Source organism: Mesorhizobium sp. WSM4807, assembly GCF_055811615.1.
Genome location: NZ_JBVVQY010000003.1, coordinates 54719 through 109770, shown reverse-complemented (window position 1 = coordinate 109770; position 55052 = coordinate 54719). Strand labels below are relative to the sequence as shown.

Below are 55052 nucleotides of genomic sequence, written 5' to 3'. Positions count from 1 at the left end.
CGAAGAACCCGCAGCCCGAGAAAACACCAGATGAGCGAAGTGGAGCTCTATCCCGGCCGGGTCTCGCCACTCGGCCTCGGCACCATTCCGCACGGCGACATCCTCGAATACACCGGCCTGGAATTGCTCCAGCGCATCATTGACAACAAATACCCGGCGCCGCCGATTTCGTTCCAGCTCAGTTTCGACCTGACCGAAGTGTCGGAAGGACGTGCGGTGTTCCGCGGCCTGCCGAACGAGCGCTATCTCAATCCGCTGGGTGGGGTGCATGGCTGCTGGGCCGCGACGCTGCTGGATTCGGCTCTTGCCTGCGCGGTGCAAACGCTGCTCGACAAGGGCGAGGCCTATACGACGGCGGAGTTCAAGGTGAACCTGACACGACCGATCACGCCGATGACCGGCGAGGTGGTGTGCGAGGGCAGGGTGGTGCACAAGGGCCGCACATTGGCGGTTTCGGAAGCGACGCTGAAGGATGCCAACGGCAAGCTGCTGGCTTTCGGCACCGAAACGTGCTCGATCTTTCCGGCCGCCAATCTGGCGGCGCGCTGACTCGGCTGGCCGTCTGGCCGCCGTATTTGTCAGTAACTATTGGCTTGGTTTGGGGGAACCGCCATGTTCGAAAGCCTGATCGGCCTAGTCGCGATCATCGCGCTGTTCGTCATTATCTCACGCCAGCAGAGCCGCATCGGCCTGATCGAGCGCGAACTTGGTGCGCTGCGCAGCCTCGTGCTTTCGGGCGCGCATGTGGCCCCGCCGCAGGCCAAGCCGGTAGAACAGGCCGCAAACGACAGCATGCCAACAGACGCGGCAGTTGCGGCCGTGACCGATATTGTCCCGTCATCGGCGGGCGAGGCTGAGGAAAAGCCGTCCACAGAGGTTGAAGCCGGGGAGATTGCATCCGGACCGTGGGCTGCGGGCGAAGCGGCGGCGGCTGGATCTGCACCTGTGCAACCGGCCGCCGTGACGGCGAAAGCGACGCAAAAGCCTGACATTGAAACGGCGCTCGGCACCCGATGGGCGGTCTGGGTCGGCGGCATCGCGCTGGCGCTGGGCGGCCTGTTCCTGATCCGATACACCATCGAGGCCGGCATTTTCGGTCCCGGCGTGCGGCTGAGCATGGCAGCAATGCTCGGGCTGGTGCTGGTCGCCGTTGGCGAGTTCATCCGCCGCACCGGCTTCAGGGTGCCGGTGCAGGGCGTCGCCGGCGCCTATATTCCGGCGATCCTGACGGCGGCCGGTGCTTTCATCCTGTTCGGCACTGTTTATGCGGCGCATGGCGTTTACGGCTTCATCGGGCCGGCGCTCGCCTTCACGTTGCTCGGCGCCATCGGTGTGGCGACCATCGCGGCCGCCCTCGTCCACGGCCAGGCGCTGGCCGGCATCGGCCTGCTCGGCGCGGTGGTGACGCCGATGCTGGTCGCCTCGCAGGCACCGAATCCTTGGGCGCTGTTCGGCTATTTGGCGATCGTGCTCGCCGCCACCGGCGTCATCGCCCGCCTGCGCGACTGGAAATTGCTGATGGCGGCAGCGTTTGTGGGCACCGGCCTCTGGACCATTCTTTACATGACTGATGCGCCGGGCACCGACCTGCCTGTCATCCTCTTCATCAATGCGGTGACCCTGGCAGTGCTTGCCTTCGTCTGGCTCGGCCGTCGCGGTGGCGAAGCAGAGCCCGTCAGGGGCTTCGACTGGCCGTCGATCGCACCTGGCTTCTTCGTCGGCCTTTCGGCGATGGCACTGTTCGTCGACCCGGCATACGCTGCCGGCGATGCTCTGCCGGGAGCAGCTCTTATCGCAGCCCTGGTCGCAGTAGCGCTCTACCGGCCGCTGGCGCTGGCGCTTCTGCACGCCGCAGGGCTGGCGACGGTGCTGGTCTATCTCGGCATCATTCCGCCAACCTCCGTCGCTTCAGAGTTTTCAGGTGGCGTTCTCGACGTCGAAGGTCTGCCGGCGGGAGTTGCCGATACGCTGATGCTCAGGATCGGTATCTTTCTTGGACTTATGTTCATCGGCGCCGGATTCTGGGCCGCGCGCAAATTTGCCGCGTCGGCACAAATCCGCGCCGCCTCATGGGCGGCATGGGGCGCTGTCGCGCCGCTGGTCATTCTGTTGGCGCTCTGGTTCACCTTCGGCAATCTCGACCGTGATCTTGTCTACGCGGCGGTTGCAGCCCTTCTGGTCGGGGTCTTCGCGGCCGGCGGCGAGTGGATCGCGCGCGGTGAAGAGCCGCCGCTACAGGGCGGTGCTGCCGTCTCCTTCGCGCTTGGCGGCACAGCAGTCGCCGCCTTGCTGATGATCTACATGGCTTTCGGGTCCGGCTGGACCACCATCCTCCTGGGTGCGGCGGCCATCGTGCCGGCGCTGGTCACCCGCTGGCGCGCCTATCCGGTGCTCGGCTGGATTTCGGTCGGTGCGGTCATCGCGGTGCTCGGCCGCGTCGCCTTCGATCCGACAATCGTCGGCGCCGAATTCCTGTCGACGACGCCGGTATTCAACTGGCTGCTGCCGGGCTACGGCGTGCCGGCGCTTGCCTTCGGCTTTGCCGCCTGGCAGCTTGCCCGCACCACAAATGGCCGGCCACGCCTCGCCATGGAAGCGGGCGCAGCACTGTTTGCGCTGCTCACGGTTGCGATATTCGTGCGCCACGCCATGCATGGCGGCGTCATCGACACGGGTGCTATCACGCTCGCCGAGCAGGCAATCTATACGCTGATCGCCATCGGCGCCGGCGCCATCCTGGTCGCCATCGACATGCGCTCGCCAAGCTCGGTGCTGCGCTATGGTTCGCTTGCCGCGGGCGTGGTCTCGGTCGCCTTCATCGTCATCCAGCATTTTGTGGCGCTGAACCCGCTGTTTACTGACGAATCGACCGGGCGAATCCTGGTGTTCAACCTGCTGTTCCTCGCCTATCTCTTGCCGGCCGTCGCTGCCGGGGGGCTCGCGCTCTATACCAGAGACAAGCGGCCGAAATGGTACGCCGCGATGCTGGCGCTGGCGGCGGCGCTGCTTGCCTTCGCCTATGCGACGCTGTCGGTCCGGCGGCAGTTCAAGGGCGAGTTCATTGGCCTGTGGAGCGGCCTCGGCCAGCTCGAGACCTACACCTATTCCGCGCTGTGGCTGATCATCGGCGTGGCGCTGCTCACCGCCGGCGTCTGGCTGAAGTCGCAGGCGCTGCGCATTGCGTCGGCAGCGCTGATCTCGGTCGCCGTGTTGAAGGTCTTCCTCTTCGACATGTCGGAACTGGAAGGCGTGCTGAGGGCGCTGTCCTTCATCGGCCTCGGCGCGGTGCTGATCGGCATCGGCCTGTTCTATCAGCGTCTGCTGACAAGAGCGGTCAAATCCGATGCCGGATAGTATTCAGGCCAGATCGGTCTGCAAGAAATCATTGCCCTTGTAGAGCAGGGGTACCCGGTAGGCCTTGGCGCATGCATAGCTGAAGCAGTCGCCGAAATTCAGCTTGGCGGGATGGCCGACATATCGACCGTAGTCGCGCGCGGCTTTGACTGCGAGTTCGCGAATGGCACCATCCAGTGGAACTTCCACGGCCTTGAGTTCTGCCAAGAAGCCGATGACGATGGTTTGGCATTGATCGATCAGAGCAGGCTGTGTCGGAGCTTGATCGCCGCTTTCAGCCACAGATTTCCTGCGGGCGATTCCGAGGACAGCTTCAAAAGCGGAACTCGGCGAGAAGTAGAGCCTCTCGGCGGTTTCAATCCTTCTCAGCAGACGTTCCGCATCTGCCTCTCTCAAAATCAGCGCAATAATCGCGGACGCATCAAGAAACATCGGGTTCCCCCCAGGCCTCGTCCATGAATTTCTTCATATCGAAGGTGGGGTCATCGGGACCAAGTGCGCTCGCGGCATCCTGATATTTTTTGATACGCTCGCCCAGCGGAAGGACAGCGTTCGCTCGTTCAAGCTCCCGCTTGAGAGCGATTCGCACTGCTTCAGTCTTCGTGGGGGCCTTGATGGCGGACTGCAACTGACGAGCTAGCGCGTCGACCTCATTATCGCGGATGTACAGAGACAAATCGATTTCTCCAAATCGTATATCCAAGTCCGAATATACCAAAGATACGACTTCGAATATACACCCTTCAGGGCGCGCTTTCAACCTCAGGCGTCATGGCTTGCGGCGCCTTGACAGGTGGCCCTAGCGCCGGCCGGGAATAAATCGGCCCGCGCCAGCGTTATTGCATTGCTTGGGTGGCTGGGGCGGCGGACCGCTTCGCGCTGGCCGCTTGCGCCGCGCCGTGAAGACGCGTTCAATCGGATGAACAAGGGCGACCTCAGAACCAGCGGTCATGGACGAAAAAAAGGCAGCAATCCTGGGCGAAATACCACGCCTGCGCCGTTATGCGCGCTCGCTGCTGCGCGACCGCGATTCCGCCGACGATCTCGTTCAGGACTGTCTCGAACGGGCGCTTGTGCGGCTCGACAATTGGCAGACTGGAGAAAGCCCCAGGAGGTGGCTGTTTACGATCATGCATCATTTGTTCATCGACCAGATGCGCAAGGTGAACCGGCGCGGCGAAGCCGCGATGCTGCCGCTGGAAGCGAGCGAGGCGCAGGCAGCACCAGCCGAGCAGGTGGAGAGCATCGCCTCGCGCGAAATTATCGACGCGTTGCAGGCGATAAGCCCCGATCGGCGCGCAGCACTGGTCATGGTCGCCATCGAAGGCTTTTCCTATGCCGAAGCCGCCAACATCCTCGGCGTGCCGGCCGGCACGCTGATGTCGCGCATCGCGCGCGGGCGTGATGAGTTGCGCGGGCTGCTGGATGACGCCGCGCGTCGCCGGGCGATAAGGATCGTTGAGAAATGACCCGGCGCGATTTTTCCGAACGCGACATCCACATGGCCCTCGATGGCGAGTTGCCGGTTGACGAGCGCGTGGCCTATGACGCCTGGCTCGACGCCAATCCTGAAATGAAGGCGAGGAGCGCCCGCTATGTCGCCGACCGCGCAGCGCTTCGTGCCGCTTTTGCCGGCGTGCTCGACGAGGCGGTGCCGGCGCGGTTGCAGAAGATCGTGTTCGGCGAGGCGCCGGTCAAGACGGTGCCATTGGGCTCGCGCTGGTGGCTCCCGGCTGCCGCAGCGGCGATGCTGGCCATTGGCGGTGTTGGCGGTTATTTCGCCGGCATCGACCATCTCGGCCTGGAAGACCCCGCCGAAGACCAACTCGCCGAGCAGGCGATCGCAGCCCATGTCATCTATGCCGCCGAGCAGCGGCATGCGGTGGAAGTGCCCGCCAGCGACAAGGATCATCTGCAGACCTGGCTGTCCAATCGGGTCGGCCTGAAGCTGGTCGCACCGGATCTGGCGGCGCAAGGATTCCAGCTCGTCGGCGGCCGGCTGCTGCCCGCTGGCGAGAGCAAGGCCGCGATGCTGCTTTATGAGGACGACAAAGGCGAGCGCATCTCGCTGTTCGTCACGGCCGAATCGGCCGAGAAGGCCAAGGGCACCTATGGGTCGGAAGAGAACGGCCCCGAGGCCGTCTACTGGCTGGATAAGGGCTATGGCTGCGCCGTCGTCGGCTCGCTGCCGCGCGCGCAGCTGACTGCGGTGGCGAAGAGCGCCTACAGCCAGCTTCTTGCCGGGCTGGCCAGCTGAGCTGCGCCTGTTTTTCAAAGGTTGCGTCTACAGCGCCGCGCGTCCTTTGGACGCGCAAAGGACGCTGTAGCACTTTAATTTTTGCGCGTGATCCTTTCCGAAAATCGATTTCGATTTTCGGGCCATGCACCCGGCGAGCCTGTCACAATTGAGCCCGAATCAAGGTGCGATAGCGCTTGACGGATGCTGGCGCTTCGGCTGTGTTGTCGACACCTCTGACCAGGGCCTTTTCCACAACGCAATCGAGGTTTTCCGAGCCCGCATGCCTGCCGAGATTCGCACGGCCCGCGCGTCCGACGTCGATGACCTCGCCGTCATCGAGAAGGCTGTTTTCTCGAGCGATCGCATTTCCCGCCGCTCCTTTCGCCAGTTGATCGAACGCGAAAGTGCCGAGCTGCTGGTTGCCGAAAGCGACGGCCGCGTCGCCGGCTATGCGGTCGTGCTGTTTCGCAAAGGCAGCGGCGTCGCGCGGCTCTATTCCATCGCCATCGGTCCCTTTTTCGGTGGGCTAGGCATTGGCCGCATGCTGCTGGCATCGGCGGAGGAGACCGCCTTCGAACACAACCGCATGATGCTGCGCCTCGAGGTGCGCGAGGACAACAGCCGAGCCATTCGCATCTACGAGCAGAGCGGTTACCGCAAGATCGGCCGCGAACCGGGCTATTACGAGGACGGCGCCACGGCGCTGCGCTACGAAAAGACCTTGCGGGGCGACATTCCGGTCGCCACCAGGGTGCCGTTCTACCAGCAGACCTGCGAATTCACCTGCGGCCCGTGCTGCCTGATGATGGCAATGGCCAATTTCGAGCCCGGCTTCGTGCCCGACCCGGTCATGGAAATCCGTTTGTGGCGCGAGGCGACCACCGTTTTCATGATGTCGGGGCCTGGCGGCTGCGAGCCGTTCGGCCTCGCCGTTGCCGGCCATGAAAGCGGGCTCTCTGCCGAGATATATGTCTCCTTCCATGGCGCGCTGTTCCTGCAGTCGGTGCGCAGCCAAGACAAGCGCCGGGTGATGGAACTGGCGCAGGTCGACTTTCGCCGGCGCGCGGAACTTTACGGCATCCCGGTGAATTACCGTCCATTCGCCATCGACGATATCCGCACCGCGATCGCCGAGGGGAAACTGGTGTTGGTCCTGATCAGCGGCTTCCTGATGTTCGGCAAGAAGGTTCCGCACTGGGTGCTGGCCATCGGCGACAACGGCGACCATATCCTGATCCACGATCCCTGGGTCGAAGACGAGAGACAGGAGACCATTCTTGATGCCGCCAACATTCCCGTGCCTTACGGCATCTTCATGAACATGGCGCAGTTCGGCCGCGACGGATTGCGTGCCGCCATTACCCTCGGAAAGCGCGACAGACAATGACCTGGGTCATCCTTACCGGCCGGCAGAATGATCTCGATCAGGTGGCGACACCGCACAAGATCATCACCAATCGCGACTACCTTGCCCATCCGGCGCTGTTTCGCGGCCAGCGGCCGAAGGTCATCAACCTGTCGAACAATTACGGCTACCAAAGCCGCGGCTACTATGCCTCGCTGCTGGCCGGTTCGCGCGGCCACAAGGTCATCCCGACGGTCGAGACGATGATCGACCTTTCCGAGCGCAAGCTCTACGATCACGCGCTGCCGGAGCTGGAACTCGCGCTCAACAAATGCCGCAAGGATCTGGGCGGCGCCTTTCCGCAAAAAGTCTGCATCTTCTTCGGCATCGGCCCGTCGAGGATATGGGATCGCTTCGCCAAGATTTTGTTCGACTGGTTTCGAGCGCCGGCGCTGGAAGTCCGCATCACCGACGGCGCCGAATGGGCGTCGATCCGCAAGATCGGCTTCCATCCGCTGGCCAGGATGACCGAGGAGGAAGAAAAGCGCTTCCTTCAGTGCCTCGAGACCTACACCAACCGCGAATGGCGTGACACCAAGGGCCGCACGCCGGCGCGCTACACCTTCGCCACATTGGTCGATCCGCACGAGGAGTTGCCGCCGTCGGAGATTTCGTCGCTGCGCTACTGGGCCAAGATCGCCGAAAAGATGGGCGTCGAAATCGAGCCGATCACCAAAAAGGATCTGGCCAAGCTCGCCAATTACGACGCGCTGTTCATCCGCGAGACCACTTCGATCTCCAACCACACTTACCGCTTCGCGCGCCGCGCCCAGCAGGAAGGCATGCCGGTCATCGATGATCCGCTGTCGATGATCCGCTGCACCAACAAGGTCTATCTCAACGAGCTGATGACCTACAACAAGGTGCCGGTGCCACCGACGGTGATGATCGCCGGCACCTCGGATCTCGAAGTTGCGGCGCGGGCGCTGGGCTTTCCGCTGGTGCTGAAGATCCCGGACTCGTCGTTTTCGCGCGGCGTCAAGAAATGCGCCACCTTCGAGGAGCTGAAGACGCTTGCCACCGAATGGCTGGAGGATTCCGATCTCTTGATCGCGCAGAAATTCATTCCGACCGAATATGACTGGCGCGTCGGCGTGCTCGGCGGTCAGCCTCTGTTTGCCGTGCACTATCTGATGGCCAAGAAGCACTGGCAGATCGTCAACCACAAGGCCAACGGCAAGCCCGACCAGGGCGGCATCAAGACCTTTACCTTGAAGGAGGCGCCGGCCCATGTCGTCGAGACGGCGGTGAGGGCGGCGCGCTGCATCGGCGACGGCCTCTACGGCGTCGACCTCAAGGAGACCAGGGACGGTGTCTTCGTCATCGAGGTCAACGACAATCCCAATCTCGACCATGGCTGGGAGGACTCCGGCGAAAAAGACGAGGTCTGGGTGCGGCTGACGCAGTGGTTCCTGGAGCGGCTCGACCGACAGGGACGGTAACCGTTCCACTTGGGGAGACGGAGAGATGCTGTTCATAGTGATCGAGGATTTTCGCGGCCGCGATAGGAAGGAGATTTACCGTCGCTTCCGCGACCGTGGTCGCCTCATGCCGGATGGGCTTCGTCTTCATCACAGCTGGATCTCGGCGGACATGGGCCGCTGCTTCATCCTGATGGAGGCGGATGACGTCACGCTGCTGCAGCGTTGGGTCATCGAATGGTCGGATCTGGTGGATTTCGAGATTGTTCCCGTGGCAACGAACAAGGACATGGTGGACGGATTGAGCGGGCACCTCTAAGCAGGCGCAAAAGCTGCGGGTTCGCCATAGTCGAATGCCGCCTCCTGCCATCAGGAGTTAGCGTTTTGTTTCGCGACTAGAGCCGGCGATAGCACCGAGCGTAGGCATTCCTCGATCAGCCACTGCCTGAACGCCGCCACCGCGTCGCGCCTCAAGCTTCGTTGCGGGATCGTCAGGCAATAGGGCTGGCGCAGTTCCAGCGCCTGTGCGACGGGCCTGATCAGCCTGCCGTCTTCCACCGCCTCGGCGCAGAAGACGCCCTGCGCGAGCGCGACGCCGAGGCCCGAAATGGCGAAATCGAGGGCCGCCCGTGACGAATTCGCCGACAGACCGCGCTGGGTCGCGCGGCCGGGCTCGATGCCGGCCGTCTCGAACCAGTTGCGCCAGGATGGAAAGGACGCGCCTGTCGGCCCCCAATCCGTATGGATCAACGGCAAGCGGGCGAGGGCGGCGCCTTCAAAACCGCCGATCCCGCTTGCCATGCCCGGTGCGCAAACGGGATAGACGGCATCGCTCACGATGTCTTCCGTTGCCTGGTCGCGATAGTGGGAGCGCCCATAGGAAAGACGTATGTCGATCAGGTCACGGTCGAACGACACCGGATCGTCTTCGCCTCTCAGCGATATGTCGACCGCGCCGTGGCTGGCGACAAAGCTCTTCAGGCGCGTCGAGAGCCAGCCCATCGCCATGGATTGCGGTACCGAGACGACAAGCCGTGATCGAAACTCCGCGCCGCTGAGCTCGCGCGACACGCTGCCGATCTCCTCGAAGGCCGTTGTCAGTCGAGGCAGCATTTCCCGGCCGGCATCGGTCAGCACGGCACGGCGGTTGACCCGGTGAAAGAGCTTGCGGCCCATCTGGTCCTCGATGGTCCGGATCAGCTGGCTGACCGCGGCAGCGGAAATCGAAAGTTCTTCGGCTGCGGCGGCAAAGCTGCCGCAGCGCGCTGCAGCCTCGAAAGCCTGGAGTCCCCGCAAGGATGGAAGTGCGACCATGGCAGCCAATAGATAAGTCAAGCTTATCTAAATTGCAGAAATCTTCGTTTTGCGAAAGCTACTTTGGCGATTAGCCTGATCTGATCGACAGTGCGGGATTGAAACCAATGGACCATCGCGACGTGATCGCATCGCTGACGCAGCAACAGCGCGATCGGCTGACCGCCAAGTCGGATCGTCTCGGGCTGCTGCAGCTTGGCGGTCATTGGGGCGCGATCGTCGTCATCGGCTTGCTGATCATCGCCAAGGTCCCATTCTGGCCGCTTCTGATGCTGCCGCAAGGCATCCTGATCGTTTTCCTGTTCACGCTTCTTCACGAGACGATTCATCGCACGGCTTTCGAAACACAGCGGCTGAACGATAGCGCGGCGCGGGTCTGCAGTCTGGCGATCGCGTTGCCGGCCGACTGGTTCCGCTATTTCCATTTCGTTCATCACCGCTTCACCCAGGATCCGGAGAACGACCCGGAACTGGCCTTTCCCAAGCCGGAAACGCTGCGGCAGTATATTGTCCACGTCTCCGGCATTCCGGTGTGGTGGGGCCACTTCAAGAGGCTCTACATCAACGCCACTGGCAGATGCCAGGACAGTTGCGTACCGCCAAAAGGCCGGCCCAAGGTGCGCGCCGAGGCCCGCGCCATGATTGCCTTCTATGCCGTCGTGCTTGTGCTGGCCGTCTGGTTCCGGGCAACCACGCTCATCTATGTCTGGATCGTGCCGGCGCTTCTCGGGCAGCCGTTCCTACGCCTCTATTTGCTGGCCGAGCATGGCCGCTGCCCTTTCGTGGCCAACATGCTGGAAAACACCCGGACGACGCTGACCAACTGGTTTGTCCGCAAGCTCGCCTGGAACATGCCCTTTCACGCCGAGCATCATGCCTATCCGGGTGTGCCGTTCCATCAACTGCCGGCGTTTCACGCGCTGATCGAGCGCCATCTCAAGGAGATCGAAGCCGGTTACGTGCGCTTCCAGGAAAAATATATCGAAACATTGCGCTGATGGCAGGTATCTCAGGCCGAGCCGATGACTGGCTCGGCGCTGTCGCGTTCAACCGGATTGTCTGACCACCGCGCTCGACTTCAGCAGGCGCTGGATATCCGCCGCATTCGACGGCACACCGATCAGGTAGCCTTGGGCCTCGACACAGCCTTCCCTGCGCAGGAATTCAAGTTGCGCTCCGGTTTCGACGCCTTCGGCGGTGACGGTCGTTCCAAGCTGCGCACCGAGCCCGATAACCGTGCGCACGATCGCGGCGGTGTCGCGGTTGTCGATGTCGCGGATGAAGGAGCGGTCGATCTTGATCTTGTCGACCGGGAAGCGGCGGAGATAGCCGAGCGACGAGTAGCCGATGCCGAAATCGTCCAGCGCGATACGGACGCCGAGGTCGCGCAACTGCCTGAGCGTCTTGAGCACGGTATCGCTCTCGTCCATCAGCACCGTTTCGGTGATTTCCAGTTCAAGCCGATCGGCCGGCACGCCGGAAAATGCCAACGCGGAGATCACACTGCGGGCAAAGGTACCACTTTTGATCTGCACGGCCGAGACATTGACCGCGATACGCAACCCATGCGGCCAGCCCGCCGCAACCGTGCAGGCTTTCCTCAGCGCCCACTCGCCGAGCGGCACGATCAGCCCGGTTTCTTCTGCGACCGGGATGAAGTCGTCTGGCGGCACCAAGCCGCGTGCCGGCGAGTGCCACCGCATCAGCGCTTCGGCGCCGACGATTTCGCTGGAGGCGATGTTCATGATGGGTTGGAAATCGAGCTCGAATTCCCGCCGCCGCAGCGCTGCCTGCAGGTCGGTTTCGAGTGCACGTCGTGCCCGTACCATCGCATCCATGCCTGGCTCGAAGAAGCGATAGACGTTGCGTCCTTCGCTTTTCGCCCTGTAGAGGGCCATGTCGGCGTTTTTTAGCAGCGTGTCGGCATCCCTGCCGTCATTGGGGAAAAGGGCGATGCCAAGGCTGATGCCGACATGCATGTCGCGGCTTTTGTCGCGAAATGGCTTTCCGATGATGTCGATAATGCGTTTTGCCAGTTTTTCCGCATCGCCGGCACCTTTTGGGCCGGCACCTTTTGTATTGAACTGGATGATGACGAACTCATCGCCGCCGAAACGAGCGACCACGTCCGTTTCGTTGCGAAGGCAATTTTGCAGCCGCTCGGCCACGCATTTCAGCAGCCAGTCGCCCGCCGGGTGCCCCCAGGTGTCGTTGACGGACTTGAAGCGGTCGAGGTCGAGCGAGAATATCGCCAGGTCCGTGGCCTCGCCCAAGGCCTGGTCGAGCCGTTCGCGGAACATCGAGCGATTGGGCAGATTGGTCAGCGTGTCGTGATGTGCAAGGTGGGTCATGCGCTCTTCGACGCGCCTGCGCTCGGTGACGTCGTCGAAAGTTGCGACCCAGCCACCTCCACTCATCGGCCGCCGCACGACCAAAAGCGTTCTGCCATCGGCAAGATGGCGATAGGTTGACCGCATTTCCCCGGCTTGAAGGCAGGCTGCGGTTTTTGAGATCTCGCTGTCGATGTCGATCTCTGCATAGATACCCAGGCGCACGAGCTGCTCAAGCGCGTCGCCGTGGCTCATGCCAAGCGGAAAATCGGCCGGCGTCACGTGGTAGAGTTCCAGGAAACGTTCGTTGCGCACGATCAGCCTGCTGTCTGCGTCATACATCAAAAGGCCTTGCGACATGTTGGCGAGTGCCGCGTCGAAGCGTCGATGCTGCTCCTTCAGCTCCTGCTCGGCGCGCCGTTGTTCGGTGATATCCTCGTAGATCGACACCCAGCCGCCTGAAGCCAGCGGCCGGTGCGAGATGTTGATGATGCGGCCATCCGACAGCGTTTCCTCGTAGGTCGAGGGTTTCGCCCGGTCGATATAGGGCTTGCGGATGGCGTAGAGTTCTTCGGCGCTGTGCGAGGCGACACCGATGTCGACGCTGTGCTGGAGGATGTCGAAAAACCGGATGCCGGGCTGCACGCTCTCGGCGTCGAGGCAAAAGATGCTGGTATAATTGCCGTTGCAGACGATCATACGCTCGTCGGCATCGAACATGGCCAAGCCATGCGACATGTTCTCGACGGCGGCCGAAAAACGATCATCCTGTTTGCGCAGTTCGTCCTCTATCCGTCGCGGCAGGCCTATGCCTTCGGCCCTCCGTCCGCGGACGGGCGAACCAGCCTTGGCATGAGTGACGGACATGAGGCGTGCCTGCAGACCGTGATCGAACACGGCACTGTTGTCCTTTTCGGTTAATTTACCGTTTTTCAGTCGGCCGGCTGCAGCGTTTGACGCCGCGATTTCTCGATTGCCGCATACCGTTTGAGGAACGCGTTTTGCGCCCAGGTCACCGAACGCGGGGTGAAATCGAAGCGTTCGGCATTGAAGCCGCGCGGCCGGCCGAAGAATTCGGTCGCCTCGGCGGTCGAAAAGCCGGCAAGCAGCGTCGCCTCGAAATAGGCGGCGATCTGGTCGGCGCGCTTGATTTCCTTGCGCAGGCCCGCACTAGGTTCGACCGGCAGCGAAAAGCGCAGATGGATGGCGCGCTGCAGCCTCAGCTCGCACTCCTTGTAGCTGCCGCCCATCACCGATTTGAACGGTGAGATCATGTCACCGATGACATATTCCGGCGCGTCGTGCAGCAAAGCCGCCAGCCGCGCGTCGGCCGGGGCGTCCGGCGCCAGCTCGCCGAAAAGCGCCTCGACCAGCAGCGAATGCTGGGCGACGGAAAAGGCGTGATCGCCGCTGGTCTGGCCGTTCCAGCGGGCGACGCGGGCAAGCCCGTGGGCGATGTCCGAAATCTCGATATCAAGCGGCGAAGGGTCAAGCAGATCCAGCCTCCGGCCCGACAGCATGCGCTGCCAGGCGCGCGGCGGCGCGCCGGCACGGTCGGCCGCCATCAGGCCTCCTCCACGCCGACGGATTCCTGCGGGCCAACGGTTTCCAGCGGAAAAGTGAACTTCGCCCAGGCAGGGATGGTGAGCGACACAGTGACGTCATCCGCCATGATCGGCTGGCCGACGTCGAGCGCTGCCTTGACTCGGTCGATACGGGCTATGGCGAGGCCTGCCGTGCCGGCGGCAGTACCAAGCGTGCCGACCGGTCGCCCGGCAACTGTCAGTTCGGCACCAGGAGCCGGCAGGGGCCGCTCGGCCGAAACGATCAGTACCCGCCGTCTGGCGGTGCCGCGATGCTGCATGCGCGAGACCACCTCCTGGCCGACATAGCAGCCCTTCCTGAAGCCGACACCGCCGGTCTCGTCGAGCAGCACATCATGCGGGAAGGCGTCGCCGAGCTGATAATCGCTGCCACTTTCGGCAACCCCATGGGCGATGCGCAGAGCTTGCCATGCGGCCGGGTTGCCGCCCGCGGCCTTGGCGCCATAAAAGCGACTGACGGCTGCGTCGAGGAACCGTGCATCGGCAACCGGTGTTGAATCGAATTGCGAAGTGGTTGAATCATCTCCCCACGCAACAGCGACAAGCCCCTGATCTACCTTGGCGATCTCGACCTTGGCCCGCAATTTGTAGAGCATCAGCCGGCGCATGAAATCGTCTGATATATCGGATCGGCATTCGAGGCGGAACAAATTCTCGCCAGCGCGGGAGATCAGGAAGTCGAACAGGATTTTGCCTTGCGGCGTCAGCAAGGCGCCCGGCTTTGCTTCGCCGGCAGCCAGTGCGTCGAGGTCGGTGGTCAGAATGTTCTGCAAAAAGTTCTCTGCATCCGGGCCTGACACGGAAACGAGTGCGCGATCTTTCAACTGGGCAAAGGGCATGGGCGGAAAAAGACCTGATCTTGCAAAACAGTCGGCCATTACGTAAGCCGCTGACACTCCCCCCGCAAGAGACCGGATCAGCATGGCCACGACCTACAACCTCATCCTGACAGGCGGCACGGTGGTCAACCACGATGGCGAGGGCCGGCGTGACATCGGCATCAACGACGGGCGCATCGCCGCCATCGGCGATCTCGGCCAGGCTTCAGCCGGCGAGACGGTCGACTGTCGTGGCCTGCACATCCTGCCCGGCGTCGTCGACAGCCAGGTGCATTTCCGCGAGCCGGGGCTGGAGCACAAGGAAGATTTGGAGACCGGCTCGCGGGCAGCTGTGCTGGGCGGCGTCACCACCGTCTTCGAGATGCCCAACACCAACCCGCTGACCACCAGCGAGGCAGCCCTTGCCGACAAGGTGCGGCGCGCCTCCGGCCGCATGCATTGCGACTTTGCCTTCTGGGTCGGCGGCACCCGCGACAATGCCGGGGATGTCGGCGAACTGGAGCGGCTACCCGGTGCTGCCGGCATAAAAGTATTCATGGGCTCGTCCACCGGCGACCTTTTGGTCGAGGACGATGAGGGCGTCGCCTCGATCCTGAGGAATACCCGCCGCCGTGCGGCCTTCCATTCCGAGGACGAATTCCGGCTGCGCGAGCGGCTCGGCGAACGCATCGAGGGCGACCCGGCCTCGCATCCGGTTTGGCGCGACGAGATCGCCGCCTTGCGCTGCACCGAGCGTCTTGTGCGCATTGCTCGGAAAGCCCGCGCGCGTATCCATGTGCTGCACATCTCGACCGCCGAGGAGATCGCCCTCCTCGAACGGCACAAGGCCGTCGCGACCTGCGAGGCGACACCGCATCATCTGACGCTCAGCGCTGACGACTATGCACGTCTCGGCACGCTGATCCAGATGAACCCGCCGGTGCGTGCAGCACGCCACCGCGACGGCATCTGGCACGGCATTGCGCAAGGCATCGTCGATGTGCTGGGTTCCGACCATGCCCCGCACACGCTGGCCGAAAAGGCAAAGCCCTATCCGGCCTCGCCGTCGGGCATGACCGGTGTGCAGACGCTGGTGCCGATCATGCTGGATCACGTCAATGCCGGCCGGCTGACCTTGCAACGTTTCGTCGACCTCTCCAGCCACGGCCCGCAGCGCATCTTCGGCATGGCCAGCAAAGGCCGCATCGCCGCCGGCTACGACGCCGATTTCACGATTGTCGATCTGAAGCGCCGCGAGACCATCACCAATGCGCAGGCCGGCTCGAAGGCCGGCTGGACGCCCTATGACGGCAGAGAAGTGACCGGGTGGCCGGTCGGCACAGTCGTGCGCGGCCGCCGCGTGATGTGGGAAGGCGAGATCGTCACGCCGGGGCAGGGCAGAGCAGTGGAGTTCTCCGAGGCATTGGCGGAGTGAGATTATGGTTGATATCGATTATACCAAATATATATCTACTTTATTACCCATCCTGTGCATGATGATAGGTTCGGCAAACGCATTCAATAGTTTAAAGCAAGGAGTGTCTGAATTAGATGGCTCAGTGTTTAACTACTCTATAATCGCCATAGACTCAAACGAACGACGCATAGAGGTCGTTCATGATAGAAAAAAGTATGATGGGCCGCTTGCAGAAATGTCATTCCGTGAGCGCCATTTGCAAATTTTTGGAATGGTTGCAGGATTGATTAAAGGCAGCTGCCAAAACGGCGTCAGTTCTCTGGGCGGCATAACAATAAGCAGAGATCCTGAGCAAGAAGAAGATCCAGATGCTGAACACCCTCAATATTTCACTTGGGAATACAGTTGTAAATAGAATCAGAAAGGCTTCATGCCGTAGATAAAGGGGCCGAACAAAAGTTCAGCGAATTGATGCCGCAAAAGGGTCCGGCTTCCCGTTTCTAAGATCGAGCGCAAAGGCGATTGTCGATCAAAAGCGCCTTAACCATGCACGAAAGACAGCTATTCCGGCGAGCCTACGGAAGGTCTGTGCTGCGTCTCCGCCGGCCGCTCAATCCCCGGCGACGAAGAACGTCCACTGTCCGTCCGGCGTGATGCCGACGCGGTAGAAGATGTAGGCGCCGAACTGCTTCATGCTGTCATAGTCGCCGGCGGTGACGATCTTGAACAGCTCGACCCGCTGCCTGGCGTCGAGCTTGTCCAGCGGCAGCGCGAAGAAATATGGCCAGACATAGAGCTCCTGCGGCGTGCCGACATCGACATGGACATAGCCGGCACTGAGTACCTCTTCCAGGATGGCGAGGATTTCCTGGCCTTCCGTGTCGCCCGAAAGACCTTTCAGGAAGGTGATCGGGTCGCCTTCGATCTCGCTCAGCGACAATTGGGTCATCGTATCGCCCTGGCCGATCAGCGGCCGGAGCTTTTCGATGTCGCCGCTCTTGCAGGCCCCGATAATCAGATCGTGCATGCGCCTGACCGGCTCCGGCAGCTTGCTGAGATCGTAGACGACCTCGGGCAAGGGTTCATCCGGGTCGACTTGCGGATTGGCTATGCCACCATCGTCTGTTGGCCTCTCCGGTTCGATCTGTTCCCGCTCGTCGGGGGGCGTCGGCTGGCTAGCCGCAGGCGGCGTCGTGGCGAGCGGGTCGGGCATCGGCACCGCAGTTCCCGGCGGCGACATGTCGTCGTCGGCGGGCGGCGCGACCGGCGAAGGAAGGTCCTCGCGCTTGATTTCGCTCAGTGCGTAAGCGGGGCTGCTTGCGAGGCAAAGCGCGAGCGGAACCGCGGCGCAAAAAGCGGCGAGCCGGATGCTGAGGGCCAAGCCACGCGGCTGGCCTGACGTCGAAAAGTTCACCGCCTGCCTCTCCATGATTCCGTCCAGATGCCCAGGCCCTTACAGATGCCCAGGCCCTTACAGGTGCCCGGGGCATGACCGCCCAAGCGGCACGCCGTGGTCAAAGAGCCTGATGCCGGTTCAGTGCCGCAGCCGTCCTGGTTCGAAGGCCCCGGCTATCACCTTTTCACGCATGCGGTCGAGCAGGGCAAGGGCCGAGGTCTCGCCATTGGCGCGCAGCATTTCGCCGAACGCGGTTTCAAGGGCCGCCTCGGCGATGATTTCCGGCTCGATTCCGGCCGAAAGCCCTTCCGCCCAGGCCTCGCTGTGGCTTTCCACGGCAGTCAGGCGCTTTTCTTCCCTGACCAGCGCGTCGATGTCGTTGACGCCATGTTCCATTGCGATGTCCACCCTTTTCAAGCGGCGATCCGGCAGATGCGGATCAGGCTTGGGCTGTCCCTTTTACACGCAGGTTAAGTAAGTACTTGTAAATACGACATTTCTAGGGTCGTTTCGACAAGGGCTCGTCACGTTTTGCAAACCTGCGTTCGATCCGATTCAAACTTAGCCGATTAGGCCGGCGAGCGGGATGAAAACCTTCAGTTTGAGTTAATTCCACATCCGCGCGGTAACGTTTCGTTAATGCCGTTGCAGAAGTGCAACACAAGGATTGCACTAAGCCGCCACCGGACACAAGCAGGGGGTGCCAAGGTCAGTTGCCGTAGCGCGAGGCGATGTCGCGCGACAGCGTCTCGCCTTCCTTCATGTAGCGGCTGATGGCTTCGGTCGCCGAGGCGGTACACTTCGTGTAGGTGCCGCCGAAGGAGCGGTAGCCGCGATTGAAGCTGGCGATGAAGCGGGCGCGCCGCTTCGGGTCCGGATTTTCCGAAGCGATCAGCTTCTCCATCTCGACCCGCCAGCGGTCGCCCTTCTCGCCGCACAGATTACGCAGGAAATGCAGCGACCCAAGCACCTCCGCCAGCCGCATCAGCCCCGGCTCGAACGGCGACTCGGCGGCCAGCGCCGGCCGCACGCCGATTGCCGTACTGGCGGCGAGGCAAGCTGCAAGGAAAATCGATGCGCGGATCATAAGTCTATGTGGCCAAACAATTTGTCGGCTGCAAGGCGATTTTGGAGGTTACGCCCCTGCATTCCTGAGCAATTCTTCGGCAACGGCAAACACCGAGGCGGCAAGCGGCAGCGCCGTCATTTCGCCGAGCGTATAGAAGGCGGCGGTCTCGGCGTCGTCGCTGGCTACGGGCTCGCCGCCGACATAGGTGGCGCCGAACACCGTCAGCAGATAGTCGACCGGGTGCCCGTCGCTGCCGCCGTCGATGTGGATTTCCCGAAGTGGGCGGTAGTTGTGAGCCTGCAACCCGGTTTCTTCCAGCAATTCGCGCTGCGCGGCTTGTTGCAGCGTTTCGCCGGCCTCGACCTTGCCGCCTGGAAACGCGTAAAATCCTTGCGAAGGCTGCCGCGCCCGCTTGACCAGCAGCACCGTGTCGCCGCGGACAATGGCGACCGAGACAGCCGGGAGTATCTTGCGCATCTCGTCCATGGACCTCCGATCGTCATTTGCTGCAGCCCGTTGTGGACCGGTCGGCTTTAAGAAGCATTAGCGATTGCGCAACGCCGGTTCCATTGCCACCTTCGCATCCGACCAATTCAACGAGTTTTTAGCTTATGTGCGGACGCTTCGCCTTGACCGCCACGCCGGACCAGACTGCCGCCTTTCTCGGTCTGACGGAGCTGGAGGATTTTCCGGCCCGCTACAACATCGCGCCGACGCAGCCGGTCCTGATGGCGATTGCAGGCTTGCCGCAGGCGCCGGGCTCGAATCTGCCTGACCGGCAGCCGATGCTGGTGCGCTGGGGACTGATTCCTGCCTGGGTGAAGGACACGCGTGAGTTTCCGCTGCTGTTCAACGCCCGCTCGGAGGGAGCAACGGAAAAGGCCTCGTTTCGCACCGCCATGCGCCATCGCCGCGCTTTGGTCCCGGCTTCCGGCTTCTACGAATGGCGTCAATCAGGCGGCAAGAGGGGGCAGCCCTATTGGGTGCGGCCGAAGCATGGCGGGCTTGTCGCCTTCGCCGGGCTGATCGAGACCTATGCCGAGCCGGGCGGTTCGGAGATGGACACCGGCGCCATCCTGACCGTTAACGCCAATGCCGACATCGCCCATATCCATGACCGGATGCCGGTGGTGATGGATCCGCAGGATTTCGTCCGCTGGCTGGATTGCCGCACGCTGGAGCCGCGCGACGTGGCCGACCTGCTCAGACCGGCACAGCTCGATTTCTTCGAGGCTGTTCCGGTTTCCGACCTTGTCAACAAGGTCGCCAACACCGGGCCGGAGATTCAGGAAAGGGGCGTCGTGAGCCCGGAGCCCGGGAAGGCCAGGCGCCAGAAGCCCGGCGCGGACGACAGTCAGATGGCCTTGTTTTAGCAGCAGCTGCTATTTCCTGAGGCGCTTTCAGCGCCTTCATTGCCGGCGCCCCATTTACTGGCGTCCGGCCGGCCGCACGTCACATCAGGCAGCGCGCGGCGATATGATCTTCTGCACCGGCTTCTTCTTCTTCGCTGTGTGGAGAAGGGCGGCGACGATCGCGGCCGGACCGATCGCCCGGTATTGGCTGGCGAGCGCAGGTTGCTTGGCGCTGCTGGAGTCCTGCTTGGTTCGGGGCATTTTTCTCTTCCCTGGTAACGTCTTCGTGTCCGCGTTTGCTGGTCGAATCCGACCAAATCGTGACATCTGGTGATCTAGCCGGTGAATGTTTCATGACTGTGCCGAGATGTTTAATAAAATGTTTCACCGCGTCATTACCTGTGATCCAGCGACTCTTTTGCCGAAAGTTGCGACTTGACGGCAACACTGGGTGAGGCGATAAAGCCGCTCATGAGAACGTCTTTCGCCATTTGTGGCATTTGCATTATTGGCTAGCTTCGCGCTGGTCCGGACGTTTTCGCCTATCTTCCTTCTAGAGTGGACAAACGCCCCGGCCAGCAGGCTGGTGCCTGATTTGCGTCTCGGCGCAAGTGGGCCCGGCCAAAAAGTAACGCACCGGGAAGGCACGAATGTCTGACGCATCGCAGGGCCTGCGCCTTTACAACACGCTGACGCGGACCAAGGAGGATTTCTTCCCGATCGATCCGCGCAATGTGCGCATGTATGTCTGCGGCCCGACGGTCTACGACTTTGCCCATATCGGCAACGCGCGGCCGGTGATCGTCTTCGACGTGCTGTTCCGTCTGCTGCGCCATCTCTACGGGCAAGCGCACGTCACCTATGTACGCAACATCACGGATGTCGACGACAAGATCAATGACCGCGCACTGCGCGATTTCGGCCGCGAGATTGCCTCGGGAAAGCTGTCGCTGAACGAGGCGATCCGGCGGGTCACCGAAAAAACCGCCGACCAGTTCCACAAGGATGTGGCATCGCTCGGCTGCCTGGAACCGACGGTCGAGCCGCGCGCCACCGAATTCGTCGAGCCGCGCGCCGATGGCAAAGTCGACATGATCTCCTTGATTCAACGGTTGATCGAACGCGGCCATGCCTATGTTGCGGCAGGCGAAGTTCTGTTCGACACGGGCTCGATGCCGGACTACGGCCAATTGTCGAAGCGCAATCTCGACGAACAGCAGGCCGGCGCTCGCGTCGCCGTCGATCCACACAAGAAGAACCCTGGCGATTTCGTGCTGTGGAAGCTGTCCTCGCCGGAAGAGCCGGGTTGGGACAGCCCGTGGGGCAGGGGCCGGCCGGGCTGGCACATCGAGTGCTCGGCGATGTCGGCCGCCTATCTCGGCGAGGTCTTCGACATCCATGGCGGCGGGCTCGACCTGATCTTCCCGCACCACGAGAACGAGATCGCCCAGTCGCGCTGCGCCCACGGCACCGATGTGATGGCAAAAGTGTGGATGCACAACGGCTTCCTGCAGGTCGAGGGGCAGAAGATGTCCAAGAGCCTGGGCAACTTCTATTCGATCAACGAGTTGCTGGAGACCGAGACCTTTGGTGGCCGCAAATGGCCGGGCGAGGTGCTGCGGCTGGCGATGCTGATGACGCATTATCGCGAGCCGATCGACTTTTCCGTGCGCAAGCTGGAAGAGGCGGAAAATACGCTGCGCAAATGGAAGCGGGCGGCGGACCTTGCGCCAGCCGCAAAGCAATTGCCGATAGAAGTGGTGGAAGCCCTGTCGGACGATCTCGCAACCTATTCTGCGTTCCAGGTGCTGACGCAGTTGGTCGGCGAGGCTGTGGATTTCAATGCTGCCGGTGGCGGTAACGCTGCCGCAGCGGGCAACGATGCTGCCGCTTCGCTGAAGGCGGCGTTGCTGTTCCTTGGCTTCGACGTTACGCCGGCCAAAGTCGATGAAGACGCCATCGGCAGGGCGATCGCCAAACGCCTGACCCTCATCGCTGCTGGAAATTGGGCCGAGGCCGACCGCATCCGTGCCGAATTGCTGGCGCAAGGTATCCAGTTGAAGGACGGCAAAGATCCCGTCACCAGCGCCCGCATCACCACCTGGGAGGTAAAAAGATGATCGATCATCTTGGCATCACCGTTTCCGATTTCGACGCGTCGAAGGCGTTCTATGATAAGGCGATGGCGCCGCTCGGTGCCTCGCTGCTCTACATGGTGCCGCAGGAATATACCGGCGGTGCGAAGGTCGGCGGCTATGGCCGTGACCGGCCGGTGTTTTGGCTGCATCAAGGCAAGGACAAGCCGAAGGACCGCCAGCACGTCGCCTTCACCGCGCGCAGTCGCGCCGAGGTCGATGCCTTCCACGCCGCCGGCATCGCGGCCGGCGGCAAGGACAATGGCGGGCCGGGCCTGCGTCCGCACTATCATGCGAACTACTATGGCGCCTTTGTCTTCGATCCCGACGGCAACAATGTCGAAGCCGTCTGCCATGCCGCGGAGTGAAGCAATGAGCCTAGACAACAGACCGGTCTATACAGGCGGTTGCCAGTGCGGCGCCGTGCGCTTCCGTGTCGAAGGCGCGCTGGGTGACGCCTCCGTCTGCCATTGCCGCATGTGCCAGAAGGCAACCGGCAATTTCTACCTGCCGCTGGTGTCCGTGCGTGGCGCAAAACTCGATTGGACACGCGGCGAGCCCAAACGCTTCCGCTCGTCCAACGCTGCATGGCGTGGTTTTTGCGCCGATTGCGGCACGCCGCTGACCTTCGAGGCGCCCGACGGCATCGCACTCGCCATCGCCGCCTTCGACGATCCGGAGGACATCGCGCCGACCATCCAGTGGGGCATCGAAGCAAAACTCCCCTATGTCGATCACATCCACGAATTGCCCGGCGAGGACACGATGGCCGATATTTCGTCGTCCTCCTATCTCGCCGACCTCGTCTCTTACCAGCACCCCGACCACGACACCGAACAATGGCCGCCGGAGGAAAGATCATGACCGAAACCGTTCGAACCGGCGGCTGCCAGTGCGGCGCCGTGCGTTTCCGCATTCGTGGGGCGCTTGGGCGCCCGTCCATCTGCCATTGCCGTATGTGCCAGAAACAGTTCGGCTCCTTCTTCGGCGCGCTGGTGACGGTGCCGAAGGACGGCGTCGAATGGGTGCGCGAGGAGCCGAGCTATTTCCAGTCGTCGGTCAACATCGATCGCGGCTTCTGCGCCCGCTGCGGCACGCCGTTGACCTACAGGCAGCCCGGCGGGCTTGAGATCGCCATCGGCGCTTTTGACGATCGCTCCGACCTCGCACCGCAGATCCAGGTCAACTACGCCGCCCGGCTGCCCTGGGTGGAGAAGATCTTCGATGCGCCGGTCCATGACGATCCCGACTACTACACCCGGCAGGAATCGATCATCTCCTTCCAGCATCCGGATCACGAGACGGCCAACTGGCCGCAGCAGGGCCTGAAATTATGAGCAGTGAACTGCGCACCCTCTATCCGGAGATAGAGGCCTACGAGTCCGGTATGCTGGATGTCGGCGACGGCCATCAGGTCTACTGGGAGCGTTCCGGCACCAGGGGTGCCAAGCCGGCCGTATTCCTGCATGGCGGACCGGGCGGCACAATTTCCCCGAAGCACCGGCGGCTGTTCGATCCGAAGCTTTACGATGTCATCCTGTTCGACCAGCGCGGCTGCGGGAAGTCGACGCCCAACGCCTCGCTCGAGGCCAACACCACCTGGCATCTGGTCGCCGATATCGAGCGCCTGCGCGACATGTGCGGCTTCGACAAATGGCTGGTGTTCGGCGGCTCGTGGGGCTCGACACTGGCGCTGGCCTATGCCGAGACGTACCCCGAGCGGGTCAGCGAACTGGTCGTGCGTGGAATCTACACGCTGACGCGCGCGGAGCTCGAATGGTATTACCAGTTCGGCGTCTCGGAAATGTTCCCCGACAAATGGGAGCGCTTCCTGGCGCCGATCCCCCAGGCCGAGCGCGGCGACATGATGGCCGCCTATCGCAAGCGGCTGGTCGGCAGCGACCGCAAGGCGCAGGTCGAGGCCGCCCGCGCCTGGAGCCTGTGGGAGGGCGAGACGATCACGCTGTTGCCCGATCCGGAAACCAGCAGCCGGTTTGGCGAAGACGACTACGCCGTCGCCTTCGCCCGCATCGAGAACCATTATTTCGTCCATGCCGGCTGGCTGGAGGAAGGGCAATTGCTGCGTGATGCCTTCAAGTTGAAGGATATCCCCGGCACCATCGTTCATGGCCGCTACGACATGCCGTGCCCGGCGCGCTATGCCTGGGCGCTGCACAAGGCGTGGCCGAAGGCGGATTTCCACCTGATCGAGGGCGCCGGCCATGCCTATTCGGAGCCGGGCATCCTCGACCGGCTGATCCGGTCGACGGATCGGTTTGCGGGGAAATGATCATGGGCCGCGAGCGCCTCTATCTCTTCGACACCACACTGCGCGATGGCCAGCAGACGCCGGGCATCGACTTTTCGGTCGAGGACAAGATTGCCATCGCCGGGCTGCTCGACGGGTTCGGCGTCGACTATGTCGAAGGCGGCTATCCCGGCGCCAATCCGACCGACACTGCTTTCTTCGCCGAGCACCGCACGGCCAGTGCCAAATTCGTCGCCTTCGGCATGACCAAGCGGGCAGGGGTGTCGACCTCGAACGATCCAGGCCTTGCCGCACTGGTCCAGTCGAAGTCGGACGCCATCTGCTTTGTCGCCAAGAGCTGGGACTACCATGTCCGCGTCGCGCTGGGCTGCACCAACGAAGAAAACCTCGAGGCGATCAAGGCGTCAGTCGAAGCGGCGATTGCCTCGGCCAAGGAAGCGCTGGTCGACTGCGAGCATTTCTTCGACGGTTTCAAGGCCAATCCCGATTATGCGCTCGCCTGCGCCAGGACCGCCTACGACGCCGGCGCGCGCTGGGTGGTGCTGTGCGACACCAATGGCGGCACGCAGCCGTCGGAAGTGCGTGCCATCGTCGAGAAGGTCATCGCCTCAGGCATTCCCGGAGACCATCTCGGCATCCATGCCCATGACGACACCGGCCAGGCCGTGGCGAATTCGCTGGCCGCCGTCGAGGCCGGCGTGCGCCAGATCCAGGGCACGCTGAACGGCATCGGCGAGCGCTGCGGCAACGCCAATCTGATCTCGATCGTGCCGACCCTGGCGCTGAAGCCGGCCTTTTCCAAGCGTTTTATGACTGGCATCTCGGCCGAAGCTTTGGCCGGCATATCGCGCCTTTCCCGCGCCTTCGACGAATTGCTGAACCGTGCGCCGGAAGCGCAGGCGCCCTATGTCGGCGCTTCCGCCTTCGCCACCAAGGCCGGCATCCATGCCTCGGCGCTGGCCAAGGAGCCGGCCACCTACGAGCATGTGCCGCCGGAAGCGGTCGGCAACCGCCGCCGCGTCATGGTCTCGGACCAGGGCGGCAAGGCCAATTTCCTCGCCGAGTTGAAACGGCGCGGCATCGAAATGCCAAAGGACGACCACCGGCTCGATGCGCTGATATCAGTGGTCAAGGAGCGCGAGGCCGAGGGCTATGCCTATGAAGGCGCCGATGCCAGCTTCGAACTGCTGGCGCGCAAGATGCTGCACGGTCTGCCGGAATTCTTCAGCGTCACCTCGTTCCGCTGCATGGTCGAGCGCCGCTTCGACGCCAACGGCCAGCTGAAGACGGTCTCCGAGGCGATTGTCAAGGTGCTGGTCGACGGCGAGGAGAAAATGTCGGTGGCGGAAGGGCACGGCCCGGTCAATGCGCTCGACATCGCGCTGCGCAAGGATCTCGGAAAGTTCCAGAACGAGATCGCCGACCTCGAGCTTGCCGACTTCAAGGTGCGTATTCTCAACGGCGGCACCGAGGCGATCACTCGCGTGCTGATCGAATCGCATGACGGCACCGGCGCCCGCTGGTGGACGGTCGGCGTTTCCGAAAATATCATCGACGCTTCGTTCCAGGCGCTGATGGATTCGATCGTCTACAAGCTGATGAAGAACCGCGAGTTGGCTGGGCTGGTCGCGGCAGAGTAGGATTGAACCATCAGCGAAAGTCCATTGATCCATCAGAACTTTGCGATGGTCTTGGCACGGCGGCTGGCGCATAGCGTTGGGCCATGGCTACGCAAGCAATTCAGCTCGAAGCAGACTCAAAGGCCCGACGTGGCTTTCTGCTGGCGCTGGGCGCCTATCTCCTGTGGGGGCTGCTGCCCTTCTACATGAAGGCGGTCGCACATCTGCCGCTGATCGAAGTCATCGCGCACCGCATCGTCTGGTCGGTGCCGATTGCGGCGGTGGTTTTGATCTGGGCCGGCCGCACGGCGGATTTCAAAGCGGCATTGCGTTCGCCGCGCATCATTTCGATGGCGGCGCTGACGGCGGCGCTGATCTCAGTCAACTGGGGCATCTATGTCTGGGCGATCGCGGTCGACCGTACCATCGAGACCGCGCTTGGCTACTACATCAACCCGCTTGTCAGCGTCGTTGTCGGCGCGCTGCTGCTCGGCGAACGGCTCGACCGGCTGCAGATCGCGGCGGTGGTGCTGGCGGCCATCGCGGTCGCGGTGCTGACGATCGATGCCGGCAAGCTGCCCTGGGTGTCGCTGGTGCTGGCGTTTTCCTTTGCCGCCTACGCCTTCTTCCGCAAGACGCTGCCGATCGGTCCGAGCCAGGGCTTTCTGCTCGAAGTGCTTTTGCTGTCGGTGCCGGCGCTCGGCTACATCATCTTCCTCATCGTCACCGGGCAGGACCATTTCGTCTCCAGTTCCCTGAACGATACCGCATTGCTGATCGGCTGCGGCCCGATCACCGCCATACCGCTGCTGCTGTTTGGCTTCGGGGCCAAGCTGTTGCGTCTCTCCACCATCGGCATCATGCAGTATATCGCGCCGACCATTGTGTTCCTGATCGCCGTGCTGATTTTCGGCGAACCCTTCGGCAGCATCCAGGCCATCGCCTTCGGCCTGATCTGGACGGCGCTGGCGATCTACTCCTGGTCGATGTTCCGCGGCCGCGAGATCCGGCCGGCAGTGCGTTAGGACGAGGGATTTTCGATGTACGTGCTACACATAGCAAACAAGAATTATTCCTCGTGGTCGCTGCGGCCCTGGGTGCTGATGCGGACATTGGACGTCCCATTCGAGGAGCGGCTGACACCGTTTCCGACCGGATCGAGCTGGAGCCTCTACCGGCCGTTCTCGCCCAGCGGCCGCGTACCTTGCCTGATCGACGACGGCTGGGCGGTTTGGGATTCGCTCGCCATTGCCGAATATCTGGCCGAGCGCCACGCCGGCGTCTGGCCTGCCGACGCGAAGGCGCGAGCGTGGGCGCGGTCGGCTGCGGCCGAAATGCATTCGAGCTTCACCGCTTTGCGCGGCTCCTGTCCGATGAATTGCGGTGTCCGCGTCGCGCCGGTGCCGATGTCCGATGCGCTGAAGCACGACCTCTTCCGTCTCGGCGATCTCTGGGGCGATGGGCTGCTCCGCTTCGGCGGACCGTTCCTGGCTGGCGATCGCTTCACCGCCGTTGACGCCTTCTTTGCCCCGGTGGCGTTTAGGGTTCAGTCCTACGGACTGTCTTTCGAGGGCGCAGCTGCCGCCTATCCGGCGCGATTGCTGGCTCTGCCGGCGATGCGCGAATGGTACGCGGCAGCCCTTGCCGAAACGTGGCGCGAGCCGGACCACGAAGCGGAGGTGCGCGCCGCCGGCACTGTCATCGAGGATCTTCGCGCAACCTTGTAACGGTTGCCGCTACATCCCGCGCCCCAGCCGCCTGACGAACAGGCATACGACCGCCGCGACAACCAACGATATCGCCGACGCCACCCAGAAGCCGATTGGCGTGTCGACCAGCGGCAGCCCGCCGACATTCATGCCGAACAGGCCTGAGATGATCGTCATCGGCAACAGCACCGCCGTCATAACCGACAGCATGTAGAGCAACTGGTTCGACTGCGTCGTCAGCTTGGCGATCAGCTCGTCCTGCAAGAGCCGGGCGCGCGCCTGCAATTGCTCGCCGTCGTGATGCAATGTATGGGCGCGGTGCGAAAGCCGCGCCGCCATGGCGTTGATCGGATCAGGCAAGTCGTTGCGATGCGAATGGTCGAGATGGCGGAACAAAGTGGTTAACGCCGCCATCTGCCGGTGGATCACCACCAATTGCCGGCGCGCGTCGACCAGCGCCTGCCGCTCATTGTGCCATCCGTCGCAGACGATGCGGTCCTCGATGCCGTCGAGCGTGTCGCCAAGGCCACCGAGTTCTGTCGCCATGCCGTCGAGCGACTGGCCCATGACAGCCTCGATCAGTTCGGCCGGAGAGCGGAATTTGCGCGACCCGTTGTCGATCGCCTTGCGGACATTGTCGACCGACCGGAGCGGTTGCTTGCGGCCGCCGATCAGCATCGTGTCGTTGAAGGCGAAGCGGAAATGACCGAGCCCGCGCGCCTCCGCCGAATAGTCGTGACGCAGGTCCGGCAGATCGCCGTAGAGCCAGTCGCTCTCGAGGTCGATGTGGCAGCCATGGCCGGCCGTCAGGAAGGCATCGCGCACCGGCGGCGGCAAAGCCGGCTCGGTGGCGATCTCGTGGCGGGCGCGCATGTCGGAAAGCTGGTAGCTGCGCCAGATCCAGTGTGTGGCGGCCGCGTCTTTGGTTCTCGCGCCTTCGGCGGTGAAGTGATAGACGAAGAACAGCCCGTGCTCGTCTGGCAGATAAGGCGACAGATCGCCGCCTTCCGGGTTGAGAGTGATGGTCATGGTCGCGTCGCCAGTCTCTCGAATATGCCGCCGCGCGGCGGCGACTAGGCTGTGATTACTAGCACGGGCGAACCGGTTTGGTGTGACGGTTTTGACGGTCATCCGAGGCGGCGGACCAACGCCGTTATTTGGAGCCAGTTTGGAATAATACGTCGTCGACTCGCGTTTGCGTAAAGAGCACGACGCAATCCATGCGGAGGACGTCCAATGCATGCCGGCTTCCCACGAGGCCTACTCATAGCGGTATTGGGAGCCGTCATGGCGAGCTGCGCTGGCTTTTCGGCGCAGAAAACGGGGGCAATAACCGGCTATGGCCCAAACCCCACTTTGCCGAAACCAAGACCGACGCTGATCCCGACCGTCAACATCGCCGAGGCGAAAGGCTGGCAGAATGGTGGTATGCCGACCCCAGCGAACGGGCTGACGGTGAACGCCTTTGCCACCGGCCTCGACCATCCGCGCTGGCTGCACGTGCTTCCGAACGGCGACGTGCTGGTTGCCGAAACCAATGCCCCTGCCAAGCATGACGAAGGCTTCAGCCTTAGAAAGGTCTTCATGGACCTGGCCATGAAGCGCGCCGGGGCCGCGACCAAAAGCGCCAACCGCATCACGCTCCTGCGCGACACCAATGGCGACGGCATTGCGGATTTGCGCAGGACGTTCGCAGAAGGCCTCAATTCACCGTTCGGTATGACGCTGTCCAAAGGCAGGCTCTATGTGGCGAATACCGACGCGCTCGTCGCTTTCCCCTACTCCAATGGCCAGACCCGAGCCACAACGCCGCCGGAAAAGATCGTCGACTTACCGGCCGGAGATCTCAACCATCATTGGACCAAGGATGTGATCGCAAGTCCGGATGGACGCAAGCTCTATGTCACCGTCGGCTCAAATAGTAACGTTGGAGAAAACGGCATGGCCGCGGAGAAGAACCGCGCCGCCGTCCTTGAAGTGGACCGGTCGACCCGCCGTACCCGGGTCTTCGCGTCAGGGCTGCGCAACCCGAACGGGCTCTCCTGGAACCCTGAAACTGGTGCGCTTTGGGTCGCCGTGAACGAGCGTGACGAGATCGGCGACGATCTCGTGCCGGACTATATGACCTCGGTTCGTGACGGCGCTTTTTACGGCTGGCCCTACAGCTACTTCGGACAGAACGTCGACGAACGCGTCAAGCCGCAGCGCCCCGATCTCGTGGCGAGGGCGGTCAAGCCCGATTATGCGCTGGGTTCCCATACCGCCTCGCTGGGACTGACCTTCTCCAAAGGCGCGTCGCTCGGTCCGGCCTACCGCTACGGCGCCTTCGTCGGCCAGCACGGCTCGTGGAACAGGAGCGTGCTGAGCGGCTACAAGGTGATCTTCGTGCCGTTCCGCGCTGGTAAACCGAGCGGTCCCCCGAAGGATGTGCTCGCTGGCTTCATTGGGCGTGATGGCAAGGCGATGGGCCGTCCGGTCGGCGTTGCTGTCGATCAGACCGGCGCACTGCTCGTCGCCGACGACGTCGGCAATGTCATCTGGCGGGTCAGTAGGGCAGTAGGGCAGTAGGGCAGTAGGGCAGTAGGGCAGTAGGGCAGTAGGGCAGTAGGGCAGTAGGATAGCGCCTCATGAGCGCGGCATGCACTACATACTGCCCGACTCCCCTAAAGCTTGTCGATTACCGACTGCACACCTTCGGTCGGTGCGTCGACCGATGATCCGGCGACCATGATGGCGGCGACGATCGCTTCCGGATCGTCGACCACCAGCGGCCTGACCCGCTGCGCGGTATGGATGAAGCCTTCGGCCATCATATGGTCGAGCAGCGCCAGCATCGGATCCCAGAATCTCCCAACGTTGCCGAAGACGATCGGCTTGCGATGATGGCCGAGCTGGCCCCAAGTCATGATCTCGATGATTTCCTCGACCGTGCCGATGCCGCCCGGCAGCGCCACAAAGGCGTCGGATTTCTCGAACATCGTATGCTTGCGCTCGTGCATGTTGTCGGTGATCACGAGCTCGTCGAGCCGGTTAAGCGCGGTTTCGGTAGCCTCCCTGTTGATCAGGAAGCGCGGAATGATGCCCGTCACCTTGCCGCCAGCCCGCAACGCGCCTTCGGCAACGGCTCCCATGATGCCCCTGGTGCCGCCGCCATAGATCAGACGCAGGCCGGACTTGGCGATCGAACGCCCAAGCAGGTGTCCGGCCTTGGCATAGGTTTCATCGCGGCCTGGAGACGAGCCGCAATAGACGCAGATAGATCGAATCGTGTTCATGAGATGATTGGTGATTGGGTCTTTATTCGCGGTCAAGCCCGGGCGGGCTTTTTCTTGCTGGCCCCTTTTTCTTGTCAGTCCCCTTTTTCTTGTCGGTTTGGGCAAAACAGGCTAGACCGGCATTAGGTGGCTAAGGGCAGGGAAATATGACGATTAATCCATTGAAGGCGCTTTTGTTCGCCGTCGGCGGCTCCGTCGCCGCGGCGGGGACCGCCTATGTATCGGGCGCGCTCGACCCGTATCTCAATCGCGCGCCACCGGCGGAAGTGGCATCACTGACGCCGCCGGTGAAGAAGCCGGCCGAGCCGGGGACCGATGGACCACCTCCGCCCGCGCCGGCCTCAGATGCGATGGCACCGGCAGCGCCGGCCGCGGCCGATGCGATCGCGCCGACCTTCGATATCGTTCGGGTCGAAATCAAGGGCTCTATCGTCGTCGCCGGCAATGCCGCACCCAACGCCAAGGTCGAGATTCTCAACGGTTCGACGGTTCTCGGCTCGACGGTCGCCGGTGCCGATGGCGCTTTTGCCATCGTTCTCGACGATCCGCTGAAACCCGGCGATTACACGATCGCGCTGCGGTCGATGACCGGCAATGTCGTGACCCCCTCTGCGCAGACAGCCGTCGTCTCGATTCCCCAGAGTCCTGCTGGCCAGGTGCTGGCGATGATCGAGGAGCCGGGCAAGCCCTCCGAATTGCTCACCGTTCCTACACCCGGGAAGAAGCCTGAAGGCCCTGCCGGCGACAAGGCGGCCGCTCCGGCTGCTGGGGACCCCGCTGCCGCAGCACCAGCCCCAGGCGCACCGGCTGCTACGGCGCCGGCCACTGTCGAAGCCGTCCCCGCGCCGGCTCCGGACGTGCCGGTCGCACCGGCAACACCAGCTACAGGGCCAAAGATCATCGTCGAAGCGATCGAGATCGACGGCAACAAGATCTTCGTCGCCGGGCTCGCCGATCCAGGCCGCAAGGTGCGCGCCTATGCCAACGACATCTTGCTCGGCGACGCTAAAACTTCGCCCGACGGCCACTTCCTGGTCGAGGCGACGCGCAACATTCCGGTCGGCACCTACACCATCCATGTCGACGCACTCGATGCCGACGGGGTCAAGGTGGTGGCCCGTGCCGCCGTGCCGTTCGAGCGCGAGCCGGGCGAGTCGGTCGCCGCCGTGGCGCCCGCCGAGCAGAAGCCTGCCACGCCGCCCGCCGCCGCGGACACGACCGCGCCTGCTCCACCTGCCACATCGGCTGAAATTCCCGAGACCGCGGCACTGAAGCTCGAACACGCCGACGGCGCCGTCATCATCCGCCGCCACGACACGCTGTGGCAGATCTCGCGGCGCGTCTATGGCCAAGGCGTGCGCTACTCGACCATCTACCTCGCCAATCAGGATCAGATCAGGAATCCAGACCGCATCTGGCCGGGACAGGTGTTCAAGGTCCCGGAAAAATCGCAGGAAGGCGAAGCCGCCAACCTCAAGGCGATGGGCGACCAGATGACGACCGCCCCTGCCAAGTCCAACTAGAGGTCCAGCAGAAATCTTTTTTCTTCGTTAGGCTCTCTTGCGGAAAGTTCGTTCATCGTCTATCGCCGATAGACGATGAACGCTCCCTTGACCGAGAAGACCTGTGGCTTCGCCGACAGCCAGTCCGTCGCCGCGAAGCTCGCCGCGCTTTCGCATCCGGCCCGGATCGAGATCCTCCGGCATCTGTCGGCCAGCCGCTCCTGCTGCTGCCGCGAGGTCGTCGACCATCTCGACCTGGCGCAGTCCACCGTTTCGCAGCACCTGAAGATATTGGTCGACGCCGGGCTGGTCCGCTACGAGCCGGACCGGCAACGCTCGCGCTATGAAGTCGACAGCGATGCGCTCGCCGATGTTTCCGCATCGCTGGCCGCGCTCGTTAATTCGTGCTGCTCCGGCCGCTAGGTCATGATCCCGAATCGAAGGACCGCGTCAGCGAAAAGTGGAAGCCGGTTTTCGGAAAAGATGACGGTCAAGTAGTAAGATATAACAAAAAGGCGATAAAAATGGCCGAAAAAACCGTTTCCGCTGAGTCCGGTTCGACCGTCAAGACATTGCGCAATCTTTGGCCCTACATGTGGCCGGCCGACCGGGCCGACCTCCGGGCGCGGGTGGTGTGGGCGACCGTGCTTCTGGTGGTCGCCAAGCTGACACTGGTTGCCGGCCCCTATTTCTTCAAATGGGCGACCGATGCGTTAGCCGGGGATGCCAAGTCGGTGCCGCCGCTGCCGGCCTTCCTGCTGCCGCCGGTCATGCTGGTCATCGCATACAATGTCGTGCGGCTGGTGCAGCTCGGTTTCAACCAGCTGCGCGACGCGCTGTTTGCCCGCGTCGGACAATATGCGGTGCGCCAGCTCGCCTTCCGCACTTTCATCCACATGCATCAACTGTCGCTGCGCTTCCATCTCGAGCGCCGCACCGGCGGCCTGTCGCGCATCATCGAGCGCGGCACCAAGGGCATCGAGACGATCGTCCGCTTCACCGTGCTCAACACCTTGCCGACCATTCTCGAATTCGCGCTGACGGCCGCCATCTTCGCCGTCACCTATGGCTGGAAATACGTGGCTGTGGTGGCGGTGACGGTCTGGCTCTACATCTGGTTCACCATCAGGGCGAGCGACTGGCGCATCGTCATTCGCCGCGACATGAACGACAGCGACACCGACGCCAGCACCAAGGCGATCGATTCGCTGCTCAATTTCGAGACGGTCAAATATTTCAACAACGAGAGCATGGAAGCCGAGCGCTTCGACCGTTCGATGGCGCGCTACGAGACCGCCGCCACCAGGATATGGACCTCGCTCGGCTGGCTGAACTTCGGCCAGGGCGTCATCTTCGGTCTCGGCACGGTTATCGTGATGTGCCTTTCGGCGCTGGAGGTGCAGGCTGGTACGCAGACGGTTGGCGACTTCGTCTTCATCAACGCCATGCTAATCCAGCTTTCGGTGCCACTCAACTTCATCGGCTTCATCTATCGCGAAATCCGCCAGGGCCTGACCGACATCGAGCAGATGTTCGATCTGCTCGATGTGCCGCAGGAGATCGTCGACAGGCCGGGTGCCAGGCCGCTGGTCGTCGGCGCCGGCAAGGTCGAGTTCCGCGACGTGCAGTTTTCCTACGATCCCAACCGCAAGATCCTGAAAGGCATCAGCTTCGAAGTGCCGGCCGGCAAGACGGTGGCCATTGTCGGGCCGTCGGGGGCCGGCAAGTCGACCATTTCGCGGCTCCTGTTCCGCTTTTACGACATCCAGGGCGGCAAGATACTGATCGACGGCCAGGACATTCGCGACGTGACGCAGGAGAGCCTGCGCGCGGCGATCGGCATGGTGCCGCAGGACACCGTGCTGTTCAACGACACCATCGCCTACAACATCCGCTACGGCCGCGTCGATGCCAGCGAGGAGGATGTGCACAAGGCGGCAGAGCTCGCTCAGATCGGGCCATTCATCGAGCGGCTGCCCGACGGCTACCGTTCGATGGTCGGAGAGCGCGGGCTGAAACTGTCGGGCGGTGAGAAGCAGCGCGTGGCGATCGCCCGCACCATTTTGAAGGCGCCGCCGATCCTGATGCTCGACGAGGCGACCTCGGCTCTCGACAGCCATACCGAACAGGAGATCCAGGCGGCGCTCGACCTCGTCAGTAAGGGCCGCACGACCATCGTCATCGCCCACCGGCTGTCGACGGTGATTTCGGCCGACGAGATCATCGTGCTGCAGGACGGCCAGATCGCCGAGCGTGGCACGCATGCCGCCTTGATGCGCAAGGCCGGTCTGTACGCGTCGATGTGGGACCGCCAGCGTGAGGCAACCGAGGCCGAGGAGCGGCTGCGCATTGCTCGCGAGCGCGACGAGTTCGGCGTCGTCGTCCGCCGCCGCCCCTCGGAAGTGAGCTGAAAATTCGTGCTTGACCTCAACTTAAGTTGAGATCGTAGACCGTTTTGGATCGCGGCGAGATGCGTCGTTCAAAAACGGAGTCAATCGATATGAGTAAGATAAATCAGGCAGTTAATGGCAGCAGTGTGTTCAGGGTGGACAAGTTTGTCGTTCCGGCCAACGCCCGCGAGGAGATCCTTGCCAAGGTCCGGATGACGCATGAGCTGTTGCGCCAGCAGCAAGGGTTCGTCCAGGATTTCCTGCTCGAGCAATTCTCGGGGCCAGGCGAGTTCAACCTTGTGACGATTGTCGAATGGCAAAGCCAGGCGGCCGTCGACAAGGTTGTACCGATCGTTATGGCCGCGCATGAGCGCATTGCCTTCAATCCAAAAGAGACGATCGCCCGGCTCGGCGTCAAGGCCGACATCGCCAACTATCACCGGATTCCCGGCGTGTAGGCTCTCTACGGCCAGCCGGCACCCGGTGCCGGAGCCTCGATGCTGAGCACCTGGCCGGTGCGGGCCTCGCTGATCATGTATTCGAAGCCGCGCCATTCGGCGGCGACGATGAACAGTGTCTTGCCGTCGGCGCCGCCGAGCATGCAGGCAAAGCAGCCGCGATCGGCATCGACACTCTCGAGCATTGCGCCGCCTTCGCGCACGCGCACGCAGTGCCGGTTGGGCACGTCGGCATACCAGATCGCGCCTTCGGCATCGAGACAGATGCCGTCGGGAAAGCCGTTGCCGAGGTCGGCCCATCGCCGCCGGTTGGCGAGGCTGCCATCGGCGGCGATGTCGAAGGCGGTCAGCCTGTTGGCGTGAGATTCAGCGACGATCAACGTTTTGTTGTCAGGCGTCACCGCCATCCCGTTAGCGAAGGCGATCTTGTCCGCTACCTGCCGCACCGACCCGTCCGGCGCAATCAGCACGATGGTGCCGGGGCCGAAATGCTGGCCGGGAGCCGGCGCCGGCCCACCGCCATTGACGTAGATGTTGCCGCGCCCGTCGACGACGATCTCATTCCAAGGGCTCGTTGAAAAACCCCGCAGATCGGCGTGGGTGTCCAGCGTACCGTCTGCTTCTTGCCGCAGCACCAGCCCCTCACGTCCGCAGACGGCGACCAGGCGACCGTCCGGCAGCCAGTCGATCGAATAGGGCAGGGTGGCCGGCACGGTGAGCATGACCTCACTGTTGCCGTCGGCATCGACGGCGATGATCTGGCCGGTTCCCCAGTTGCAGAACCAAAGCCTGCCATCATGCCAGCGCGGCGACTCGCCGAACGCCAGGCCGTTCATCACGACATTTGCTTCTTTGGCTGCTAATTTCTGCGACAGCATTGCGGGCTCCCAGGTTTCGTGCCGTAGGCGCCCCACTCGGCCGATATAAAGCGCCTCTCACCAAGGACGGGCGTGGATGCCGCGCGCCGACAACTGCGACGGTTTTTTCGCAAAGGCCGGATCGGTTCCAATATGCGTGAACCGGTACGTGCCCAACGCAACCGCCGCCGAACCGGCTTTCGCTCATTGTTGCGGCCACAGGGTGTTTCCGCTATTGAGGCCGGACCTGAAACTAGGCTGTTTCCATTCCATGGACCTCGTCGACACGATCAAGAAAACGTTCGTTCCGATCCATCGCGAGGGCTATCCGTTTATCGCCGCCTTCGCAGCGGTGACGCTTTTCCTCGGCTATTTCTCTTCGATCCTGTTTTGGGTCTGCCTCATCCTGACCGCCTGGTGCGTCTATTTCTTCCGCGATCCCGAGCGCGTCACGCCTGTCGACGACCGGCTGGTGGTGAGCCCAGCCGACGGCATCATCACGGCGGTCGGTCCGGCCGTGCCGCCGCGCGAACTTGGCCTCGGCGGCGGCGAGATGACCCGCATCTCGGTGTTCATGGACGTCTTTTCCTGCCACGTGAACCGGGCGCCGGTGCGCGGCCGCATCACAAGGATCGAGCATCGGCCGGGCCAGTTCCTCAACGCCGCACTCGACAAAGCGAGCGCCGACAACGAGCGCAACGGGCTGGTCATCGACAGCCCCAACGGCACGGTGGCCGCGGTGCAGATCGCCGGCCTGGTGGCGCGGCGCATCGTCTGCTGGGCCGAGACCGGCGGCGCGATCGGCATCGGCGAACGCTTTGGGCTGATCCGCTTCGGCTCGCGCGTCGACGTATTCCTGCCGCCGGCCGCAACGCCGCGTGTCGCCGTCGGCCAGACCGCGGTCGGTGGTGAAACCATACTGGCCGAATTCGGCGGCATTGCCGCAACGCCGCTCGTGCGGGTGTCCTGAGCCGTGGGCGCGCCGTTCAAGAAATTCGAGGCGCATGGCAGCGGCGGTCCGCGCATCCATGAAATCCCGATGCGCATGGTGCTGCCCAATCTCGTCACCGTGCTCGCCATCTGCGCCGGCCTGTCCGGCATCCGCTTCGGCTTCGAAGGCCGTTTCGAGCCGGCAGTGGTGATGGTGCTGCTCGCCGCCTTCCTCGACGGCATCGATGGCCGCCTGGCGCGGATGCTGAAGGCGACGTCCAAATTCGGCGCGCAGATGGATTCGCTGGCCGACATCGTCAATTTCGGCGTAGCACCCGCGCTGGTACTCTATGCCTTCCTGCTCGACCAGGCCGGCTCGCCTGGCTGGATTGCCGCGCTCCTGTTCACCATCGCCTGCGGACTGAGACTCGCTCGCTTCAACGTGCTCGACGAAGAAACAGATCGCCCGCAGTGGCAAACCGAGTATTTCGTCGGCGTGCCGGCGCCGGCGGGTGCAGTGCTGGTGATGCTGCCGCTTTATCTGTATTTCCTGCGGCTTGGCGTGGAGCCGTCCCGCCCTGCCGCCTTCGCCGCCGCCGGCTTCACCGTTCTGGTCGCCTTCCTGCTGGTCAGCCGGCTGCCGGTCTATTCCGGCAAGAGCCTGAAAGTCCCGGGCGACAAGGTGCTGCCGATCATCCTCGGAGTCGTCCTCTATATCCTGCTTTTGATGACCTACCCCTGGTGTACGCTGACAGCGTCGGTCGCCGGCTATCTGCTGTTCCTGCCGTTCAGCGTGCGCGCCTATTCCAGGCGCGCCAAGCGCGAGGGCGAGAAGGTGCCGCCTTCAGACATCGGCTGACAGGCCTGTCGCCAATTCGCTCCGACGGTCACCTCGAGCATTTGCAGCCAAGTGGAATCACTTGGCGTCGCAGAAATGCGGCTAAAACAAATAGATAGAGCGGGATGCCCAGTTCAATTCGGAGCATCCCGCTCTAGCGGGAACCTGCCGGGCATCTTGACCGTTTTGTCTCAGCGGGCGAGGCGAGCAACCTCGCGAAGCGCCTTGCTACAACCTCTCAAGCTGCTGTGCCAGGCGCAGGAGTTGAAGAAGAGTGAGGAGAAATGGCTGTCGTCCTCATTGGTGCGTTGCTCATTGTCGCTGGCGTTGTGTACATGGCTGGCGCAGTCCTATGGCGCGGGCGGCTCAGCGATCCGGCACCTGTTCGCGCGGCGCCGGATCGCTCGACGCCAAGTCTCGCAACGCCGGGCCCGACACTTGAGCCGCGGCGGCGCGGACTCGGTTTCCTTGGCCTGTCGCAGAACTGGCCGGGCCTACTGATGATGGCGGTCGGGTTCATCCTGCTGTTGTCAGTGGTGGTCCTCTAAGCGCTAAGCTGCCGCGCTGAGCCCCAGCCGGTCAATCGCCAGCTTGCGGGTCGAGACATAGTCGGTCTTGCCTGAACCCAGCACCGGGATTTCCTCCACCTTGACGATGTCGTTCGGCACCATCAAATCGGCGGCACCGGCTTGTCTGCCGAATTTGCGCAATTCATCGGGGTCGGCGTTATCAGCGGTGGTGACCAGCACGATGCGCTCGCCGCGGCGCCTGTCCGGCACCGCCACCACAGCGTGGTGCTCTTCCGGCCATAGCGACTGCACCAGCATCTCGACTGCGCCCAGCGACACCATCTCGCCGGCGATCTTGGCGAAGCGCTTGGCCCGGCCGCGAATGGTGATGAAGCCTTCGCGGTCGACCGAAACGATGTCGCCGCTATCGTGCCAGCCGTCGAGCGGTTGCAATTCGCCGGGCCTATCTGATGTCATGTAGCCCATCATCAAATTCGGCCCGTCGAGCCACAACCGTCCGGCGCCGCTAATGCCCTCGACCGGCTCGAGCTTCATGCGCATGGCCGGCAACAGCCGCCCGACCGTGCCGTCGCGGCCGTGGATGGCGGTATTGACGGCAACGACTGGTGACGCCTCGGTCAGGCCGAAACCCTCAATGATCTCGGCCTGAAAACGCTCTCGGTAGACGCGGCGTGTCTCCGGTTTCACCGCCTCGGCGCCGGCGACGATGAAGCGCAGGCTGGAAAAATCGCCGTCCTTGGCGGTGCGCGCATAGTTGGCGAGGAACGTGTCGGTGCCGAACATGACGGTCGGCCTTGCCTTGCGTGCGACCTCGGGGATCAGCTTGTAGTGGAGCGGCGAGGGATAGAGAAATAGTTTCACTCCGGTGACCAGCGGCAGGATGGTGCCGCCGGTGAGTCCGAACGAGTGGAACACCGGCAGCACGTTGAGCAGGATATCGGCCGGTGAGATGGTGATGCGGGCTTCGGCCTGCATGGCGTTGACGAGAAGGTTCCTGTGCGACAGCACCACCGCCTTGGGCGTGCCTTCCGAGCCTGAAGTGAACAGGATCACCGCTGGCTGGGCGGCATTCTGCGGCTGCAGCGGCCAGCGCCACAGCAAGGCGGCAGCGAGCTTGTCCAGTACGGTTACGCTGGCCCGCACATCCTCCAGCCACAACAGCTTGGCGCCGCCTTCTTCTACCGCCGCGACGATGTCAGCGAGGCTGGCCTTGTCGACAAAGGCGCGCGACGAGACCACGGTGCGGATCTCCGCCGTGCGCACGGCGGCGGTCACGCTGGCCGGGCCTGCGGTGTAGTTGATCATCGCCGCCACCCGGCTCGCCGACAACAGGCCAATGAGCGACAGCACGACGCCATTGGCGTTGGGCAGCAGCAGTCCAACCGCTTCGCCCGGCGCCGTCACCGCCTCGAAGCGGCGGCCCAGCACCCGCGCGCCGATGAACAGCTTTCTGTAGTTCAACGTGCCGCTGACCACGTCTTCGACGATAGGATGCGAGGCTCCGACACGGTCGGCGGCGTCGCGTATGGCGAGGAACAGGCCGCGGTTAAGATCGCTGCCGAAAAGCCGGGCTTCGGCGACACGGTCGAACAGCGCATTGGTGTTCGAGGATTGATCAGGATTTCGTGCCACCAGCTCGGCGATGGTCATTGGCTCCAGCACGCTGATCGACAGGCGGGGAAACCAGCGCCGCGGCGCCTTGTCCGCCGGCGTCAGCGATACCGGCAGGGTGCGCGCGCCGGCGACGAAGATCGGCACGATGCGGGCGTCGGCCTGCATGGCGATGCGGGTGACGGCGCGAAACAGGCGAAATGTCTTGATATCAGGCTCGACCGCATCCGGCAGATAGACGGCGAGGCGGCCCTTGCCCTTCAGCACCCGCACCAGCCGGCGGCTGACGAAGACATGCTCGGCGTTGAAAGCGATGGTGCGGCCAAGCTCGCGCCATGGTTCGAGCCAGGGCGATCGCGCCGAGACTTCGTCGAGGATGTGCAGCGTGTCTTCCGGCAGTAGTGACAGCATCAGCGCCGGTTCGAGACGCGACTGGTGCGAAATGACGTAAATGACCGGGGCGGCTGTTCTGCGGGCGATCTTGATACGATCATCGGCGACCCGGTAGGCGAGCTTGAAAGGCACGTAGAGCAGCGCCTGGGTGAAGCGCAGGCCGAGGCGGAATTTTTCCACCACGGCGATCAGCAGCCAGGCCGCGACGAGGCCCGCAAGCAGCGCCAGTGTCAGGGTCATGCCGCGTCTCTCCCAACGGATTCTCACGTCGCGGCTCTTTCCTGGCCGCTTCAATGAGAACCTAGACGAAGTGGGCTCAACGTCAATGCTGCTCGACCAGGGCTGGCTGCAGGCCTGTTACGCTTCACCGTCGCTAATATGACTTGCAGGATGAGCGTGGAACTGAACGGCGCCCTTCAAGCCGCTTTCAACCTCCCGCTGATGAAACGGAATTCCTGTGTCTTGCCGCCATAGCCATAGGCGGCGGCCGGCACTTCGTGCACGAAGGCGTAGCTTTCTTCGTGCATCTCACCCAGCATGCGGCCAAAGGCGGCGAAGATCGCCTTGAGATAGGCTTCCAGTTCGAGCTTGGTGTTGGTGCCGTCGACCACCTTGATGTCGAGCCAGAAGGTCTTGGCGCCGTGCTCGGCCAGCGACTTGCCGCCGGCGAACCAATGCTGCGGGTCGAGATAGGATATGGCGACCGCGGTGATGGTCGGATCCTTGCGCAGATGCATTGCGGTCAGTTCGGTCACTTCCCTGGCGATGCTGGCGGACAGAGCGGCATCGGGCCTGCCGGTGACGCTGACATTGATGATCGGCATAATTTTTCTCCTCGGGTTACGCGGCATCTCTTCGCAGAAATCTTTGCCATCGCTCTTTCACTATGAAAATCAAATTGTTTTTGGCAGACACTTAGATATTATCGAATTATGCAAATGCTCGACCCCGATCTCCTCAAAACCTTTCTCGCCTTCGTCGATGGCGGCTCGCTGGCGCAGGCGGCGTCAATTGTCGGCCGCTCGGCGTCGGCGGTGACCACGCAGATGCAGCGGCTTGAGGATATTGTCGGCGAACCGCTTCTGGTGCCGCAGGGGCGGGGCCGCGTGCTGACGCCGGCCGGGGAGGATCTGGTCGGCCACGCACGGCGTATCCTGGCAGTGCATCGCGAGGCGTGGCTGGCCCTCAAGGGCGTGCGGGCCGATGGGCGCGTGGCCATCGGCACGACACAAGATTTCGCCGACAGCGGCCTGCCGGATTTGCTCAGGGCCTTCGCCGTGAGTCATCCACGCGTCAGGATCGAATTGCGCGTCGGCCGCTCCGCCGAATTGGCGCAGGCGCTGCAATCCGGCACCCTCGATCTGGCGATCGCCATGCGCCAGGCGCCGGCGCCGGACGAAGTCGGCGTGCTCCGCGAGCCGATGGTCTGGCTCTGTTCGCAAAAGGGGCTGGTCTCGCGCCAGGACGAGCTGCCGCTGGCGCTGCTCGATCCGCATTGCGGCTTTCGTGAAGCAGCGATCGCGGCACTCGACACGACCGGCCGCCGCTACCGCATCGCCGCCGGCAGTGCCAGCCTGGCAGGACTGCGCACAGCGGTGAATGCCGGCATTGCTCTGACGCTCCGGACGGCGCGCTTTGCCCATTCCGGCATCGTCGAGGCACCGCGCGACCTGGGCCTGCCGCCGGTTCCCATCGCCGAGTTCGCCATCCGGCTGCGCCAGGATGCCGAGCCCCCGGCACAGCATCTGGCTGCACTGTTCAGCGGCAACCTTGCCTTGGCAGGCGCACCAAGCTGATTTCGCAAAAAGAAAAAGCCGACCTTGCGGTCGGCTCTAGGTTAGACGGGCCGAGGGGTTTGGGGGGACTTGGGGTGACCCGTCGAACCCAACAATGCTTGAACCCGATGATGGTTCCATGACTTTACAAATTTATTTCAGCGGCAGTTTTTCTCAGGCAGAGCGCTGCCTCGCCACGTGCCAGTCGCGCCCGGCATGGGCGAACACAGCGCAGAGCACGATGGCGCCGCCTATCATGCTGGCGGCCGGCGGGACTTCGGCCAGGAACAGGAAGGCGAACAGGATCGCGAACGGTACTTCAGCCGAGCCTAGCCGGCCGGATTCGGCTGCCGGGATGAGCCGCGCGCCCTCCGTCCACAGGATCGAGGCCAGCGCGAACGACATGCCGAACGCGGCGAGCAGCACTGCGTCTCTGGCCGAGACCGCCAATGGATCGGTGACGAACCAGCCGAGCACGAACAAAAGAAACGCCGATACCGCTCCGGCCCACACCACAGGCGTATCGCGGAAAGAGCGCACCATGATCATGTAGAGCGCGCTGCCGATTGTCATCAGCAGCGCCAGCCCGTCGCCAAACAGATGGCCGGTACCGAAGCCAGACCAGACCATGATCGCCACGCCGCTGAGCGACACGGCGGCGGCGGCAAGCGTCTGCAGGCGGAAGCGTTCACGAACCAGCACGAAGGCAAGCAGCGCGGTGACGAAGGGCGCGGTGGCGTAGATGATCGCGACATTGGCGACGAAGGTGAATTTGAACGCTGAGATGAAGGCGATGCTGGCCAGCGCGCCCTCGATCGCCAGCAGCCAGCCGCGCCAGCCGAGACGCAGGCTTTCACGCCTGCCGGAGCGGCGGCGGCGCCAAAGCACATAGAGAGTGATCAGGATCGAGCCGACGAAGCCGCGCCAGCAGGTGATGGTGAGCGGGTCGGCATGGATCGACTTGGTCAATACGCCGGTGAGGCCGAACACCGCCGCCGACGCCGAAACCAGGATGATGCCAAGGGTGCGCTCGGCGGCGGTGTCAGGCATGGTTAGGGATCCCGTCATGTCACCAGACTATGCTGCCTTGTCCTGACACCATACTGTCAGCAGGGGTTTGCCTACAGCCTTCTGCGGAAATGTTCGTTGCCGATGATCAGCAGGGTGAGGGCGTACGCTACACGGGCAGAACCCTGCGCGGCGCCGCGCCAGCGGCGAGCCCGCGTTGGGGCAGGGCTGGCGGCGGTGGTCGACCGCTTTCTGCTCACGCGCTCCTGCGCGATACTGGACCTGGCGGCTGTCGGCACCGACGAAGCGATCATCCTCTGCCCCGCCAATCACAGCCCGCCAACGTACGTCGCCCGGTACCCCGGCACTCCCGGCTACGAGGCCGTCGCCACCTGCCTGGCCTCACCCGAGGTGCGGGCGCGGACGGATGGCGTCATCGCGTGGCGGCCCCGGGTCGCATGAAAGGGCACCAGGTCTAACGACGTGGCAATGTCTGGACAGCTTGTCAGTCTGATCCAAATGTCGTGAAATCGAGGTTTAGGCCATACCGGATCCATTCGAGTATCATGACGAGCGATGAAAATTACTGCCGAAAGGGTTGGAGATGGACGCGACCGGACTAAAGGCCATGCAGGCGCCGCTCAAGGAGGCCTATCGCGATGACGCGTCGCGCGCGCTGATCACGCTTCGGGCCAAGGGCTCGATCGACGACCAGTCGATTGCCTGCAAGGTCGAGACCGGCAGGGCGCTCGCCGTTGCCGGGCTGCATCCGGCAACCGGCGGTTCCGGGCTCGAACTGTGCTCGGGCGACATGCTGCTGGAGGCGCTGGTCGCTTGCGCCGGCGTGACGCTGAAGGCGGTGGCGACGGCGCTGGAGTTCAAGCTCGGCGCCGCCACGGTGGAGGCCGAAGGCGATCTCGATTTTCGCGGCACCTTGGGTGTGGCAAAAGATGCCCCGGTCGGCTTCCGCGCCATCCGGTTGAATTTCAACCTTGACAGCGACGAGCCACAGGAGCGCATCGACGCGCTGCTCAAACTGACTGAACGGTATTGCGTGGTGTTTCAGACCATCAATACCAGGCCGGAACTGACGGTCGGCGCTCAGCGCTGAACGCGCGCCGGCTACTCACTTTCGCCCTCGTCGGCGAAGGGCGAGGCGCTCGGCACGCACTGCACCGACCAGCCGGCCGGCGCTGGCTGCTTCTGATATTCGGTGACGGCGGAGGTGCACTGTTCGCGGGTGTCGAACGTGCTGGGCAGCACCACCATGCCGCCTTGCGGGCCGGCAATCACCAGATACCAGACCAACGCTACGCTCGGAGCCGCCATGGGATTTCCTCGTTTGTTGTGGGAGTCGGGCGATCCTATCAACTCTGGGCAATCGACGAAAGCGCGGCCGGGCGCGGTGGTTCGCCACGGCATCACAGCCGGGTGAATGTCCTACGTCTGTTGGAACGGCTCAGTTTACGGCAAAGCAGTAGAACAGGCCGTCGCCGCCGGTGCTCCTCAGCGCCTCCTGGCTACAGCCGCCGCGTGAAGCGTGCGAGGAATTCCACGATTTGGCGGCGGCCGAATCGTCGAGACCGGTGCGGTCGTGATGGCCTGTCATTGCAGCACCTTCTGCTCCGCTGAGCGTCCAGTCGCCGCAGGTCTGGTCGGCGATTTTTGTGCCGTCGGGCTTGGAGCCGGTCAGCACGTCGTGGCGGTTGGGCTTGTCGCCGCGGCCGTTGACCACTTCGCCCTTTTCGTCGAGCGCCGTCTGCTTGGTGATGGCGTTGGCATCGCTATGCAGCGAAGCGGCATCGTCTGCGATCTTGACGCCCTTGGCGTTGAACCACGGTCCCTTGCCGATGCGATCGCGCGCATCGGTGTCGCTGGTCGAGAGATAGGCGCGCCATGTTTTGCCCGTGACGCCGGCGGCTTCGGCCAGCGAGGCGCAATGCGCATCGGCGCCCGCGAGGCCGCCGAGATCGGCGCCCTTGCCCGAGCCGACGCTGGTGACGAAGAAGCTCATCGTCGCATCCTGCGAGGATGCGACGCCGACGGCTGCCAGCGATGCAGCGGCGGTGACGAGAAGCAGTCTGCGCATGGTGGTCCTCCGTTTGGGAAAATCTGGCATTCCAACAACGTCGGTGGCGGCGCAATTCTTCCGTCAAAATGCGCGATGCGTCTACTCCGGCTGCCGGTAGGCAACAAAGCGGTTGTGCTTGGCTTGGAAGATCAGCCCGGTTTCCCTAAGCGCAGGGCTGGCCAGCGGTACGATGCGTTTGGCGATCTCTGAAGGATGCGGCAGCGTCTCCGGATCCTCGCCGGGCACCGCCTGCGCCCGCATGGCGGTGCGGGTGGCGCCGGGGTCGGCGGCATTGACCCTGAGGGCCAAGTTTTCCGTCTCATGCGCCCAGGAACGCATCATCGTCTCAACCGCCGCCTTCGACGCCGCATAGGGCGCCCAGAAGGCCCGCGCCGAATGGGCGGCGTTGGAGGAAAGCACGATGGCGCGGCCGGCATCGGAGAGCCTGAGCAACGGATCGACCGAGCGGATCAGCCGCCATGTCGAGGTGACGTTGATGGTCATCACCTTCTCGAAGGTCTTGGCCTCGACATGGCCGATCGGCGAGATGACGCCGAGCACCGCCGCATTGGCGACCAGGATGTCGAGCTTGCCCCAGCGTTCGTGGATGGCGCCGCCCAGCCGGTCGATGCCGGCCATGTCGGCAAGGTCGAGCGGCACAAGTGTGGCATGTCCGCCCGCCGCCTTGATCTGATCATCAAGTTCCTCCAGCCCACCGACGGTGCGGGCGACGGCGATGACATGTGCGCCGGCGGCGGCAAGTTCCAAGGTGATGAAGTAGCCGATGCCGCGTGAGGCACCGGTGACGACCGCGACGCGGCCGGAAAGGTCGAGGGCAGGGATCACCGGGCAGCTCCGAAGGTTAGCGCTCTATGATGTCAGGCAGGACAGAGGGGGCGCGACACAGCAATCGCGACGAAATTTGCAAACCGGCGAAATTCGCGGGTCGTAGCAAGACCTACGAACCTCCTGCCGCCAGCAGCGACAGCGTACGCACATTGTCCGAACCTTCGAAGTCGGCAAGCCGGGTCGGATATTGCCCGGTGAAGCAGGCGTCGCAGAATTGCGGCTGCTCATTATCGCGGCCGGCCTCGCCGACGGCGCGGTAGAGCCCGTCGATCGACAGGAAACCGAGCGAATCGACGCGGATGAACTCGGCCATCTCTTCCACCGACATGCGCGAAGCGAGCAGCTTCGACTTCTCCGGCGTGTCGACGCCGTAGAAGCAGGAAGCGCGGGTCGGCGGCGAGGCGATGCGCATGTGCACTTCCTTGGCGCCGGCATCGCGCACCATCTGCACGATCTTCTGGCTGGTGGTGCCGCGCACGATCGAATCGTCGACCAGCACCACGCGCTTGCCTTCGATCATGCGGCGGTTGGCATTGTGCTTGAGCTTGACACCCATGTGGCGGATCGAATCGCCAGGCTGGATGAAGGTACGGCCGACATAGTGATTGCGGATGATGCCGAGCTCGAACGGGATGCCCGCGGCTTGCGAAAAGCCGATCGCCGCCGGAGTGCCGCTGTCCGGCACCGGCACGACGATGTCGGCCTCGACCGGGCTTTCGAGCGCCAGCTCGGCGCCGATGCGCTTGCGAACTTCGTAGACGTTGCGGCCTTCGACCGACGAATCCGGACGCGCGAAATAAACATATTCGAAGATGCAGAAGCGGGTCTTCTGCGGCTCGAACGGAAACAGGCTCTCGATACCCTTGGCGGTGACGACGACCATCTCGCCCGGCTTCAGGTCGCGCACGAAACGCGCGCCGATGATGTCGAGCGCGCAGGTTTCGGAAGCCAGGATCCAGGCGCCGTCGAGATCGCCGAGCACCAGCGGCCGGATGCCGAGCGGATCGCGGCAGCCGATCATCTTCTTTGAAGTCATCGCCACCAGCGAGAAGGCGCCTTCGACCTGGCGCACCGCATCGATGAAGCGCGAGTTGAGATCGCGTTCCCTGCTGGTAGCAACCAGATGCAGCAGCGTCTCGGTGTCGGAGGTCGATGAGAAGATCGCACCCTGTTTCTGCAGCGCGCGCTGCACGGTCATGGCGTTGGTGAGGTTGCCGTTGTGGGCGACGGCGAAGCCGCCATCGGCGAGCTCGGCGAAAAACGGCTGGATGTTGCGCTGGCCGGCGCCGCCTGTGGTGGCGTAGCGCGTGTGGCCGATGGCGCGGTTGCCTTGCAGGCTGTCGATGACGCGCTGCTTGGTGAACGTATCGCCGATCAGGCCGACGTGATGTTCGACATGGAACTGGGTGCCGTCATAGGAAACGATACCCGCTGCTTCCTGGCCGCGATGCTGCAATGCATGCAGGCCGAGCGTGACGATAGCCGCGGCGTCCTGCCGGCCAAAAATACCGAACACACCGCATTCGTCATGGAAATGATCGTCAGCTTCGGCGGAAAGCAAGTCGTCTGCGTCTGCCATCTTCAGCTCCGCTAAAGTCGCTATATAGTGTGATGACTGCTCGAGAGCAACGTAGAGTTTGCGGCTTTCACATGATCGTCAGTTTGCCGGCGCCGGATTGGCCGGTGCATTGTCGGCCGGTGGCGCGTTGCTCTCGCTGCCGTCGAGCGCTGGAGCATCGTCGCCGGTTGCCGGTGCGTCCGCCGCTGGCGCGTCCGCCGCCGGAGGCGTCTCGGCTCCGGTCTCGGGTGCCGGCTGATTCGGATTGAGCCTGTTGAGGATCGCGTTTTCCGGATCCTCGGGCAGCAGGCTTTCGAGCTTGGCGCCGATCGATTCGAGCAGCGGCCGCGACTTGGCGTTGGCGACCCAGCCCGGAGCCTTCGGGCCGGCCAGCCAGTTGAAGAACAGCAGGGCCACCGCGACGACCAGGACGCCGCGCGCCGCGCCATAGAGGAAACCGAGCGTGCGGTCGAGCGCGCCGACCCTGGAATCGATGATCCAGTCGGCGAGTCTCATGGTGATGACGGAGACGACGATCAGCGCGACGATGAAGACGATGCCGGCGGCCACCACCATGGCAATCTTCTCATTGTCGACATAGGGCTGAACGTAAGGCAGGACCGGTTGGTAGAAGAAGAACGCCGCAGCCGCTGCCGCTATCCAGGAGACGACGGAGAGGATCTCGCGTGAAAAGCCACGAACCATGGCGAGCATCGCCGAGACCAAGGTGAAGCCGACGAGAATTCCGTCAAGCAGCGTAATCGGCATGTCTTTTGCCCCACTTCATGAGCCGCGTCACTCTTGCTCGTCGGCGCGGCTGCGCCGTGAGCCGGCTATGCGCGCCACGAGATCGGCAAGCTCGGTGGGCTGGAAAGCGCCGGCCCCTATCCCGCCGGCAAGTTCCTCGCTGCCCAAGGGCAGAACCGCGCTTCCAAAACCCAGCTTTTCGGCTTCCTTCAGGCGCTGCTGCGCATGCGCAACCGGCCTCACGGCGCCCGAAAGGCTGATTTCGCCGAAATAGACGCAATCGGCGGGAAGGGCAAGACCGGTGAGCGAGGAAACCAGTGCGGCCGCTACCGCCAGATCGGCAGCCGGCTCCGAGATACGGTAGCCGCCGGCAACATTGAGATAGACGTCATGGGTGCCGAAGCGGACGCCGCAATGGGCTTCGAGAACGGCGAGGATCATCGACAGCCGGGCACCGTCCCAGCCGACGACGGCGCGGCGCGGCGTGCCCAGCGACGACGGCGCCACCAGCGCCTGGATCTCGACCAGCACCGGGCGGGTGCCTTCCATGCCGGCGAAAACCGCGGCGCCCGGCGCTTTCGCATGACGTTCGCCGAGAAAAAGCTCGGACGGATTGGCGACCTCGCGCAAGCCCATATCAGACATTTCGAACACGCCGATCTCGTCGGTCGGTCCGAAGCGGTTCTTGACCGTGCGCAGGATGCGGTAATGGTGGCCGCCTTCGCCCTCGAAATAGAGCACCGCGTCGACCATATGCTCGACGACGCGCGGCCCGGCGATCTGGCCTTCCTTGGTGACGTGACCGACGAGCACGATCGCCGCCCCTGTGGATTTCGCATAGCGGATCATCGCCTGGGCGGCGGCACGCACCTGGGTGACTGTGCCGGGCGCCGAATCGGCCATGTCGGTCCACAAGGTCTGGATCGAATCCAGGATCACCAGGTCCGGCCGCTTGCCGTCGGCGATGGTGGCGAGGATGTCCTCGACATTGGTTTCGGCGGCAAGCTCCACCGGAGTATCGGCGACGCCGAGCCGCTGCGCACGCAGCCTGATCTGGGCAACCGCCTCTTCGCCCGAGACGTAGACGATGCGGTGGCCCTTGGACGCCAGTGCTGCGGCAGCCTGGGTCAACAGCGTCGACTTGCCGATGCCGGGATCGCCGCCGACCAGCAGGGCCGAGCCGCGCACGAAACCGCCGCCGGTGGCGCGGTCGAGTTCGCCGATGCCGGAGACGATGCGCGGCGCGTCCTCGATGTCGCCGGACAAAGTCGTGAGCACCACGGCGCGGCCCTTGCGGGCATTGCGGGTGTTGGCCGGACCCGAGCCGATGCCGCCGGACGTGCCTTCTTCGACCAGCGTGTTCCACTCGCCGCAGGCATCGCATTTGCCGGCCCAGCGCTGATGCACCGAACCGCAATTCTGGCAGATGAACTGGATGCGGGATTTAGCCAAAGTCTTACCTTCCGGCTCTCTGGCAAGCGTCGTGATCCTTCGCGCTCCCCTCTGTCCTGCCGGACAGAGGGGGGCGCCGTAGAGCGCTGCTATCCCGCATCTTGGGTGCGACGGCGGACAAGAGGCTACTCAAACCTCTCCGCAATATGATGCTCTTCGGCGAGGTCGGAGAAGCGGGTGAACTCGCCCTGGAAGGCGAGGCTGACCGAGCCGGTCGGTCCATGGCGCTGCTTGGCGACGATGACCTCGGCCTTGCCGCGCATCTCGTTCATCTCGTGTTCCCATTTGATGTATTCGTCGGTGCCCGGCTTCGGCTCGCGGTTCTTCAGGTAGTATTCCTCGCGGTAGACGAACATCACTACGTCGGCGTCCTGCTCGATCGAGCCCGATTCACGCAGATCGGAAAGCTGCGGGCGTTTGTCGTCACGGCTTTCGACCTGGCGCGACAGCTGCGACAGCGCGATGATCGGCACGGCAAGCTCCTTGGCCAGCGCCTTCAGGCCGGTGGTGATTTCGGTGATCTCCTGCACGCGGTTCTGCGAGGATTTGGCGCTCGACCCTTGCATCAGCTGGATATAGTCGATGACGATGACGTCGAGGCCGCGCTGGCGCTTTAAACGACGCGCGCGGGCAGACAACTGAGCAATAGAAATGCCGCCGGTCTGGTCGATGAACAGTGGGATCTTCTGCATGGTCTGCGAACAGGCGACCAGCTTTTCGAAGTCCATCTCGCTGATCTCGCCGCGGCGGATTTTCGACGACGGGATTTCGGTCTGTTCGGAAATGATGCGGGTGGCGAGCTGTTCCGATGACATTTCGAGCGAGAAGAAGCCGACGACGCCGCCATTGGCCGCCTTGAACGAGCCGTCGGCCTGTTGCGCCGGCACATAGGCTTCGGCGATGTTGAAGGCCATGTTGGTGGCAAGCGAGGTCTTGCCCATGCCGGGGCGGCCGGCGATGATGATCAGATCGGACGGCTGCAGGCCGCCCATGCGGCGGTCGAGATCGCGCAGGCCCGTGGCGACGCCCGACAGGTGCCCGTCGCGCATATAGGCGGCGTTGGCCATGTCGACGGCGGTTTTAACCGCGTCGGTGAAGCTCTCGAAACCCCCATCATAGCGGCCGGTTTCGGCCAGTTCGAACAGGCGCCGCTCAGCATCCTCGATCTGCTCGGACGGCGACATGTCGACCGGCGCATCATAGGCGATATTGACCATGTCTTCGCCGACGGTGATCAGCGCGCGTCGTGTGGCCAGATCATAGATGGCGCGGCCGTAGTCGGCGGCGTTGACGACGGTGACCGCCTCAACGGCCAGCCGCACGACATATTGCGCGACCGTCATGTCGCCGACCTTCTCGTCGGCAGGCAGGAAGGTCTTCAGCGTGATCGGCGTCGCTATCTTGCCCATACGGATGAGCTCGGCGGCTACTTCGAAGATTTTTCTGTGCAGCGGCTCGTAAAAATGGCCGGATTTCAGGAAATCCGAGACGCGGTAGAAGGCGTCGTTGTTGACGAGGATGGCGCCGAGCAGGGCCTGCTCGGCTTCGATGTTGTTCGGTGCCTCGCGATAGAGCGGTGTTTCCGCCACGCCGAATTTTCGTGCTGCCTCTGCCATGATGTCCCCGATTTCGATCCCGGTCTCTCGATATCAGAACGGGATAAATCGGTGATGACTTATCTGCATCAGTGCCCATCCAATCAGCTTTGGTGCCCGCGATTCACAGCCAAGATTTTTCGGTGGAAAGAATCTTGATTGACTCGAATCAGGATGGCGAGCGTAGCCGTTCTCGGGCGAGAACAAAACAGGAAAATAGCTGCCAATCACTCCGGCAGTGCGTCGCCCCAGTCGAGCCGCCGCGCGGCCTTGAACACATCGCCGTCGCGCTTGGTGAACAGTTTCTCGTCGGCACGGCCGTCCTTTTCGCAAAGTTTCAGCAGGACCTTGCCGGAGCCCGATTTCGGCGCTGCGATCACACGTGCCTGCGGTGGGGCAACAACTTGGCGGGAGGCGGCGACGTAGATGAATTTCTCGTCCTCCCATGGCACGTCGGCGTCTTTGGCCAGCCGGTGTAGGCGCGAACGCGCGACGCGCTGCGAAAAATGGCACCAGTCGGGCGGCACGAGCGGGCAGGACGCCTCATGCGGGCAAGGCGCAAGCACATGCGCGCCCGCTTCGATCAGCTGCCGGCGCACGGCAAGAATGCGCTGCCATCCGGCCGGCGTGCCCGGCTCGATGACCAGCAGCGTGTCGTCGGTCAGGTGCCAGAGCCGGTCGATGAGTTTTGGCAGCGACGCCGGTCCGATCTCGTCCAGCACATAGGCGCAGGTGACCACCTCGGCCGGCTTGAGATCGGCAAGGTCGATGGTGACATCGCCGGCCAGCCAGGCGATCCTGGCCGTCATCGCCTCAGTGGCAAGCGCCTCGCCGGCCCGGCGCACCGCGGCGCTCGCCTCGATCAGCACCGCCTGCTCGAGGTCGGGCCAGAGATCGAGCGCAGCCCAAAGCACGGTACCAGGGCCGGCGCCGACATCGAGCAGGGTTTTGGGCGCATAATCGGGCCTTGCCTCGCTGACCGCATCGAGGCTGGCACGGACGGCGGCATAGGTCGCCGGCAGCCGCGTCGCCAGATAGGCCCTAACCGCCAACTCCTCGGCCATGTGCAGGCGCCCGTCGCGCAGTTCGGCGCGGTAGCGGTCCGACAGCGTTTTTGCCGCTTGCTTCAGCGTCGGCAGCGGCACTTTTTCGAGGAGGCGCTCGACGCCCTGTCGAAGCGGGATAGGCAGTTCCATAGCTCAGGCACCCCGAGGTACGAGCAGGATGACCGAGGCGCCAACGATGCAGAGCGCGGAACCGGCGAGGTCCCAACGGTCGGGGCGTACGCCTTCCACCAGCCACAGCCATCCGAGCGAGGCGGCGATGTAAATGCCGCCATAGGCAGCATAGGCGCGGCCCGCCGCGCTGATGTCTACCAGCGCCAGCAGGAAGCCGAACAAAGCGAGCGAGACCAGGCCCGGCGCCAGCCACAACGGTGACTTTTCCAGCCGCCACCACGCCCAGATCGAAAAGCAGCCGGCGATCTCGGCAAGGGCAGCAACGATGTAGATGAGATAGGTCATGAAAAAAGGTCTCGCGGCGGCGACGAGACCTTTTTCAGCGTGCGGGCCGGCAATGGCAAGCGGCAATGGCGTGATCGCCGACAGTCTATTCCGTGTCTGCCACCTTGCGGCGTCGCGCGGGCTTGGCGGCAGGGGCTTTTGGGCGATGCCCCATGTCGCGCATCTCCAGCGCCTTCTCGCATTTGGCCATATAGTCGCGAGACATCGGCAGCGTGTCGTTCTTCTTAGCGATCTGGATCTGGAAGATCACCAGATCCTGCCAGCGGAAGGCTGCTTCCGAGGCTGCTAGATAGAACTCCCACATGCGGCAGAAACGCTCGTCATAGATCGCCTTGGCCCTGTCGCGATTGGCGGCGAAGCGCTCGCTCCAATGCCTCAGCGTCTCGGCATAATGTAGCCGCAGGATTTCGATGTCGGTGACGATGAGGCCCGACTTTTCGATCGCAGGCATTACTTCAGAGAGCGAGGGTATGTAGCCGCCGGGAAAGATGTATTTGCGGATGAAGGCGCTGGTTGCCCACGGCGCGCCGGAGCGGCCGATCGTGTGCAGCAGCATGACGCCGTCCGGCTTCAAAAGCGTCGCCGATTTGTCGAAGAAGGTGCGGTAGTGGTTGACGCCGACATGCTCGAACATGCCGACCGAGACGATGCCGTCGAAGCGCTCGTTGAGCTCGCGGTAATCCCTCACTTCGAAATGCACGCGGTTTTCCATGCCCTGCGCATGGGCGCGGTCGGTGGCGACGCCATGCTGTTCGGTCGACAACGTCACACCTTGCACGTCGACGTCGAAGGACTTGGCGAGATAGAGGCCGAGCCCGCCCCAGCCGGAGCCGATGTCGAGCACCGTCTGGCCGGCCTTCAGCCTGAGCTTGGCGGCGATGTGGCGCTTCTTGGCGGCCTGGGCCTCATCGAGCGTCATGTCCGGTTGCTCGAAATAGGCGCAGGAATACTGCATGTCCTCGTCGAGGAAGAGCCGGTAGAGGTCGCCCGACAAATCATAGTGGCGCTGCACGTTACGGCGCGCGCGCGCCGCCGTATTGATCTGCTGCAGGCGGCGGAAGGCGTGGCGCAGGCCCTCGATCGCCTTCGACCAGGTGGCGTCGATGCCGCCGCTACCCATGTTCTGGAAGGCGATGCGCATCACCCCCAGCACGCCGCCCTCGAGTATGTCGAGTTCACCGTCCATATAGGCTTCCGGCACCGCCAGCATCGGATCGAAGGTGATGGCGCGCTCGGCATGCGCGGTCTTGATGTGCATGTGCACCAGATCGCCGCTGCCGTCGCCGAAGATCACCGAGAGGCCTTTCGGTCCGGTGACTTTGAGGTTGCCGGTGCGCACCAGGCGGTCGAAAATGCGTTTCAGCAGAATATTCATGACCAATGTCCCCTCTCGGTCAGACACGCTGTCTTGGCGCATGACCCCGAAAATCGAAATCGATTTTCGGAAAGGATCATGCGCCAAACCAAAGTTCTACAGCATCCTTTCCGCGTCCAAAGGACGCGCGGCGCTGTAGTCTGCCTCAACATATAGGGGTTCGAAAAGTTCCTTTTGGCACAAAAATGCCCAGGCGAGGGGCCCGGGCATTGGTCCAGAAATGACTGGAAGCCGACGAAACGTTTTAAAGCGCCGCTCTGACGCTTGTGACGTGCAATCAGCCGTTGTCTTCGCCGCCTTCGAACTCGGCATTGGGGTCGAAGAAGTTGTCCGGGCGGGCATTGTCGTTGATGTCTTCGCCATAGATGGCTTCGGCGGTGGTCAGCGTCTCGCCCTTGGCTTGGCGCTCGGCTTCGTCGGCCGTGCGGGCGATGTTCAGCGTGATGGTGACCTCGACTTCCGGATGCAGCGCGATCGCCACATTGGTAAGGCCGATGGTCTTGATCGGCTGGTTGAGCAGGATCTGGTTGCGGTTGACCGAGAAACCTTCCGCCGTCAGCAACTCGGCGATGTCGCGGGTCGACACCGAGCCGTAAAGCTGGCCGGTTTCGCCGGCCGAACGCACCGCGATGAAGCTCTTGCCGTCGAGCTTTTCCGAAATCTGCATGGCTTCGGACTTGCGCTCGAGGTTGCGGGCTTCGAGCTGGGCGCGCTGGCCTTCGAATTTCTTCTTGTTGGCTTCGTTGGCGCGCAGCGCCTTGCCTTGCGGCAGCAGGAAGTTGCGGGCGAAGCCATCCTTGACCTTGACGGTATCGCCCATCTGACCGAGGCGGGAAACGCGCTCGAGAAGAATGACGTCCATGG

General features: G+C 63.1%; 59 protein-coding genes (1 of these 59 cut by a window edge). 31 read left to right on the top strand and 28 right to left on the bottom strand.

From position 1 onward, the window contains the following. The 3 genes from recO to AC0L3N_RS04785 form a co-directional block, all read left to right on the top strand. Positions 1-34: the 3' end of a DNA repair protein RecO gene (recO, locus tag AC0L3N_RS04795; RefSeq protein WP_473546019.1), read on the top strand. Its footprint begins 743 nt before the window's first position; 34 of the gene's 777 nt are visible here — the last part of the coding sequence; its start codon lies off the left edge, out of view; the stop codon is at positions 32-34. Further along, complete coding sequence (locus tag AC0L3N_RS04790) at positions 31-549, top strand: PaaI family thioesterase (protein WP_473546018.1); 519 nt, start codon at positions 31-33, stop codon at positions 547-549. The genes recO and AC0L3N_RS04790 overlap by 4 nt, the downstream gene beginning before the upstream one ends. A 63-nt stretch (positions 550-612) precedes the next feature. Next, positions 613-3354 carry a DUF2339 domain-containing protein gene (locus tag AC0L3N_RS04785; RefSeq protein ID WP_473546016.1) on the top strand — a complete coding sequence of 914 codons (2742 nt, stop codon included), beginning with the start codon at positions 613-615 and terminating at the stop codon, positions 3352-3354. Positions 3355-3357: 3 nt separating this feature from the next. Here the strand turns inward: AC0L3N_RS04785 and AC0L3N_RS04780 are convergent, their stop codons facing one another. Next, positions 3358-3786 (bottom strand): type II toxin-antitoxin system VapC family toxin, encoded by a 429-nt coding sequence (locus AC0L3N_RS04780; RefSeq protein ID WP_473546014.1) that lies wholly within the window; start codon positions 3784-3786, stop codon positions 3358-3360. Further along, positions 3776-4030 (bottom strand): type II toxin-antitoxin system VapB family antitoxin, encoded by a 255-nt coding sequence (locus tag AC0L3N_RS04775; RefSeq protein WP_473546012.1) that lies wholly within the window; start codon positions 4028-4030, stop codon positions 3776-3778. The genes AC0L3N_RS04780 and AC0L3N_RS04775 overlap by 11 nt, the downstream gene beginning before the upstream one ends. Before the next feature lie 274 nt (positions 4031-4304). Here AC0L3N_RS04775 and AC0L3N_RS04770 point away from each other — a divergent pair, with 274 nt between their 5' ends. From AC0L3N_RS04770 to AC0L3N_RS04750, 5 genes are all read left to right on the top strand, one after another. Further along, positions 4305-4823, top strand: a complete 519-nt coding sequence (locus AC0L3N_RS04770) for a sigma-70 family RNA polymerase sigma factor (RefSeq protein ID WP_135936357.1) — start codon at positions 4305-4307, stop codon at positions 4821-4823. Next, positions 4820-5611 (top strand): anti-sigma factor family protein, encoded by a 792-nt coding sequence (locus tag AC0L3N_RS04765; protein WP_473546010.1) that lies wholly within the window; start codon positions 4820-4822, stop codon positions 5609-5611. The genes AC0L3N_RS04770 and AC0L3N_RS04765 overlap by 4 nt, the downstream gene beginning before the upstream one ends. 262 nt (positions 5612-5873) lie before the next feature. Beyond that, positions 5874-6980 carry a peptidase C39 family protein gene (locus AC0L3N_RS04760; RefSeq protein ID WP_473546008.1) on the top strand — a complete coding sequence of 369 codons (1107 nt, stop codon included), beginning with the start codon at positions 5874-5876 and terminating at the stop codon, positions 6978-6980. Further along, positions 6977-8440 (top strand): RimK family protein, encoded by a 1464-nt coding sequence (locus AC0L3N_RS04755; RefSeq protein WP_473546007.1) that lies wholly within the window; start codon positions 6977-6979, stop codon positions 8438-8440. The genes AC0L3N_RS04760 and AC0L3N_RS04755 overlap by 4 nt, the downstream gene beginning before the upstream one ends. A 25-nt stretch (positions 8441-8465) precedes the next feature. Further along, a complete protein-coding gene (locus AC0L3N_RS04750; protein ID WP_123149802.1) occupies positions 8466-8738 on the top strand; it encodes a DUF3303 domain-containing protein in 273 nt (90 codons plus the stop codon). A 50-nt stretch (positions 8739-8788) separates the two neighbouring features. On the opposite strand, the gene AC0L3N_RS04745 is transcribed toward AC0L3N_RS04750, so the two are convergent. Beyond that, positions 8789-9733 carry a LysR substrate-binding domain-containing protein gene (locus AC0L3N_RS04745; protein WP_123149898.1) on the bottom strand — a complete coding sequence of 315 codons (945 nt, stop codon included), beginning with the start codon at positions 9731-9733 and terminating at the stop codon, positions 8789-8791. 107 nt (positions 9734-9840) lie between these two features. On the opposite strand from AC0L3N_RS04745, the gene AC0L3N_RS04740 reads away from it, so the two are divergent. Then, entirely contained in the window at positions 9841-10731 is an 891-nt protein-coding gene (locus AC0L3N_RS04740; RefSeq protein WP_123149801.1) for a fatty acid desaturase family protein, read from the top strand. A gap of 48 nt (positions 10732-10779) precedes the next feature. Here the strand turns inward: AC0L3N_RS04740 and AC0L3N_RS04735 are convergent, their stop codons facing one another. The 3 genes from AC0L3N_RS04735 to ygfZ all read right to left on the bottom strand — a co-directional run bounded on the left by AC0L3N_RS04735 (position 10780) and on the right by ygfZ (position 14506). After that, positions 10780-12930, bottom strand: coding sequence for a putative bifunctional diguanylate cyclase/phosphodiesterase (locus tag AC0L3N_RS04735; protein ID WP_473546005.1), 2151 nt, complete (start codon positions 12928-12930; stop codon positions 10780-10782). 65 nt (positions 12931-12995) lie between these two features. Continuing rightward, entirely contained in the window at positions 12996-13628 is a 633-nt protein-coding gene (locus tag AC0L3N_RS04730) for an HD domain-containing protein (RefSeq protein WP_095496677.1), read from the bottom strand. Further along, positions 13628-14506, bottom strand: coding sequence for a CAF17-like 4Fe-4S cluster assembly/insertion protein YgfZ (gene ygfZ, locus AC0L3N_RS04725; RefSeq protein WP_473546003.1), 879 nt, complete (start codon positions 14504-14506; stop codon positions 13628-13630). Before ygfZ ends, AC0L3N_RS04730 begins: the two co-directional genes overlap by 1 nt. 82 nt (positions 14507-14588) lie before the next feature. On the opposite strand from ygfZ, the gene AC0L3N_RS04720 reads away from it, so the two are divergent. After that, positions 14589-15920, top strand: coding sequence for a dihydroorotase (locus AC0L3N_RS04720; RefSeq protein ID WP_473546001.1), 1332 nt, complete (start codon positions 14589-14591; stop codon positions 15918-15920). A gap of 4 nt (positions 15921-15924) precedes the next feature. Beyond that, on the top strand, positions 15925-16317 hold the full coding sequence (locus AC0L3N_RS04715; RefSeq protein WP_473545999.1) for a hypothetical protein: 393 nt from the start codon (positions 15925-15927) through the stop codon (positions 16315-16317). A 195-nt stretch (positions 16318-16512) separates the two neighbouring features. On the opposite strand, the gene AC0L3N_RS04710 is transcribed toward AC0L3N_RS04715, so the two are convergent. From AC0L3N_RS04710 to AC0L3N_RS04695, 4 genes are all read right to left on the bottom strand, one after another. Continuing rightward, positions 16513-17316, bottom strand: a complete 804-nt coding sequence (locus AC0L3N_RS04710; RefSeq protein ID WP_473546341.1) for a hypothetical protein — start codon at positions 17314-17316, stop codon at positions 16513-16515. Between the two features lie 120 nt (positions 17317-17436). Then, positions 17437-17694, bottom strand: coding sequence for a hypothetical protein (locus tag AC0L3N_RS04705; RefSeq protein ID WP_077381793.1), 258 nt, complete (start codon positions 17692-17694; stop codon positions 17437-17439). Between the two features lie 313 nt (positions 17695-18007). Then, positions 18008-18385, bottom strand: coding sequence for a TIGR02301 family protein (locus AC0L3N_RS04700; protein WP_473545997.1), 378 nt, complete (start codon positions 18383-18385; stop codon positions 18008-18010). A 48-nt stretch (positions 18386-18433) separates the two neighbouring features. Further along, positions 18434-18853 (bottom strand): NUDIX hydrolase, encoded by a 420-nt coding sequence (locus AC0L3N_RS04695; RefSeq protein WP_473545995.1) that lies wholly within the window; start codon positions 18851-18853, stop codon positions 18434-18436. Between the two features lie 125 nt (positions 18854-18978). On the opposite strand from AC0L3N_RS04695, the gene AC0L3N_RS04690 reads away from it, so the two are divergent. Next, positions 18979-19740: an SOS response-associated peptidase gene (locus tag AC0L3N_RS04690; RefSeq protein ID WP_473545993.1), complete on the top strand. Its 762-nt coding sequence runs from the start codon at positions 18979-18981 to the stop codon at positions 19738-19740. A gap of 84 nt (positions 19741-19824) precedes the next feature. Here AC0L3N_RS04690 and AC0L3N_RS04685 read toward each other — a convergent pair whose 3' ends face one another. Further along, positions 19825-19980: a hypothetical protein gene (locus AC0L3N_RS04685; protein ID WP_095496669.1), complete on the bottom strand. Its 156-nt coding sequence runs from the start codon at positions 19978-19980 to the stop codon at positions 19825-19827. Between the two features lie 389 nt (positions 19981-20369). Between AC0L3N_RS04685 and cysS the strand changes: the two genes are divergently transcribed. The 8 genes from cysS to AC0L3N_RS04645 all read left to right on the top strand — a co-directional run bounded on the left by cysS (position 20370) and on the right by AC0L3N_RS04645 (position 27469). Then, complete coding sequence (gene cysS, locus AC0L3N_RS04680; RefSeq protein WP_473545991.1) at positions 20370-21839, top strand: cysteine--tRNA ligase; 1470 nt, start codon at positions 20370-20372, stop codon at positions 21837-21839. Then, on the top strand, positions 21836-22222 hold the full coding sequence (locus AC0L3N_RS04675) for a VOC family protein (protein ID WP_473545989.1): 387 nt from the start codon (positions 21836-21838) through the stop codon (positions 22220-22222). The genes cysS and AC0L3N_RS04675 overlap by 4 nt, the downstream gene beginning before the upstream one ends. Positions 22223-22226: 4 nt before the next feature. After that, positions 22227-22718, top strand: a complete 492-nt coding sequence (locus tag AC0L3N_RS04670) for a GFA family protein (RefSeq protein ID WP_473545987.1) — start codon at positions 22227-22229, stop codon at positions 22716-22718. Then, on the top strand, positions 22715-23191 hold the full coding sequence (locus AC0L3N_RS04665; RefSeq protein ID WP_127313523.1) for a GFA family protein: 477 nt from the start codon (positions 22715-22717) through the stop codon (positions 23189-23191). The genes AC0L3N_RS04670 and AC0L3N_RS04665 overlap by 4 nt, the downstream gene beginning before the upstream one ends. Continuing rightward, complete coding sequence (pip, locus tag AC0L3N_RS04660; RefSeq protein WP_473545985.1) at positions 23188-24144, top strand: prolyl aminopeptidase; 957 nt, start codon at positions 23188-23190, stop codon at positions 24142-24144. The genes AC0L3N_RS04665 and pip overlap by 4 nt, the downstream gene beginning before the upstream one ends. 2 nt (positions 24145-24146) lie before the next feature. Then, on the top strand, positions 24147-25763 hold the full coding sequence (cimA, locus tag AC0L3N_RS04655; protein WP_473545983.1) for a citramalate synthase: 1617 nt from the start codon (positions 24147-24149) through the stop codon (positions 25761-25763). 83 nt (positions 25764-25846) lie between these two features. Then, a complete protein-coding gene (rarD, locus tag AC0L3N_RS04650; protein ID WP_473545981.1) occupies positions 25847-26767 on the top strand; it encodes an EamA family transporter RarD in 921 nt (306 codons plus the stop codon). 15 nt (positions 26768-26782) lie between these two features. Next, positions 26783-27469 carry a glutathione S-transferase family protein gene (locus AC0L3N_RS04645; protein ID WP_473545979.1) on the top strand — a complete coding sequence of 229 codons (687 nt, stop codon included), beginning with the start codon at positions 26783-26785 and terminating at the stop codon, positions 27467-27469. Between the two features lie 9 nt (positions 27470-27478). Here the strand turns inward: AC0L3N_RS04645 and AC0L3N_RS04640 are convergent, their stop codons facing one another. Further along, the gene (locus tag AC0L3N_RS04640; RefSeq protein WP_473545977.1) at positions 27479-28480 is read right to left on the bottom strand and encodes a transporter; all 1002 of its coding nucleotides are present in this window, start codon (positions 28478-28480) and stop codon (positions 27479-27481) included. Between the two features lie 207 nt (positions 28481-28687). On the opposite strand from AC0L3N_RS04640, the gene AC0L3N_RS04635 reads away from it, so the two are divergent. Beyond that, a complete protein-coding gene (locus tag AC0L3N_RS04635; protein WP_473545975.1) occupies positions 28688-30019 on the top strand; it encodes a PQQ-dependent sugar dehydrogenase in 1332 nt (443 codons plus the stop codon). Between the two features lie 95 nt (positions 30020-30114). Here AC0L3N_RS04635 and AC0L3N_RS04630 read toward each other — a convergent pair whose 3' ends face one another. Next, positions 30115-30726: an LOG family protein gene (locus tag AC0L3N_RS04630; RefSeq protein WP_473545973.1), complete on the bottom strand. Its 612-nt coding sequence runs from the start codon at positions 30724-30726 to the stop codon at positions 30115-30117. A gap of 146 nt (positions 30727-30872) precedes the next feature. Here AC0L3N_RS04630 and AC0L3N_RS04625 point away from each other — a divergent pair, with 146 nt between their 5' ends. From AC0L3N_RS04625 to AC0L3N_RS04610, 4 genes are all read left to right on the top strand, one after another. Further along, positions 30873-32249 (top strand): LysM peptidoglycan-binding domain-containing protein, encoded by a 1377-nt coding sequence (locus AC0L3N_RS04625; protein ID WP_473545971.1) that lies wholly within the window; start codon positions 30873-30875, stop codon positions 32247-32249. A 75-nt stretch (positions 32250-32324) separates the two neighbouring features. After that, positions 32325-32651, top strand: a complete 327-nt coding sequence (locus tag AC0L3N_RS04620; protein WP_123149786.1) for an ArsR/SmtB family transcription factor — start codon at positions 32325-32327, stop codon at positions 32649-32651. Positions 32652-32752: 101 nt separating this feature from the next. Further along, complete coding sequence (locus AC0L3N_RS04615; protein WP_473545969.1) at positions 32753-34639, top strand: ABCB family ABC transporter ATP-binding protein/permease; 1887 nt, start codon at positions 32753-32755, stop codon at positions 34637-34639. 89 nt (positions 34640-34728) lie between these two features. After that, entirely contained in the window at positions 34729-35076 is a 348-nt protein-coding gene (locus AC0L3N_RS04610; protein ID WP_473545967.1) for an antibiotic biosynthesis monooxygenase, read from the top strand. A gap of 5 nt (positions 35077-35081) precedes the next feature. Here the strand turns inward: AC0L3N_RS04610 and AC0L3N_RS04605 are convergent, their stop codons facing one another. Beyond that, on the bottom strand, positions 35082-35954 hold the full coding sequence (locus AC0L3N_RS04605) for an SMP-30/gluconolactonase/LRE family protein (protein WP_473545965.1): 873 nt from the start codon (positions 35952-35954) through the stop codon (positions 35082-35084). A gap of 250 nt (positions 35955-36204) precedes the next feature. Here AC0L3N_RS04605 and AC0L3N_RS04600 point away from each other — a divergent pair, with 250 nt between their 5' ends. From AC0L3N_RS04600 to AC0L3N_RS04590, 3 genes are all read left to right on the top strand, one after another. Further along, positions 36205-36903 carry a phosphatidylserine decarboxylase gene (locus tag AC0L3N_RS04600; RefSeq protein WP_473545963.1) on the top strand — a complete coding sequence of 233 codons (699 nt, stop codon included), beginning with the start codon at positions 36205-36207 and terminating at the stop codon, positions 36901-36903. 3 nt (positions 36904-36906) lie between these two features. Next, positions 36907-37722, top strand: a complete 816-nt coding sequence (gene pssA / locus AC0L3N_RS04595) for a CDP-diacylglycerol--serine O-phosphatidyltransferase (protein WP_473545961.1) — start codon at positions 36907-36909, stop codon at positions 37720-37722. Positions 37723-37985: 263 nt separating this feature from the next. Beyond that, positions 37986-38249: a hypothetical protein gene (locus AC0L3N_RS04590; protein WP_473545959.1), complete on the top strand. Its 264-nt coding sequence runs from the start codon at positions 37986-37988 to the stop codon at positions 38247-38249. Between the two features lie 3 nt (positions 38250-38252). Here AC0L3N_RS04590 and AC0L3N_RS04585 read toward each other — a convergent pair whose 3' ends face one another. Then, positions 38253-40475, bottom strand: coding sequence for an AMP-binding protein (locus AC0L3N_RS04585; protein ID WP_473545957.1), 2223 nt, complete (start codon positions 40473-40475; stop codon positions 38253-38255). A gap of 176 nt (positions 40476-40651) precedes the next feature. After that, the gene (locus AC0L3N_RS04580; RefSeq protein WP_123149782.1) at positions 40652-41059 is read right to left on the bottom strand and encodes a tautomerase family protein; all 408 of its coding nucleotides are present in this window, start codon (positions 41057-41059) and stop codon (positions 40652-40654) included. A gap of 108 nt (positions 41060-41167) precedes the next feature. On the opposite strand from AC0L3N_RS04580, the gene AC0L3N_RS04575 reads away from it, so the two are divergent. Next, positions 41168-42031: a LysR substrate-binding domain-containing protein gene (locus AC0L3N_RS04575; protein ID WP_123149781.1), complete on the top strand. Its 864-nt coding sequence runs from the start codon at positions 41168-41170 to the stop codon at positions 42029-42031. A gap of 153 nt (positions 42032-42184) precedes the next feature. Here AC0L3N_RS04575 and AC0L3N_RS04570 read toward each other — a convergent pair whose 3' ends face one another. Continuing rightward, positions 42185-43060: a DMT family transporter gene (locus tag AC0L3N_RS04570; protein WP_473545955.1), complete on the bottom strand. Its 876-nt coding sequence runs from the start codon at positions 43058-43060 to the stop codon at positions 42185-42187. Positions 43061-43255: 195 nt separating this feature from the next. Here AC0L3N_RS04570 and AC0L3N_RS04565 point away from each other — a divergent pair, with 195 nt between their 5' ends. After that, on the top strand, positions 43256-43480 hold the full coding sequence (locus AC0L3N_RS04565; protein ID WP_473545953.1) for a hypothetical protein: 225 nt from the start codon (positions 43256-43258) through the stop codon (positions 43478-43480). 142 nt (positions 43481-43622) lie between these two features. Then, positions 43623-44129: an OsmC family protein gene (locus AC0L3N_RS04560; RefSeq protein WP_473545951.1), complete on the top strand. Its 507-nt coding sequence runs from the start codon at positions 43623-43625 to the stop codon at positions 44127-44129. Between the two features lie 11 nt (positions 44130-44140). On the opposite strand, the gene AC0L3N_RS04555 is transcribed toward AC0L3N_RS04560, so the two are convergent. The 11 genes from AC0L3N_RS04555 to rplI all read right to left on the bottom strand — a co-directional run bounded on the left by AC0L3N_RS04555 (position 44141) and on the right by rplI (position 55050). Further along, positions 44141-44347 (bottom strand): hypothetical protein, encoded by a 207-nt coding sequence (locus tag AC0L3N_RS04555; protein WP_473545949.1) that lies wholly within the window; start codon positions 44345-44347, stop codon positions 44141-44143. A gap of 130 nt (positions 44348-44477) precedes the next feature. Beyond that, a complete protein-coding gene (locus AC0L3N_RS04550) occupies positions 44478-45107 on the bottom strand; it encodes a hypothetical protein (RefSeq protein WP_473545947.1) in 630 nt (209 codons plus the stop codon). An 81-nt stretch (positions 45108-45188) separates the two neighbouring features. Beyond that, the gene (locus AC0L3N_RS04545; RefSeq protein WP_473545945.1) at positions 45189-45935 is read right to left on the bottom strand and encodes an SDR family NAD(P)-dependent oxidoreductase; all 747 of its coding nucleotides are present in this window, start codon (positions 45933-45935) and stop codon (positions 45189-45191) included. A 112-nt stretch (positions 45936-46047) separates the two neighbouring features. Then, positions 46048-47517, bottom strand: a complete 1470-nt coding sequence (gene purF, locus AC0L3N_RS04540; RefSeq protein WP_473486683.1) for an amidophosphoribosyltransferase — start codon at positions 47515-47517, stop codon at positions 46048-46050. Between the two features lie 78 nt (positions 47518-47595). Continuing rightward, on the bottom strand, positions 47596-48264 hold the full coding sequence (locus AC0L3N_RS04535; RefSeq protein WP_473545944.1) for a CvpA family protein: 669 nt from the start codon (positions 48262-48264) through the stop codon (positions 47596-47598). A gap of 27 nt (positions 48265-48291) precedes the next feature. Continuing rightward, a complete protein-coding gene (gene radA, locus AC0L3N_RS04530) occupies positions 48292-49695 on the bottom strand; it encodes a DNA repair protein RadA (protein ID WP_128188121.1) in 1404 nt (467 codons plus the stop codon). A gap of 125 nt (positions 49696-49820) precedes the next feature. Next, complete coding sequence (locus AC0L3N_RS04525; RefSeq protein WP_123149771.1) at positions 49821-51311, bottom strand: replicative DNA helicase; 1491 nt, start codon at positions 51309-51311, stop codon at positions 49821-49823. 206 nt (positions 51312-51517) lie between these two features. Further along, a complete protein-coding gene (locus tag AC0L3N_RS04520) occupies positions 51518-52486 on the bottom strand; it encodes a small ribosomal subunit Rsm22 family protein (protein ID WP_473545941.1) in 969 nt (322 codons plus the stop codon). Positions 52487-52489: 3 nt separating this feature from the next. After that, the gene (locus tag AC0L3N_RS04515) at positions 52490-52813 is read right to left on the bottom strand and encodes a YnfA family protein (protein WP_473545939.1); all 324 of its coding nucleotides are present in this window, start codon (positions 52811-52813) and stop codon (positions 52490-52492) included. 85 nt (positions 52814-52898) lie between these two features. Beyond that, entirely contained in the window at positions 52899-54188 is a 1290-nt protein-coding gene (locus AC0L3N_RS04510) for a class I SAM-dependent methyltransferase (RefSeq protein ID WP_473545937.1), read from the bottom strand. Between the two features lie 277 nt (positions 54189-54465). Then, positions 54466-55050: a 50S ribosomal protein L9 gene (rplI, locus tag AC0L3N_RS04505; RefSeq protein ID WP_095496637.1), complete on the bottom strand. Its 585-nt coding sequence runs from the start codon at positions 55048-55050 to the stop codon at positions 54466-54468. Positions 55051-55052 lie beyond the last annotated feature (2 nt).

Bases quoted from the DNA above. Each gene is read 5' to 3' on its own strand.
- ygfZ (WP_473546003.1), bottom strand. From the start codon at position 14,506: ATGCCCTTTGCCCAGTTGAAAGATCGCGCACTCGTTTCCGTGTCAGGC.
- purF (WP_473486683.1), bottom strand. From the start codon at position 47,517: ATGGCAGACGCAGACGACTTGCTTTCCGCCGAAGCTGACGATCATTTC.
- AC0L3N_RS04740 (WP_123149801.1), top strand. From the start codon at position 9,841: ATGGACCATCGCGACGTGATCGCATCGCTGACGCAGCAACAGCGCGAT.
- AC0L3N_RS04555 (WP_473545949.1), bottom strand. From the start codon at position 44,347: ATGGCGGCTCCGAGCGTAGCGTTGGTCTGGTATCTGGTGATTGCCGGC.
- AC0L3N_RS04645 (WP_473545979.1), top strand. From the start codon at position 26,783: ATGTACGTGCTACACATAGCAAACAAGAATTATTCCTCGTGGTCGCTG.
- cimA (WP_473545983.1), top strand. From the start codon at position 24,147: ATGGGCCGCGAGCGCCTCTATCTCTTCGACACCACACTGCGCGATGGC.
- pip (WP_473545985.1), top strand. From the start codon at position 23,188: ATGAGCAGTGAACTGCGCACCCTCTATCCGGAGATAGAGGCCTACGAG.
- AC0L3N_RS04765 (WP_473546010.1), top strand. From the start codon at position 4,820: ATGACCCGGCGCGATTTTTCCGAACGCGACATCCACATGGCCCTCGAT.
- AC0L3N_RS04750 (WP_123149802.1), top strand. From the start codon at position 8,466: ATGCTGTTCATAGTGATCGAGGATTTTCGCGGCCGCGATAGGAAGGAG.
- AC0L3N_RS04535 (WP_473545944.1), bottom strand. From the start codon at position 48,264: ATGCCGATTACGCTGCTTGACGGAATTCTCGTCGGCTTCACCTTGGTC.
- AC0L3N_RS04575 (WP_123149781.1), top strand. From the start codon at position 41,168: ATGCAAATGCTCGACCCCGATCTCCTCAAAACCTTTCTCGCCTTCGTC.
- AC0L3N_RS04610 (WP_473545967.1), top strand. From the start codon at position 34,729: ATGAGTAAGATAAATCAGGCAGTTAATGGCAGCAGTGTGTTCAGGGTG.
- AC0L3N_RS04780 (WP_473546014.1), bottom strand. From the start codon at position 3,786: ATGTTTCTTGATGCGTCCGCGATTATTGCGCTGATTTTGAGAGAGGCA.
- AC0L3N_RS04695 (WP_473545995.1), bottom strand. From the start codon at position 18,853: ATGGACGAGATGCGCAAGATACTCCCGGCTGTCTCGGTCGCCATTGTC.
- AC0L3N_RS04715 (WP_473545999.1), top strand. From the start codon at position 15,925: ATGGTTGATATCGATTATACCAAATATATATCTACTTTATTACCCATC.
- AC0L3N_RS04755 (WP_473546007.1), top strand. From the start codon at position 6,977: ATGACCTGGGTCATCCTTACCGGCCGGCAGAATGATCTCGATCAGGTG.
- AC0L3N_RS04685 (WP_095496669.1), bottom strand. From the start codon at position 19,980: ATGCCCCGAACCAAGCAGGACTCCAGCAGCGCCAAGCAACCTGCGCTC.
- AC0L3N_RS04790 (WP_473546018.1), top strand. From the start codon at position 31: ATGAGCGAAGTGGAGCTCTATCCCGGCCGGGTCTCGCCACTCGGCCTC.
- AC0L3N_RS04510 (WP_473545937.1), bottom strand. From the start codon at position 54,188: ATGAATATTCTGCTGAAACGCATTTTCGACCGCCTGGTGCGCACCGGC.
- AC0L3N_RS04730 (WP_095496677.1), bottom strand. From the start codon at position 13,628: ATGGCGGCCGACCGTGCCGGCGCGCCGCCGCGCGCCTGGCAGCGCATG.
- AC0L3N_RS04570 (WP_473545955.1), bottom strand. From the start codon at position 43,060: ATGCCTGACACCGCCGCCGAGCGCACCCTTGGCATCATCCTGGTTTCG.
- AC0L3N_RS04590 (WP_473545959.1), top strand. From the start codon at position 37,986: ATGGCTGTCGTCCTCATTGGTGCGTTGCTCATTGTCGCTGGCGTTGTG.
- AC0L3N_RS04520 (WP_473545941.1), bottom strand. From the start codon at position 52,486: ATGGAACTGCCTATCCCGCTTCGACAGGGCGTCGAGCGCCTCCTCGAA.
- AC0L3N_RS04605 (WP_473545965.1), bottom strand. From the start codon at position 35,954: ATGCTGTCGCAGAAATTAGCAGCCAAAGAAGCAAATGTCGTGATGAAC.
- AC0L3N_RS04515 (WP_473545939.1), bottom strand. From the start codon at position 52,813: ATGACCTATCTCATCTACATCGTTGCTGCCCTTGCCGAGATCGCCGGC.
- AC0L3N_RS04525 (WP_123149771.1), bottom strand. From the start codon at position 51,311: ATGGCAGAGGCAGCACGAAAATTCGGCGTGGCGGAAACACCGCTCTAT.
- rarD (WP_473545981.1), top strand. From the start codon at position 25,847: ATGGCTACGCAAGCAATTCAGCTCGAAGCAGACTCAAAGGCCCGACGT.
- AC0L3N_RS04630 (WP_473545973.1), bottom strand. From the start codon at position 30,726: ATGAACACGATTCGATCTATCTGCGTCTATTGCGGCTCGTCTCCAGGC.
- AC0L3N_RS04550 (WP_473545947.1), bottom strand. From the start codon at position 45,107: ATGCGCAGACTGCTTCTCGTCACCGCCGCTGCATCGCTGGCAGCCGTC.
- AC0L3N_RS04625 (WP_473545971.1), top strand. From the start codon at position 30,873: ATGACGATTAATCCATTGAAGGCGCTTTTGTTCGCCGTCGGCGGCTCC.
- AC0L3N_RS04635 (WP_473545975.1), top strand. From the start codon at position 28,688: ATGCATGCCGGCTTCCCACGAGGCCTACTCATAGCGGTATTGGGAGCC.
- AC0L3N_RS04770 (WP_135936357.1), top strand. From the start codon at position 4,305: ATGGACGAAAAAAAGGCAGCAATCCTGGGCGAAATACCACGCCTGCGC.
- AC0L3N_RS04580 (WP_123149782.1), bottom strand. From the start codon at position 41,059: ATGCCGATCATCAATGTCAGCGTCACCGGCAGGCCCGATGCCGCTCTG.
- AC0L3N_RS04665 (WP_127313523.1), top strand. From the start codon at position 22,715: ATGACCGAAACCGTTCGAACCGGCGGCTGCCAGTGCGGCGCCGTGCGT.
- cysS (WP_473545991.1), top strand. From the start codon at position 20,370: ATGTCTGACGCATCGCAGGGCCTGCGCCTTTACAACACGCTGACGCGG.
- AC0L3N_RS04720 (WP_473546001.1), top strand. From the start codon at position 14,589: ATGGCCACGACCTACAACCTCATCCTGACAGGCGGCACGGTGGTCAAC.
- AC0L3N_RS04760 (WP_473546008.1), top strand. From the start codon at position 5,874: ATGCCTGCCGAGATTCGCACGGCCCGCGCGTCCGACGTCGATGACCTC.
- AC0L3N_RS04560 (WP_473545951.1), top strand. From the start codon at position 43,623: ATGGACGCGACCGGACTAAAGGCCATGCAGGCGCCGCTCAAGGAGGCC.
- AC0L3N_RS04675 (WP_473545989.1), top strand. From the start codon at position 21,836: ATGATCGATCATCTTGGCATCACCGTTTCCGATTTCGACGCGTCGAAG.
- AC0L3N_RS04640 (WP_473545977.1), bottom strand. From the start codon at position 28,480: ATGACCATCACTCTCAACCCGGAAGGCGGCGATCTGTCGCCTTATCTG.
- AC0L3N_RS04700 (WP_473545997.1), bottom strand. From the start codon at position 18,385: ATGATCCGCGCATCGATTTTCCTTGCAGCTTGCCTCGCCGCCAGTACG.
- AC0L3N_RS04705 (WP_077381793.1), bottom strand. From the start codon at position 17,694: ATGGAACATGGCGTCAACGACATCGACGCGCTGGTCAGGGAAGAAAAG.
- AC0L3N_RS04785 (WP_473546016.1), top strand. From the start codon at position 613: ATGTTCGAAAGCCTGATCGGCCTAGTCGCGATCATCGCGCTGTTCGTC.
- AC0L3N_RS04690 (WP_473545993.1), top strand. From the start codon at position 18,979: ATGTGCGGACGCTTCGCCTTGACCGCCACGCCGGACCAGACTGCCGCC.
- rplI (WP_095496637.1), bottom strand. From the start codon at position 55,050: ATGGACGTCATTCTTCTCGAGCGCGTTTCCCGCCTCGGTCAGATGGGC.
- AC0L3N_RS04735 (WP_473546005.1), bottom strand. From the start codon at position 12,930: ATGTCCGTCACTCATGCCAAGGCTGGTTCGCCCGTCCGCGGACGGAGG.
- AC0L3N_RS04585 (WP_473545957.1), bottom strand. From the start codon at position 40,475: ATGACCCTGACACTGGCGCTGCTTGCGGGCCTCGTCGCGGCCTGGCTG.
- AC0L3N_RS04745 (WP_123149898.1), bottom strand. From the start codon at position 9,733: ATGGTCGCACTTCCATCCTTGCGGGGACTCCAGGCTTTCGAGGCTGCA.
- AC0L3N_RS04600 (WP_473545963.1), top strand. From the start codon at position 36,205: ATGGACCTCGTCGACACGATCAAGAAAACGTTCGTTCCGATCCATCGC.
- AC0L3N_RS04615 (WP_473545969.1), top strand. From the start codon at position 32,753: ATGGCCGAAAAAACCGTTTCCGCTGAGTCCGGTTCGACCGTCAAGACA.
- AC0L3N_RS04620 (WP_123149786.1), top strand. From the start codon at position 32,325: ATGAACGCTCCCTTGACCGAGAAGACCTGTGGCTTCGCCGACAGCCAG.
- AC0L3N_RS04670 (WP_473545987.1), top strand. From the start codon at position 22,227: ATGAGCCTAGACAACAGACCGGTCTATACAGGCGGTTGCCAGTGCGGC.